The organism is Arthrobacter sp. NyZ413 (assembly GCF_049390645.1).
In the GTDB taxonomy this organism is placed as follows: Bacteria; Actinomycetota; Actinomycetes; order Actinomycetales; family Micrococcaceae; genus Arthrobacter.
In genome coordinates, this window is record NZ_CP155434.1 from 2630664 (window position 1) to 2688334 (window position 57671).

46 protein-coding genes and 1 tRNA gene (2 of these 47 cut by a window edge) are annotated in these 57671 nt (G+C 64.0%); 23 read left to right on the plus strand and 24 right to left on the minus strand.

All coding sequences use genetic code 11. The features are described from left to right. On the plus strand, positions 1-169 hold the final stretch of the coding sequence (locus tag ABCW42_RS12315) for a cation:dicarboxylate symporter family transporter (protein WP_423181524.1). Its footprint begins 1322 nt before the window's first position; 169 of the gene's 1491 nt are visible here — the last part of the coding sequence; its start codon lies beyond the left edge, outside the window; its stop codon occupies positions 167-169. A gap of 272 nt (positions 170-441) precedes the next feature. Continuing rightward, positions 442-1620, plus strand: coding sequence for a glycoside hydrolase family 26 protein (locus ABCW42_RS12320; RefSeq protein ID WP_423181525.1), 1179 nt, complete (start codon positions 442-444; stop codon positions 1618-1620). Between the two features lie 220 nt (positions 1621-1840). On the opposite strand, the gene ABCW42_RS12325 is transcribed toward ABCW42_RS12320, so the two are convergent. Further along, on the minus strand, positions 1841-2170 hold the full coding sequence (locus tag ABCW42_RS12325) for a VOC family protein (RefSeq protein ID WP_423181526.1): 330 nt from the start codon (positions 2168-2170) through the stop codon (positions 1841-1843). Positions 2171-2321: 151 nt separating this feature from the next. On the opposite strand from ABCW42_RS12325, the gene ABCW42_RS12330 reads away from it, so the two are divergent. Together ABCW42_RS12330 and opgC are read left to right on the plus strand one after the other, a co-directional pair. Further along, on the plus strand, positions 2322-2930 hold the full coding sequence (locus ABCW42_RS12330; RefSeq protein WP_423181527.1) for a GGDEF domain-containing protein: 609 nt from the start codon (positions 2322-2324) through the stop codon (positions 2928-2930). A gap of 56 nt (positions 2931-2986) precedes the next feature. Next, positions 2987-5515, plus strand: coding sequence for an OpgC domain-containing protein (gene opgC, locus ABCW42_RS12335; RefSeq protein ID WP_423181528.1), 2529 nt, complete (start codon positions 2987-2989; stop codon positions 5513-5515). 46 nt (positions 5516-5561) lie between these two features. Here the strand turns inward: opgC and ABCW42_RS12340 are convergent, their stop codons facing one another. Further along, positions 5562-6764: a PP2C family protein-serine/threonine phosphatase gene (locus ABCW42_RS12340; protein WP_423181529.1), complete on the minus strand. Its 1203-nt coding sequence runs from the start codon at positions 6762-6764 to the stop codon at positions 5562-5564. A gap of 175 nt (positions 6765-6939) precedes the next feature. Between ABCW42_RS12340 and ABCW42_RS12345 the strand changes: the two genes are divergently transcribed. Further along, on the plus strand, positions 6940-7563 hold the full coding sequence (locus ABCW42_RS12345; RefSeq protein ID WP_423181530.1) for a TasA family protein: 624 nt from the start codon (positions 6940-6942) through the stop codon (positions 7561-7563). A gap of 413 nt (positions 7564-7976) precedes the next feature. Further along, positions 7977-8414, plus strand: coding sequence for a hypothetical protein (locus ABCW42_RS12350; protein ID WP_423181531.1), 438 nt, complete (start codon positions 7977-7979; stop codon positions 8412-8414). A gap of 73 nt (positions 8415-8487) precedes the next feature. On the opposite strand, the gene nrdF is transcribed toward ABCW42_RS12350, so the two are convergent. From nrdF to nrdH, 4 genes are all read right to left on the minus strand, one after another. Further along, complete coding sequence (nrdF, locus tag ABCW42_RS12355; RefSeq protein WP_120521948.1) at positions 8488-9462, minus strand: class 1b ribonucleoside-diphosphate reductase subunit beta; 975 nt, start codon at positions 9460-9462, stop codon at positions 8488-8490. A gap of 121 nt (positions 9463-9583) precedes the next feature. Continuing rightward, positions 9584-11704 (minus strand): class 1b ribonucleoside-diphosphate reductase subunit alpha, encoded by a 2121-nt coding sequence (gene nrdE / locus ABCW42_RS12360; RefSeq protein ID WP_423184879.1) that lies wholly within the window; start codon positions 11702-11704, stop codon positions 9584-9586. A 38-nt stretch (positions 11705-11742) separates the two neighbouring features. After that, entirely contained in the window at positions 11743-12213 is a 471-nt protein-coding gene (gene nrdI / locus ABCW42_RS12365; protein ID WP_423181532.1) for a class Ib ribonucleoside-diphosphate reductase assembly flavoprotein NrdI, read from the minus strand. A 108-nt stretch (positions 12214-12321) separates the two neighbouring features. Further along, complete coding sequence (gene nrdH / locus ABCW42_RS12370) at positions 12322-12564, minus strand: glutaredoxin-like protein NrdH (protein ID WP_133203047.1); 243 nt, start codon at positions 12562-12564, stop codon at positions 12322-12324. Positions 12565-13087: 523 nt separating this feature from the next. Here nrdH and ABCW42_RS12375 point away from each other — a divergent pair. Both ABCW42_RS12375 and ABCW42_RS12380 read left to right on the plus strand, forming a co-directional pair. Next, positions 13088-14065, plus strand: a complete 978-nt coding sequence (locus tag ABCW42_RS12375) for a LysR family transcriptional regulator (protein WP_423181533.1) — start codon at positions 13088-13090, stop codon at positions 14063-14065. Positions 14066-14116: 51 nt separating this feature from the next. Next, entirely contained in the window at positions 14117-14623 is a 507-nt protein-coding gene (locus ABCW42_RS12380) for a DUF2004 domain-containing protein (RefSeq protein WP_423181534.1), read from the plus strand. Positions 14624-14710: 87 nt separating this feature from the next. Here the strand turns inward: ABCW42_RS12380 and metE are convergent, their stop codons facing one another. Both metE and ABCW42_RS12390 read right to left on the minus strand, forming a co-directional pair. Further along, entirely contained in the window at positions 14711-17050 is a 2340-nt protein-coding gene (gene metE / locus ABCW42_RS12385) for a 5-methyltetrahydropteroyltriglutamate--homocysteine S-methyltransferase (RefSeq protein WP_423181535.1), read from the minus strand. Between the two features lie 51 nt (positions 17051-17101). Further along, the gene (locus tag ABCW42_RS12390; RefSeq protein ID WP_423181536.1) at positions 17102-18070 is read right to left on the minus strand and encodes a methylenetetrahydrofolate reductase; all 969 of its coding nucleotides are present in this window, start codon (positions 18068-18070) and stop codon (positions 17102-17104) included. Positions 18071-18520: 450 nt separating this feature from the next. On the opposite strand from ABCW42_RS12390, the gene ABCW42_RS12395 reads away from it, so the two are divergent. Next, the gene (locus ABCW42_RS12395) at positions 18521-18724 is read left to right on the plus strand and encodes a hypothetical protein (protein WP_423181537.1); all 204 of its coding nucleotides are present in this window, start codon (positions 18521-18523) and stop codon (positions 18722-18724) included. 63 nt (positions 18725-18787) lie between these two features. Here ABCW42_RS12395 and ABCW42_RS12400 read toward each other — a convergent pair whose 3' ends face one another. The 4 genes from ABCW42_RS12400 to ABCW42_RS12415 form a co-directional block, all read right to left on the minus strand. Further along, complete coding sequence (locus tag ABCW42_RS12400) at positions 18788-19582, minus strand: carbohydrate ABC transporter permease (protein WP_423184880.1); 795 nt, start codon at positions 19580-19582, stop codon at positions 18788-18790. A 74-nt stretch (positions 19583-19656) separates the two neighbouring features. After that, positions 19657-20556 (minus strand): carbohydrate ABC transporter permease, encoded by a 900-nt coding sequence (locus tag ABCW42_RS12405; RefSeq protein WP_423181538.1) that lies wholly within the window; start codon positions 20554-20556, stop codon positions 19657-19659. Positions 20557-20559: 3 nt separating this feature from the next. Then, positions 20560-21915 carry an extracellular solute-binding protein gene (locus ABCW42_RS12410; protein WP_423181539.1) on the minus strand — a complete coding sequence of 452 codons (1356 nt, stop codon included), beginning with the start codon at positions 21913-21915 and terminating at the stop codon, positions 20560-20562. Positions 21916-22019: 104 nt separating this feature from the next. Continuing rightward, entirely contained in the window at positions 22020-23273 is a 1254-nt protein-coding gene (locus ABCW42_RS12415) for an ROK family protein (protein ID WP_423181540.1), read from the minus strand. A 127-nt stretch (positions 23274-23400) separates the two neighbouring features. Here ABCW42_RS12415 and ABCW42_RS12420 point away from each other — a divergent pair, with 127 nt between their 5' ends. Beyond that, positions 23401-24288, plus strand: coding sequence for an aminoglycoside phosphotransferase family protein (locus ABCW42_RS12420; RefSeq protein ID WP_423181541.1), 888 nt, complete (start codon positions 23401-23403; stop codon positions 24286-24288). Between the two features lie 3 nt (positions 24289-24291). On the opposite strand, the gene ABCW42_RS12425 is transcribed toward ABCW42_RS12420, so the two are convergent. Next, positions 24292-25440: a class I SAM-dependent methyltransferase gene (locus ABCW42_RS12425; protein WP_423181542.1), complete on the minus strand. Its 1149-nt coding sequence runs from the start codon at positions 25438-25440 to the stop codon at positions 24292-24294. Positions 25441-25641: 201 nt separating this feature from the next. On the opposite strand from ABCW42_RS12425, the gene ABCW42_RS12430 reads away from it, so the two are divergent. From ABCW42_RS12430 to ABCW42_RS12450, 5 genes are all read left to right on the plus strand, one after another. Then, positions 25642-26019 (plus strand): cupin domain-containing protein, encoded by a 378-nt coding sequence (locus ABCW42_RS12430; RefSeq protein ID WP_423181543.1) that lies wholly within the window; start codon positions 25642-25644, stop codon positions 26017-26019. A 151-nt stretch (positions 26020-26170) separates the two neighbouring features. Then, complete coding sequence (locus ABCW42_RS12435; protein WP_423181544.1) at positions 26171-26764, plus strand: DapH/DapD/GlmU-related protein; 594 nt, start codon at positions 26171-26173, stop codon at positions 26762-26764. After that, positions 26761-27969, plus strand: coding sequence for an L-2-hydroxyglutarate oxidase (gene lhgO, locus ABCW42_RS12440; protein ID WP_423181545.1), 1209 nt, complete (start codon positions 26761-26763; stop codon positions 27967-27969). The genes ABCW42_RS12435 and lhgO overlap by 4 nt, the downstream gene beginning before the upstream one ends. Positions 27970-28258: 289 nt before the next feature. Continuing rightward, the gene (locus ABCW42_RS12445; RefSeq protein ID WP_423181546.1) at positions 28259-33760 is read left to right on the plus strand and encodes a DUF4082 domain-containing protein; all 5502 of its coding nucleotides are present in this window, start codon (positions 28259-28261) and stop codon (positions 33758-33760) included. Positions 33761-33810: 50 nt separating this feature from the next. After that, positions 33811-36657 carry a WecB/TagA/CpsF family glycosyltransferase gene (locus ABCW42_RS12450; protein ID WP_423181547.1) on the plus strand — a complete coding sequence of 949 codons (2847 nt, stop codon included), beginning with the start codon at positions 33811-33813 and terminating at the stop codon, positions 36655-36657. A 67-nt stretch (positions 36658-36724) separates the two neighbouring features. On the opposite strand, the gene ABCW42_RS12455 is transcribed toward ABCW42_RS12450, so the two are convergent. Then, positions 36725-38062: a hypothetical protein gene (locus ABCW42_RS12455; protein ID WP_423181548.1), complete on the minus strand. Its 1338-nt coding sequence runs from the start codon at positions 38060-38062 to the stop codon at positions 36725-36727. 325 nt (positions 38063-38387) lie between these two features. On the opposite strand from ABCW42_RS12455, the gene ABCW42_RS12460 reads away from it, so the two are divergent. Genes ABCW42_RS12460 through ABCW42_RS12480 form a run of 5 tightly spaced genes read left to right on the plus strand, consistent with a single transcriptional unit; the run spans position 38388 to position 43402 of the window. After that, positions 38388-39455: a Gfo/Idh/MocA family protein gene (locus ABCW42_RS12460; RefSeq protein ID WP_423181549.1), complete on the plus strand. Its 1068-nt coding sequence runs from the start codon at positions 38388-38390 to the stop codon at positions 39453-39455. Next, entirely contained in the window at positions 39452-40450 is a 999-nt protein-coding gene (locus ABCW42_RS12465; protein ID WP_423181550.1) for an NAD-dependent epimerase/dehydratase family protein, read from the plus strand. Before ABCW42_RS12460 ends, ABCW42_RS12465 begins: the two co-directional genes overlap by 4 nt. Beyond that, positions 40447-41592: a DegT/DnrJ/EryC1/StrS family aminotransferase gene (locus tag ABCW42_RS12470; protein ID WP_423181551.1), complete on the plus strand. Its 1146-nt coding sequence runs from the start codon at positions 40447-40449 to the stop codon at positions 41590-41592. Before ABCW42_RS12465 ends, ABCW42_RS12470 begins: the two co-directional genes overlap by 4 nt. Positions 41593-41595: 3 nt before the next feature. Then, complete coding sequence (locus ABCW42_RS12475) at positions 41596-42246, plus strand: acetyltransferase (RefSeq protein WP_423181552.1); 651 nt, start codon at positions 41596-41598, stop codon at positions 42244-42246. 37 nt (positions 42247-42283) lie between these two features. Further along, positions 42284-43402, plus strand: a complete 1119-nt coding sequence (locus ABCW42_RS12480; RefSeq protein ID WP_423181553.1) for a DegT/DnrJ/EryC1/StrS family aminotransferase — start codon at positions 42284-42286, stop codon at positions 43400-43402. Positions 43403-43475: 73 nt separating this feature from the next. Here ABCW42_RS12480 and ABCW42_RS12485 read toward each other — a convergent pair whose 3' ends face one another. From ABCW42_RS12485 to ABCW42_RS12520, 8 genes are all read right to left on the minus strand, one after another. Then, positions 43476-44384, minus strand: a complete 909-nt coding sequence (locus ABCW42_RS12485) for a chain-length determining protein (protein ID WP_423181554.1) — start codon at positions 44382-44384, stop codon at positions 43476-43478. Further along, the gene (locus ABCW42_RS12490) at positions 44362-45900 is read right to left on the minus strand and encodes an O-antigen ligase family protein (protein ID WP_423181555.1); all 1539 of its coding nucleotides are present in this window, start codon (positions 45898-45900) and stop codon (positions 44362-44364) included. Before ABCW42_RS12490 ends, ABCW42_RS12485 begins: the two co-directional genes overlap by 23 nt. Then, positions 45897-47087, minus strand: a complete 1191-nt coding sequence (locus ABCW42_RS12495) for a glycosyltransferase family 1 protein (protein WP_423181556.1) — start codon at positions 47085-47087, stop codon at positions 45897-45899. Before ABCW42_RS12495 ends, ABCW42_RS12490 begins: the two co-directional genes overlap by 4 nt. 55 nt (positions 47088-47142) lie before the next feature. Beyond that, positions 47143-48681, minus strand: a complete 1539-nt coding sequence (locus ABCW42_RS12500) for a lipopolysaccharide biosynthesis protein (protein ID WP_423181557.1) — start codon at positions 48679-48681, stop codon at positions 47143-47145. Beyond that, positions 48678-49748, minus strand: a complete 1071-nt coding sequence (locus ABCW42_RS12505) for a glycosyltransferase family 2 protein (protein WP_423181558.1) — start codon at positions 49746-49748, stop codon at positions 48678-48680. The genes ABCW42_RS12500 and ABCW42_RS12505 overlap by 4 nt, the downstream gene beginning before the upstream one ends. Positions 49749-49956: 208 nt before the next feature. Then, positions 49957-51504 carry a sugar transferase gene (locus ABCW42_RS12510; RefSeq protein WP_423181559.1) on the minus strand — a complete coding sequence of 516 codons (1548 nt, stop codon included), beginning with the start codon at positions 51502-51504 and terminating at the stop codon, positions 49957-49959. A gap of 444 nt (positions 51505-51948) precedes the next feature. Then, positions 51949-52024: transfer RNA gene (locus ABCW42_RS12515), tRNA-Ala, on the minus strand. A gap of 233 nt (positions 52025-52257) precedes the next feature. Next, on the minus strand, positions 52258-53181 hold the full coding sequence (locus tag ABCW42_RS12520) for an NAD-dependent epimerase/dehydratase family protein (RefSeq protein ID WP_423181560.1): 924 nt from the start codon (positions 53179-53181) through the stop codon (positions 52258-52260). Positions 53182-53235: 54 nt separating this feature from the next. Here ABCW42_RS12520 and ABCW42_RS12525 point away from each other — a divergent pair, with 54 nt between their 5' ends. Continuing rightward, positions 53236-53943, plus strand: coding sequence for a ScbR family autoregulator-binding transcription factor (locus ABCW42_RS12525; protein ID WP_423181561.1), 708 nt, complete (start codon positions 53236-53238; stop codon positions 53941-53943). 7 nt (positions 53944-53950) lie between these two features. On the opposite strand, the gene ABCW42_RS12530 is transcribed toward ABCW42_RS12525, so the two are convergent. Both ABCW42_RS12530 and ABCW42_RS12535 read right to left on the minus strand, forming a co-directional pair. Next, entirely contained in the window at positions 53951-54760 is an 810-nt protein-coding gene (locus ABCW42_RS12530; protein WP_423181562.1) for a ScbA/BarX family gamma-butyrolactone biosynthesis protein, read from the minus strand. 380 nt (positions 54761-55140) lie between these two features. Next, the gene (locus ABCW42_RS12535) at positions 55141-55776 is read right to left on the minus strand and encodes a TetR/AcrR family transcriptional regulator (protein WP_423181563.1); all 636 of its coding nucleotides are present in this window, start codon (positions 55774-55776) and stop codon (positions 55141-55143) included. A gap of 100 nt (positions 55777-55876) precedes the next feature. Here ABCW42_RS12535 and ABCW42_RS12540 point away from each other — a divergent pair, with 100 nt between their 5' ends. Both ABCW42_RS12540 and ABCW42_RS12545 read left to right on the plus strand, forming a co-directional pair. After that, positions 55877-56920, plus strand: coding sequence for an agmatine deiminase family protein (locus tag ABCW42_RS12540; protein ID WP_423181564.1), 1044 nt, complete (start codon positions 55877-55879; stop codon positions 56918-56920). After that, a protein-coding gene (locus ABCW42_RS12545) for an amidase (protein WP_423184881.1) crosses the window boundary here: on the plus strand, positions 56920-57671 show its 5' end (the start). 970 nt of this gene lie beyond the right edge of the window; 752 of the gene's 1722 nt are visible here — the first part of the coding sequence; its start codon is at positions 56920-56922; its stop codon lies off the right edge, out of view. The genes ABCW42_RS12540 and ABCW42_RS12545 overlap by 1 nt, the downstream gene beginning before the upstream one ends.

Genomic DNA, 57671 nt, shown 5'->3' on the forward strand with positions numbered 1-57671 from the left:
CATCATGCTCGGAGCCGAAGCCGCTTTCGAGGAACAGGAAATCGCACGGATCAGCGAGGGCCAGGTACCCTCGCCGAAGTTCCGCGGCGGCCCGACTTCAGGCGACATCCCGCAGTTCGAGATGATGAAGCCAAGCCAACACCGGAGTCCATCCGTCAGCCCGGACTGACCCCCGCCCCGGATTGCCTGAACAGGTGGCGCCCCTTAAGAGATCTCTTGAGGGGCGCCACGGCGTTAAAGCGGCCCCTGACAAAGCGCGCCTCTGGCTTGCATCCCAGGGGGCGCCCTTACCGCACCGACGATGAACCTGCCGTCAGAGCAGTGACGGGACGGAGCAGCCGGGTGTGTTCCAGTCAACCTCGCCGAAGGTTTTATCCGGTTTATTGGCTAAAGACCGATAGTGGGCGAGAAAAGCGGGCCGTTCGCGGCTAGGTTGGGGGCATGGTCTCGCTTCGTCCCGCCCTCCTCGCTGCCGGCACGGCATTGTGCCTGGTCCTGACCGGGTGCACAGCATCGGGTTCAGCCCCGTTGCCCGCACCCTTGGCCACCACGGCGTGCACGGCTACCCCGTACGCTGCGCTTGTCCCCCAGGACGGCGCGCTTTTCGGCGTGAACCTGGACTGGGGCACGGAGCAGCTCGCGGACTACTCAGCGCGGCTTGGACGCCACCCAGCTGTTGCCGTCAACTTCACCGACATGCCCCTCACGGACGAAGGCATCAAGAACATCCACGGCGCCGCGGACCAGATCCGCTCCCAAGGCGGAATCATGCTCCTGACCCTTGAGCCGCGCTCCGGGCTGGCCGCCGTCACCCCGGACGCGATCGGCCGGCTCGTAGCAACGGTGAAGGAAACCAATGATTCCGGAGTGCCTGTAATCATCCGGTTCGCGCACGAAATGAACGGCAGCTGGTACGCATGGGGACAGCAGCCCCAAGCCTACGTCGCGACGTTCCGCGCTGTTGCAGGGGCCGTACACGCGGGCGCGCCAGGCACGGCCATGATGTGGGCGCCGAACTACGGCGGCGGGTACCCCTTCGCCGGAGGCCAGTACGAAGCCAAGCCAGGAACCCCGGCGCGGCAGGCGCTGGACACCAACCACGACGGAGTCATCGACGGCTCCGACGACCCGTACGCCCCCTACTATCCCGGCGATGACGCCGTCGACTGGGTCGGCATCTCGCTCTACCACTGGGGTAACACCTACCCCTGGGGCGCGAACGTGGTCCCCGAGCCTGGGAAGTTCGTCCAGCAACTCACTGGCGAATACAACGGCGCGGGCGGCAACGACCTCGCCGTGCCCAACTTCTACGCCATCTACGGCAACCAGCACGACAAACCCGTAGCCATCCCTGAAACGGCGGCCCTGTTCAACACTGCCGGCGACACGAGCGCAGAGCTGGCCATCAAACAGGCCTGGTGGCGCCAGGTATTCAGCCCCGACATCCCCAAGCTCTTCCCACGCTTGAAAATGATCAACTGGTTCGAATGGGACAAACAGGAAAGCGAGGTCGGGGCAAAGGTCGACTGGACCACTACCCGCACTTCAGCCATACGCGGCGCCTTCACCGCAGACCTGCCCGGCTGGCTGCACTACGGCACCGGCAAACCCCGCTGCTGACTTGACCTCACCGTCCTACCACCGGACGGGCACGGCCGGAACGGCACGCCAGCCACGCTGAACAACACCGGGACCCAAACCGGACTCCCGAGGGCGTGCAAGCGGACCCGCGTGAGAATGGACGCCGGCGTGCCAGCAGCGGCCCGGGTCCATAGTGAAAACAGGTAGAACGTCAGGGCGGTACCTGTGGCGAGCCCGCGAGGGCGCCGGACCCCGGGTCCTACCGGCCGCGCAGTCCGATCGGGTTGCCGTCAGCGTCGGCCAGCACGCATACCCGCATCCCGGGTGCTACCTGGCGCGGGGCGCTGCGTTCGCTCGCCCCGGCGGCAAGCAATGCAGCCCGGACCGCGTCCAGGTCCTCGACGTCGGCGTTCGCCACCGGGCCGTCGACCATGTCCCCCGGTGCCAGGGCAATCTCGAACCCGTCGACGTTGTACCCCACGTAGTACGGCTGATCGGTGTGCGGTGCGCCGAACAGGGCCGTGTAGATGACCTTAGCGGCCCCAAGATCCGACACAGGGATCACCAGGCTGCGGATCGCAGGACCCATGATTTTCTCCTCACAGCTATGGCGGCCGCGTCGGCGACCGCGCCTTTGTCCACGGTGAAGCGGCCACGCGCCTCCGACGCCGGCCCTCCCGGCGTCGGACCCGCGCCACGCAGGGCCAACATCCGAAAAACCACTGCCGCCCGAATTCTGAATGACCGACCCCGGCGCCGTGGCCGGTTACATCGCTTTGTCGGGATTCTCGGATAAATACCGTCGGTTGGCAAGAACTCCGGCAGTTCCGCCCATCCAAGGCCTCTTGCGCCCGCGGGGTCGGGCATCGCCGGGTTGCCGGTACGGCGGGGAAGAATTCATCATCCTTCTCCCCGGCGCTCATCAGGAAAGCGCCTGGATCATCGCCGAGACCATCAATAGGCACCTCGCAGCGGCGAAGCCCCCGCAGGGTGTCACCTTCCCGACCGTGAGCTACGGCATCGCCACCAGGTGCACCGTCTGCGGCGACCTCTCACCGATGGTGGTGGAGGCCGCGGACCGGGCGCTGTACGAGGCGAAAGGCCTTGGACGAAACCGCATCGACATCCACCCCGCGCCCCCGGACTCCCCGACAGGACCCCGACCTGTGTGTTTGATGGCCGGACCCCTGGCAGTGCCCGACGGCGTGAACCCGGCTGACGTCCCGCGCCCACCTTTTGCAGAACGTCAGTATCTGGATCGGTGCCGGAGCAGATGCGTTCGCGAGCTCAGTGTGGCGGATAGGGATGATGCGAAACTGGGTCCGCGGCGAGGCCGGAAAGTCCTCTAAGCTTCTTCACGGGGCTTGGCGAGGGCCATGGTCCGGCAGGTGGGGGGGAGGACCGCATGACCAGTTCCGGGGTGCCCGGGCGACGCCGCAAAAGGTCCGGCGTGCTGCTGCGGTTGGTGATCGGCCTTCTGCTGTGCGCCGGGTTCCTGGTCGCTGGCCCTTTGGCTCCTGCCACTTCCGCGGACGGCACAGCGTCCGGTATTGCGGACCCCGGACCCGGTCGGCCATACCTTGGCGCTGCACTGGAATGGAGCGAAGACGACGCCGCAGGCTTCGCGGACCGTTTGCAAGCCACGCCGGCGCTATTCGCACACGATGTATCCCTTCCGGTCACGGACGGCGAGAAGGCCTACATCCGGCAGTTCCTTTCCCAGAGTGCCCAGGCGGGCTCCTACGCGCTGCTGAACGTCCGGCCCACCGTGCCGCTTGGACAGGTGACGGCCGTCGCGGCGACGGACTTCGCGGCGCAGGTCAAGCAGTTGACGGACAAGTTCCCGGGTCGGGTCTTCATCGATTTCGCACCGGATATGAATACGGGCTGGGTAGATTGGGGACAGCAGCCGCACGCGTACGTTCAGGCTTTCCGATCGGTGGCGAACGCCTTCGCGGCGCAGTCCGGCAAAGACGCGACGCAATCCCGTCCCGTCATGGTGTGGCAGCCGTTCGCCGGTAAGGATTACCCGTTCACGAAGAACCGCAACGCACCGGCGCCAGGCAGTCCGGACTTCGGGGCACTGGATACAAACCATGACGGCGTCTGGGACTCCGGGGACAACCCCTATTCGCCGTTCTACCCCGGTGACGACGTGGTGGACTGGGTCGGTCTCTCGGCGTATCACGACGACACCGGTGGCGCCGCCGCCGTGAATTCCCTCCCGCGCAGCGACGAACTGGCAGGAATGCTGGACGGCGCGCCAAGCAGCGGCGGTTCGGGCACCGGGGCCTCACGCACCGATTTCTACTCCTCGTACGCATCCGGGCGGGGAAAACCGTTGCTCCTCCAGACGGCCGCGTACTACAGTCCCACGGCCGGCGGACCCTCGGAGAAGGACATCAAATCATCGTGGTGGAGCCAGATCCTCAGCACCGCCTCATCTGCGCGGTTCGGCAAGATCGGCGCCGTCGTTTGGGACGAAAGAACCGAAAGCCGGGGCGTGGGAAACGTCTCCATCGATTGGCGCATTGCCGGCAACCCGGCCATCGCGGGCGCCGCGGGCGCCGACGTCAGGAAGTCCACCACCTTCACCACGGCGCCGGTCACGAAAAAGGTCCAACAAAGCTCTCCGTCCGCTCCCAATACACTGAGCGGCCCGGCAGCCTGGTTGGCCATGCTCGCTGCGCTGGCTGCCGCCGTCGGGCTCTGGTTGCTGCCTCAGCGCGTCCGCGCCGTTCGGGGGTGGTCGTACGACGACGACTCCGCCCGGGACTCGCGGGTGGACCTTCTGCGTGGCGTGGCAATCGTGTTCGTCGTGGTGGACCATTTGGGCCTGAACTCGATATTCCAATTGTTCACCCAAGAAGCGATCGGGTTCGTCTCAGGCGCGGAGCTCTTCGTCCTGCTCTCCGGCCTCGTGCTGGGGATGGTCTACGGTCCGCGCGCTAAAGACCGTCTGGGCGAAGTTGTGGGCCGGACGTCCAGAAGGGCCGGGAAGCTGTACACGACGGCGTTGGTGGTGACGGCCGCGGTGTTCGTCATCAGCCTGGTGCCCCAGATCAACGCGGATACCCTCACGACTTTCACGGACCAAGGCACGGGAGCCGCCGGCCATGATGCCGCCGGCCGCACCTACGATCTCTACGCGGGCATGCGCGGACTGTTGCAATTCCCGGTGCCCCCGGCGGTCATTCCGTCGATCCTGCTCCTGCAGTTCGGTCCTTGGCAATTCAACGTGATGGGCCTCTATGTAGTGATGCTTCTGCTCAGTCCCTTGGTGTTGCTGGCGGTGGCACGCGGAAAGGCAGCGTGGGTCCTTCTGGCCACCTTTTCCCTGTACGTGGTGGGGTCGGTGTTCCGGTTCCGGATCCTGCCGTCCCAATTCGAGGACTCGTTTCCCTTGCTCGTATGGCAGGTCCTCTTCATTGTGGGCCTCGTCGCCGGGACCTACCGCCAGCGGATCGTGGCGTGGCTCACAACTCATCGGTGGGTGGTTGCCGTCTGCGCCGGGATTACGTTGGTGTTCGCCATCGCCTCGTGGGCCAATCCATACCTCTCCAACCAGCTCGACTATCGTCTGGCGCTCCTGCCGGACGCCACATACCGGGGCCTGTACGACCAATACTTCGACCGCACGTTCCTTGGCCCGGGCCGGCTTTTGAACGTCCTGACGTTGGTGGTGACGGTGTTCGCGCTGCTGACCGTTTACTGGAAGCCCGTGGAGCGAACCGTCGGCCGGCTTCTCGTCCCGTTGGGCCGGGCCACGCTGTATGTCTTCATCGTGCACGTGGCGTTGATCGCGGTAGTGGCCAACATTCCATGGCTGCAAAGCGGAAACCTGCTGGTGAACTCCCTGGCGTACGTGGTCATTCTGGCTCTGCTGTGGGTGATGGTCCGGAAGCGCTTCCTGTTCAACATCATTCCCACCTGACGCAGTAACCAACACCAGTGTCCGAGGGCACGGGCAAGCCCTGCTGCTAGTTACGCCGGAGCAGGACCGCCGTGATGTCGTCCAGGACAACTCCCTTTCCGCGCCGGTCGCACAGGTCTTTCACTGCGATGTCCGGGTCCTCGCCTTCCCGGCAGACGCCCAACGCTGCATGGAGTTGATCGAGGTCACCGCCATGCAAGTCCAGAAGACCGTCGGTGGGAACCAGGAGGGCATCCCCGCAAGCCAGCGTGAAATGATCCATGTCCCAGCTCTGGCCCGGCATCAAGCCCAGCGGCGGCCCGGTCGGGGCAAGGCGTTCGATTGTTCCGTCGGCACGCAGGATATGGCTCAGCCCCTGGCCGGCATCCGCGTAGCTGCCTGAACCGGTGACCGGGTCCAGCGTCGCATGGAACACCGTGGCATAGGATCCGGCCCGGACCAGCGTCCCGTCCAGATCGGCCGCCGCCTCCTCGAAAAGACGCGCAGGTTCGGCGACCCAGCCGGTGTGCGCCAAGGCGGAATGAACCGTGCCGGCCACCAGTCCGGCACCAACTCCCTTGCCCATCGCGTCACCGACCGTGACACGAAAGGCGCCTCCCGTCGTCGTACCGAGCTCGAAGAAATCCCCGCTGACGCCGGAAACGGGGTAATAGCATGTGCCTAGGGAATACCCCTCCGGCGCGGCCGGAACGGCAGGCAGCAGCGACCGCTGGACACGGGCCCCTGCCCCGATGTCCCAAGACAAGTTCATTTCCCGCTGGATGATGGCGGCCAGGTCCTCGAGGATTTTCCGTTGTTCGGCGCTGAAGGACCGCGGGACCTGGTCGATGACGCAAAACGTCCCGACGTGCGTGCCGCCGGGCCCGGTGAGCGGATGCCCGGCGTAGAACTTGATGTGCGGATCACCCGTCACGAGCGGACTCTGCCGGAATCGCTCATCGGCGAACGCGTCCTCCACCACCATCGTTTCGGCGGACTTGATCGCCTCGTTGCAGAACGTATCGCTCCGCCTCGACTCACGCGACAACGGACCAACAAAGGACTTCAGATACTGGCGGTCCTCAGTTATCAAGGAAATACTGGCCGCCGCGACGCCGAAAAGGCCTTGGGCAAGCCGCGTGATCCGGTCGAAACGCTCCTCCGACGGCGTGTCCAGGAGGCGGGTCATGGCCACGTCCTCGAGCCTTGCCCGTTCAGGGGCATTGGCGCCGTCAATCCGGGCGTGGGGTCGGTAGTCCGTACTCGTCATCGTTGCCTTAGCTGTGGTTTTGGTGGTGCTGAAGTTTCTTGAGGGGAAATTTACCCAATCTTGATCCAACCCTGACCGGATTCCCGCGCCGTCTTAAACCGAGTGTCTCACAGTGGAATCAACAGCAACACGGGTATCACAGCCACCAGGACAACACGGAAGCGGAGAACCGATCATGGGTCTGAACCTGAAAACCACCACCGGCAAGGTCATCGCCTCCCTAGCCCTGGTCGGCACGGCCGCCGGTGTGGCCGGGCTGGGAACCTACGGCGCCTTCACGTCCTCGACGTCGGCCAGCGCCGCCGTCGGATCCGGCACCGTCAACATCGCCTTAGGCACCACGGCCGCCACCAACCGGCTCAACGTCGCGGCCACCGGCATCGTCCCGGGTGACACCATCCAGCGCGCGGTGACCCTGAGCAACGCCGCAGGCAACCAGAACCTCTCCGCCGTCACCTTGACGAGCGCTGCGACCACGACCAGCACGAAGCTGGACTCCGATCCGACCAACGGGCTGCAGGTGGTCGTGGACAAGTGCTCCACGGGCTGGCTCGAGGCCGGCACGTCTCCCGCCTTTACTTACACCTGCGCGGGCACTGTTACTACCGTCCTTGCTTCGCACGCCGTTGTCGGCGCGAACATGGCACTGGCCAACCTGTCCTCCCTGACCGCGGGCAATACCGATAGCCTCCGCGTCACCATGACCCTGCCCACCACTGCGGACAACACCTTCCAGGGTCTGAGCAGCACGGTCGGGTTCACTTTCACCGGCACCCAGCGCACAGCCACCAACCAGTAACACCCCGCAAGCCAGCCCTACTCGCCCTCCGCCGTCGACGCCCCTCACGGCGGAGGGCGGCACCACCGCCGCCACCACAGTACGAGGACCGCAGCCATGACCGCACAGCGGTGACGACCAGCAGGCCGGGGACGCAGTGTTGAGCCTGAAAGTCAGCTCCGCCATGGTCGGGGCACTGCAGATGGAGGATCGGTGCGCCGGGCTCGAAGATGCCCTGACGCGGACCGACCATGCCGGGGCCGCAGCGGTCGGTAAAGACGTCAAACAGCACCAGTTAGAACTGGAGAAGGTCCCAGGCGGACCAGCCAGCTGCCTCCTTCCGATCCAAGCGCCCGGCGAAGGGAGCTGTTCCACCACCGACAAGCGGGGAACAATGGAACCGGATCACACTCACTGAACGAAAGCCTTTGACCGTGCCCCAACGACCACACACCACCCCCGCGGGCACGCCCGCAATCGGGCGTGCTGCGGCTGTGGTGGCGGCCGCCCTGATGCTGGTCAGCGCCCCGGGAATCGCGAGGGCCACGTTCACCGGCACGGACACGGGCTCCCTTACTGCGTCGACGATGAGCCTGCCCGCCCCGACCGGTCCGGTCATCGTGGCGTCCTGTCCGGCCGGGCGCATCCTCAGCATTACCGTCGCCGACCACGGAACCGTGCCCCGGGCAACCTCCTACGATTTCGTCCTGACCGACCCCACCGGCGCCAACGTCCCGACAACGGGCTGGACCTATACCGCGGCGCACCCCGCGCTCAAAGGCACCTGGACGTATCAGATCCACGGCCTATACCTAGCCGCGCCGGGGAACACCTGGACCGGCGCGCCCTACACGGGCACCGTCACCTGCTAGAACAGCTCAAAGCACTCCCACTCGCAAAGCTCGGCCTGAAGTACGCGTGCTTAGCAGGAATCTCACAAAAAAGCTAGAACTCCCAGTCCTCATCTTCCGTGTTGACTGCCTTGCCAATCACATACGAAGAACCGGACCCGCTGAAGAAGTCGTGGTTCTCGTCGGCGTTCGGGGACAGTGCCGAGAGGATCGCCGGGTTCACGTCCGTGACCGAGGCCGGGAACATCGCTTCGTAGCCGAGGTTCATGAGTGCCTTGTTGGCGTTGTAGTGCAGGAACTTCTTGACGTCCTCAGCCAGGCCAACCCCGTCGTAGAGGTCGTGGGTGTACTGGACCTCGTTTTCGTACAGCTCGAAGAGGAGCTCGAATGTGTAGTCCTTGATTTCCTGGCGCTTCTCCTCGGAAACCTTCTCGAGGCCCTTCTGGAACTTGTAGCCGATGTAGTATCCGTGCACGGCTTCGTCGCGGATGATCAGGCGGATGAGGTCTGCCGTGTTCGTGAGCTTCGCGCGGGAAGACCAGTACATGGGCAAGTAGAAGCCGGAGTAGAACAGGAACGATTCCAGCAGGGTGGACGCGACCTTGCGCTTCAGGGGATCGTCGCCTTGGTAGTAGTCCATGACGATCTGGGCCTTCTTCTGCAGGTTCTCGTTCTCGAGGGACCAGCGGAAGGCGTCGTCGATCTCCTTGGTGGAGCACAAGGTGGAGAAAATCGACGAGTACGACTTCGCGTGCACCGACTCCATGAACGCGATGTTCGTGTAGACAGCCTCTTCGTGCGGGGTCAGCGCATCCGGGATCAAGGAGACCGCGCCGACCGTGCCCTGGATCGTGTCGAGCAAGGTCAGGCCCGTGAAAACCCGCATGGTCAACTGCTGCTCTTGCGGCGTCAGCGTGTGCCAGGACTGGACGTCGTTGGAGAGCGGAACCTTCTCCGGCAGCCAGAAGTTGTTGACCAGCCGGTTCCAGACCTCCACGTCCTTATCGTCCTGGATGCGGTTCCAGTTGATCGCTTCGACGTGGCTGAGCAGCTTGACCTTCTCGGTCATTTCGTCCCCTTAAGGTGTGTGTTCTTTAAGGTAAGCGTACGACGCCGGGCGCTCACCCGGCGTCGTACGCTTCAGTTTTAGGGCGCGGCGGCTGCCGCAATTCATCAACCTAATCCGGTTGTCACAGCATGCAGCTGACGCAACCCTCAACCTCAGTCCCTTCCAGCGCGAGCTGGCGGAGACGGATGTAGTAGAGCGTCTTGATGCCCTTGCGCCAGGCGTAGATCTGGGCCTTGTTGATGTCGCGCGTAGTGGCGGTGTCCTTGAAGAACAGGGTCAGGGACAAGCCCTGGTCGACGTGCTGCGTGGCGGCAGCGTAGGTGTCGATGATCTTCTCGTAACCGATCTCGTACGCGTCCTGGTAGTACTCCAGGTTGTCGTTCGTGAGGTACGGCGCCGGGTAGTAGACGCGTCCGATTTTGCCTTCCTTGCGGATCTCGATCTTCGAGGCAACCGGGTGGATGGAGGAGGTCGAGTTGTTGATGTAGCTGATAGACCCGGTAGGCGGCACGGCCTGGAGATTCTGGTTGTAGATGCCGTGCTCCATGACGGAAGCCTTCAGCTCGCGCCAGTCATCCTGCGTAGGGATGTCGATCCCGGCGAAAAGCTCGCGCACACGCCCCGTTTCCGGAGCCCATTCCTGCTCCGTGTACTTGTCGAAGAACTCACCGCTTGCGTAGGCGGAGTTCTCGAAGCCGCCGAACGGCTGGCCTGTTTCGATGGCAAGCTTGTTCGAGGCACGCAGCGCGTGGAACAGCACGGTGTAGAAGTAGATGTTCGTGAAGTCCAGGCCCTCTTCGGAACCGTAGTGGACCCGCTCACGGGCAAGGTAGCCGTGCAGGTTCATCTGGCCAAGGCCGATCGCGTGGCTCTGGGCATTGCCCTGCGCGATGGACGGCACCGAGTTGATGTAGGACATGTCCGAAACCGCGCTCAGGGCCCGGATGGACGTCTCGATCGAAAGGCCGAAGTCCGGGGAATCCATGGTCTTGGCAATGTTCATCGAACCGAGGTTGCAGGAGATGTCCTTGCCCACGGTTTCGTAGGTCAGGTCCTCGTTGTAGATGGACGGCGTGGAGACCTGCAGGATTTCCGAGCACAGGTTGCTCATGGTGATCTTGCCGGCAACCGGGTTGGCGCGGTTCACGGTGTCCTCGAACATGATGTACGGGTAGCCGGACTCGAACTGGATCTCCGCGAGGGTCTGGAAGAATTCGCGGGCGTTGATCTTTGTCTTCTTGATCCGGGAGTCGTCCACCATCTCGTAGTACTTCTCGGTGACCGAAACATCCGAGAACGGCACGCCATAGACGCGTTCGACGTCGTACGGCGAGAAGAGGTACATGTCCTCGTTCTTCTTGGCCAGTTCGAAGGTGATGTCCGGAACCACAACGCCCAGGGACAGCGTCTTGATGCGGATCTTCTCGTCGGCGTTCTCGCGCTTCGTGTCCAGGAAGCGGTAGATGTCCGGGTGGTGAGCGTGCAGGTACACGGCACCCGCACCCTGGCGCGCGCCGAGCTGGTTTGCGTAGGAGAAGCTGTCTTCGAGGAGCTTCATGACGGGAATGACGCCGGAGGACTGGTTCTCGATCTGCTTGATCGGCGCGCCGTGCTCGCGGATGTTCGTCAGGGAAAGGGCAACACCGCCGCCCCGCTTGGAAAGCTGCAGCGCCGAGTTGATGCCGCGCGCGATCGACTCCATGTTGTCTTCGATGCGCAGCAGGAAGCAGGAGACCAGCTCGCCGCGCTGCGCCTTGCCCGCGTTGAGGAACGTGGGGGTCGCCGGCTGGAAGCGCCCTTCGATGATCTCATCCACCAGACGCGTGGCAAGCTCCTCGTTTCCACGACCCAGATGCAGGGCGACCATGCAGACACGGTCCTCATAGCGCTCCAGGAAACGCTTGCCGTCGAACGTCTTGAGCGTGTAGGAGGTGTAGAACTTGAAGGCGCCAAGGAAGGTCTCGAAACGGAACTTCTTCTTGTACGCTCGGTTGAACAGGTCACGGATGAAGTTCATCGTGTACTGGTCGAGGGTCTCGCGCTCGTAGTACTGGTTCTTGACCAGGTAGTCGAGCTTTTCTTCCAGGTCGTGGAAGAAGACCGTGTTGTTGTTGACGTGCTGCAGGAAGTACTGGTGCGCGGCCTCACGGTCGGCTTCGAACTGGATCTCTCCGTTGGCGCCGTAGAGGTTCAGCATTGCGTTGAGTTCATGGTAGCCAAGGCCCTTGTAGGCCTCCGGCAATGGCTTCTTGGCCTTAGTGGTGTCCACAGCGCCCTTCGTTACTTCTGTTTCTGCGACAGTCGTGTCCAAAACGTTTCCAATCCTTGATTGACCCGAACGACGTCTTCCGGCGTCCCCATGAGTTCAAACCTGTAAAGATGCGGCACCTTGCACTTGGCGGCGACGATGTCTCCCGCTGCGCAATAGTTGTCCGCGAAGTTGGTGTTTCCTGCTCCGATCACTCCGCGGATCAGTTCCCTGTTCCGCGGGTTGTTCAGAAACCTGATGACTTGCTTGGGCACCGACCCTTCACCATTGGTACCGCCATACGTAGGCAGGACCAGGACGAAAGGCTCGAGTGCGAGCAGCGGAGTGTCCTTGGCATGGAGCGGGATGCGTGCCGCGTCAATGCCAAGCTTCTCGACGAAGCGCTTGGTGTTCTCAGATGTGGAGGAAAAGTAGATGAGGTGACTCCTCGTGCTGACCGCTTCAGCGTGTCCTTGCGCAGATGCTGTTGCCAGCGCTGCCATGGGAGTCACCTCGACTACTACTTTGAAATACTAATCCGTGCGTTGCGTACCGCCGGCGCCCGGTCTTGAAACGATGCCTGGCTTGATGGATGCCCGGCTTGAAGGGAGCTAGGCCACGGACGCGGCAGCCTGAGCCAGTTCCTCGATCTTGTCCGGACGGAATCCTGACCAGTGGTCCTGCTCGGTCACCACGACGGGAGCCTGCATGTATCCAAGGGCCTTCAAGCGCTCAAGGGCCTCGGCATCCTGGGAGATGTCAACGCTCTGGTAGGCAATGCCCTTCTTATCAAGTGCACGGTAGGTTGCGTTGCACTGAACACAGGCCGGCTTCGTGTACACCGTTACAGTCATGGTCCCTGTCCCCTTAGTTGAAGTCTTAACTCTTCGTATTGGCAGGCCCCGACCGGAACTGTTCCGTCTCCGATACCGGCCCGCTGGCCGCCGAGGCAACCAAACGCTCTATTACGTCCTGCGCTGTTTCCGTCTAGCACTTCCAGCGCCTCGTGTCTTGCGCTGGTTTCCCGCTCAATCCGTAAGTCGATACTACATGTAGTGCAAGCGCCTCCGCGGACCCCCAAGATGATGTATTACAAGTATGTCATTTAACGCACCGGTAGTCCACAGGCCGAGGGGTCAAAAATGTCCGGAAATCCGCCAAATCCAGAGACGAAATCCACACCCTGTGGAGTACTTAGCCACATTTAATCGGCAGCGTGTCGCCCGGTTCCCGGCGTGTCGCGCCACATTTCAAGCAGGGCCCGGATGAGGGCTGCGGCACATTCGCGGGGATGGCAGGAACACCATCAGAGATGCAATTCACACCGCTATGCTGGCTTGGCACGGATTCGACCGGCAACGAGCCTAAGGAACACTGATGGTCAACCTCCTCCACCTGCGGACGCTGCTTGAGGTCACGCGCCTGGGTTCATTCGCGGCGGCCGCAACGCGCCTCGGCTATACCTCCTCAGCCGTCTCCCAACAGATGGCCGCGCTGGAACGCGATACCGGCGTCGAACTCTTCCACCGCTCCGCCCGCAGCGTGGTTCCCACCGAAGCCGCATTCACCATGGTGAGGCACGCAACCAAAGTGCTCACCGACGTCGAAACCCTGCTGGCCGCTGCCTCAAGGAGCACCGACTCCCCCGTTCAGGAACTGCGGGTGGGAATCTTCCCGAGCCTCGCCACGTATGTCCTGCCGGACATCCTCCGGAATCCGCGCTGGAAGAAGCTGGGAATTGAACTCCGCGTGTCCGTCGCGGAACCGGTCCAGACCATCCAGGGGCTGCGCACCGGCGGCGACCTCGACCTCGCGCTGGTTTACCAGGTGGGCCAATCCGGGCTCGCGTGGCCCCACACCCTCGAACGGCAATGGATCGGCGACGACGACTTCAAGGTTGTGCTCCCCGCATCCTGGGGAATCCGGGAAGACGCGGAAATGCAGGCATCCCAGTTGTCGGACATGCCCTGGATCATCCACCATCCGGGCACGAGCGATGCGGTGGTGATCGAGCGCCTTTTCGCGAGCTGCAACCTCCACCCCCACGTGGTGGCGTACAGCGACGACTTCCACGCGAGCCTCGAGATGGCCGCCGCCGGCCTCGGTGCCGCGCTGGTGCCCGAACTGGCACTGCGGAACCGGCCGCCCGGCGTCGTGCTCCTCGACGTTCCGGACATCCGGCTGGCCCGGAACGTGTTCGCTTTGCTCATCAACGAGAAGCGCACGGCGCATGTTCAGCTTTTCACGGAGCTGCTCGCCGACACGCTTCGTGGAAGCGCATCGGCCGCGCGGGCCGCAGTCGCGGCGACGACTCCCAAAACCCGCCAAAAGTCAACGGCGAAACCGCTCACCTGAAATCTTCCAGGAAGGTGGAACACGCCGCTTGTTTGGGATTATCTTGAAGACATGAGCAAGGTTGCGAGCAAACATTTTGGGGATATCGAGCTCAACCACGGGCGGGAGCACTGTTATGTGGCCTCACACGAGCTCGCAGGAAATCCCCTCGAACTGGACCTGAACGTCACAGCGCACGACCACTTTGACGAGAAGGCACTCCACAAAGTGGATTACCGCCTGGGCTACCTCCCCGAGCTGGTGGACCAAGTCCGGGACATGATCGCCGACGAGCTGGACCAGGACGGCACCAACTCCCAGCAGTTCCTCCATTTCCACTCCACGCAGCTCAAGGAAGAGCAATTGGAAGCGGTCTTCGGCGTGCGGGACAAAACGCAGCTGACCAACGAGGTCTTCCTCAAGGCCCTCAAACTCGGCCACGTGGCGATCTACCCGGGCCAGCCGGAACGCTATTTTGTCCTCGATTTCACGCTGGGTTCCAGATTCACCGACGAACTGCTGGTGGTTTCGGCCGACGAAGACGGCGTGGTGGACGACGAAATCGTCTGGGAGTCGTAGGCGGACCCCAACGGGACCGAAGAACAAAGAACGACGGCGGCCGGCCACCTTTTGGGGTGACCGGCCGCCGCGTGTACTACGGGATTGCTACTTGGCTGATTCCAGCAGGCTCGCGCGGACCGTCTTGGTGGCCTTGACGAGGTTGCGAAGGGACTCTTCAGTCTCGGCGTAGCCGCGGGTCTTCAAACCGCAGTCCGGGTTGACCCAGAGCTGGCGGGACGGGACGTGCTTGACGGCGGTTGCCAGGAGCTCGGTGACTTCGGCCTCGGCCGGGACGCGCGGCGAGTGGATGTCGTAGACGCCCGGACCAACGCCGCGGCCGAAGCCGTGGGACTCGAGGTCGTGGACAACCTCCATGCGGGAGCGGGCAGCTTCGATCGAAGTGACGTCGGCGTCGAGGCCGTCGATCGCGTCGATGATCACGCCGAACTCCGAGTAGCAGAGGTGGGTGTGGATCTGGGTGGAGTCCGCGGCACCGGCGGTGGCCAGGCGGAAGGAGTCCACGGACCACTTCAGGTAAGCCTCGTGGTCGGCCTTGCGCAGCGGGAGGAGTTCGCGCAGTGCGGGCTCGTCCACCTGGATGACCTTGATGCCGGCGGCTTCGAGGTCTGCGATCTCGTCCCGCAGAGCGAGGCCCACCTGGTTGGCGGTCTCGCCCAGCGGCTGGTCGTCACGGACGAAGGACCAGGCCAGGATGGTGACCGGACCGGTCAGCATGCCCTTCATCGGCTTGCTGGTCAGGGACTGCGCGTACTCTGCCCAGGCAACCGTGATGGGAGCCGAACGGGTGACGTCGCCCCACAGGATCGAAGGACGGGTGCAGCGGGAACCGTAAGACTGGACCCAGCCGTGGACCGTGACGTCGAAGCCTTCCAGGTTCTCCGCGAAGTACTGGACCATGTCGTTGCGCTCGGGCTCACCGTGCACCAGGACGTCGTAGCCGAGTTCTTCCTGCAAGTCGACGACGCGCTTGATCTCGTCCTTCATGAGCTGCTCGTACTGCTCATCGCTCAGCTCGCCCTTGTTGTTGCGGGCACGGGCCGAACGGATTTCGGAGGTCTGCGGGAAGGAGCCGATGGTGGTGGTGGGCAGTGGCGGCAGGTGCAGTGCTGCTTCCTGGGCGGCTTCACGGACCGAGTACTCGGAGCGGTTGAAGTCGGCTTCGGTGAGGGCAGCGGTGCGGGCACGGACGTCTGCACGCTGGACGCCTTCCGCGGTGGCGCGGGAAGCAATCACGGCGGACGCTTCGTCGATCGCAGCCTTGGCGGACGCGGGGTCGGCCAGGTAGTCAGCGAGGGTCTTGACTTCAACGGCCTTCTGGTCGGAGAACGCGAGCCAGCTGCGCAGCTGCTCGGAGAGCTGGGTCTCCTCGGCGGTGTCGTGCGGGACGTGCTGGGTGGACGTGGAGGTGCTGACGGCAAGCTTGCCGGCCGCGGCCTTCAGTTCGTCGAGCTTCGCGGCGGATGCTGCGAGGTCGTTGCGCCAGATGTTGTGGCCGTCCACGACGCCGGCAACCAAGGTCTTGTCGCCAAGGCCGGCAAGGGCTGCCGCGGACGGAACCGCACCCTTGAAGACGTCGATGTGGAGGGCGTCGATGTTGGTCGCTGCGAGGGCGCCGAGCTGGCCGTCGAGCGAACCGTACGGCGTGGAGACGAGGAGCTGAGGACGGGCAGCCGCACCGGAGAGGACCTCGTAGGCACGGGCGACGGCGGCCTGGATCTCCGCGGCCGGGGTGTCCTGGTCGACAACCAAGGCGGGCTCGTCGAGCTGGACCCAGCTGGCGCCCGCGGCAGCGAGCTTGCCGAGGAGTTCGACGTATACCGGGAGGATGTCCTCGAGGCGCGACAACGGAGCGAAACCGGCCGGGGCGTCGTCGGAAGCCTTGGAGAGCAGCAGGTAGGTTACCGGCCCCACGATGTACGGACGGGTTTCGATGCCGTTGGCCAGGGCGAACTCGAACTCTTCCACCTTGCGGGTGGACGCGAGGGTGAACTCGGTCTCCGGGCCGATTTCCGGCACGAGGTAGTGGTAGTTGGTGTCGAACCACTTGGTCATTTCGAGCGGCTGCTGTTCCTTGTTGCCGCGGGCCAGGGTGAAGTAGCCGTCGATGTCCAGCTGTCCCTCAGCGTTGAGCAGCTTGCCGAAACGGGCGGGAACCGCGCCGAGGTGCGCTGTGGTGTCCAAGACCTGGTCGTAGTAGGAGAAGGTGCCCGGCACGGCGGCGGCTTCGGTGAGGCCAAGCTCCTGCAGGCGCTTCGCGATCGTCAGCTGGATGTCCTTGGCGGCGGCGTCAAGGGCTGCAGCGTCGATCTTGCCGGCCCAGTAGGCTTCAACGGCCTTCTTGAGCTCGCGGCGGCGGCCGATGCGCGGGTAGCCGAGAAGCGAAGCCGACGGGAACGGAGTGGTGGGGGTGTTCTTTTCAGTCATGGGTGTTTCCTTGGGCAGTAGGTGCAAATCGTTGGACCGGAGACCGACTGTTCAGCTGACGAGTTCTTGGCGGCGGGCAATGGCGTGGAGGCGGCTCGCCGGGCGGGCGGGCCGGGGCAAGGCAAGCTTGTCCAACACGTCCAGGGCGCACGTGTGCTCGTTGAACGTGTAGAGGTGGATGCCGGGCGCACCGGCGTCCAAGGCGGCGTTGGCGAGGTCCACCGTGGCGCGCACCCCGATCCTGCAACGTTCGGCGTCGGTGTCCGCCGCCGCGAGCCGTTCGATGAGCTCCGGTGCCGGTTCGACGCCGGTCAGCTCGCCCAGCCGCTTGAGGCGGCGAAGGCTCGTGAGCGGCATGACGCCCGGGATGATCGGAATGGTGACACCGGCACGCCGGGCACGGGAGATCAGGTCCGTGTACTGCTCTGCGTGGAAAAAGACCTGCGTGATGGCGAAATCGGCGCCGGAACGCTGCTTCGCGAGCAGCACCTCGACGTCGTGCTCCATGCTCGGGGACTCCGGGTGGCGGGTGGGGTAAGCAGCCACTCCGACGGCGATCTTTCCCGCGCACAACAAAGCCGAACGCCGCTGTTCCACCCGGCGGATCAGCTCGATGAGGTCCTGGGCGTAGCGCAAGGAACCGGCTACGGGCTGGCCGCTCTCCTTGGGCAGGTCGCCGCGCAGGGCCAAGATGCCGCGCACGCCGTTATCCAGGAGCTCGCCAATGATTCCCGCCAGCTCTTCCGGCGTGTTTCCGACGCACGTCAAGTGGGCCAGCGGACGCAGGGTGGTTTCAAGCAGGAGCCGGTTGATGAGCTCGACGGCGGTATCCCGGTTGGAGCCGCTGGCACCGTAGGTGACCGAGACGTAGTCCGGATACGTGGCTTCAAGCTCGCCGATGGTGGTCCACAGCGATGCGGCGGCCGCGGGAGTGCGCGGCGGGAAGAGTTCGTACGACAGCGCGACAGGGGCGGCGCCGGTCAAATTTGGATGCGTGTCGATGAGGCTTGGTGGTGACATTTGCGTCCTTAGGCTGTGTGTCAGCGGGCCTGGGTTCATGGACTTGATAACCAAGGCCATGGACTGCAGAATCGGTGAATTGAGTTTGGGGATACACGCAACGAACTCCAGCAGGACGCAGCCGCGACTGTTACGCCTGGAATGAAGTTTGCCCGTGTGCAAATGTCAGGCCCACATGGGGGCACCCACACCCTCCTGCCTGCCCTCAAGGAGCAGATCCGGCGGAGGATCGCTGACACGTTACCGCGGTAACTTGTGTACGACTCTAGATCGGGGGCCGGGGCGCCACAATCGTCCGCCGAATTAAGACGCAGTTTTACGCTACGTTTCGGCTGATTTCTGAACATTCTTCGCCCCGGTATTCTCCGCGGGCCGTCCAATCCGAAACCCCACTGGACAAGCCCCTCCCGAAGCCTCCTCAGGACGCCTGCCCGGGACTATCCTTTTGCCATGATCCAGCTTCCAGACAGTTACCAGGAGTACCTCGACGGCAAGGATGAAAAGTTCGTACAGACCATCCGGCCCATTTTGATGCAATCCGCGGCTGACAAGCTCCACGGTGTCCGGGTGATCTATAACCCGGGTTCCACAGGCCACCAGGCCCACCTGGATGAAACACTCCCCTACGGCACCATCATGGAGGACATCGACTAGCCCTTGACCTTCCATCGGCTGCTGCGTAAGCGCCGTTTAGGGGCTGGAAAGTCAAAACGACACCTACGCAGCAATCGACGGGGAGAGCTCAAACTTTGAGCCCCGTGCCACCACGGTGTACAGGACGAGCACGGGAACCGAATACAGGATGGAAAACGCGGCGAGCTGCCCGTAGGCGATCGCGCCATGCTGGCCGAAGAAGCTGAAGACTGAAACGGAGGCCGGTTGCTTAGCCGTGGTCAGCAACAGGATGAACGGGACGAAGAAGTTCCCCCACGCCTGGATGAAGACGAAGACGAACACAACGCCCAAGCCTTGGCGCATGAGGGGCAGGACGATCTTCCGCAGCGTCGCCGGTCCTGAGGCGCCGTCCATCCAAGCGGCTTCTTCCAGTTCCAAGGGCACCGAGTCCATGAAGTTCTTGGTCATCCAAATGGCCATCGGCAGCGTGGTGGTCGCCATGAAGAAGATGGTGGCGGGCATCGAATCCAGCAACTGCAACTGTACGAACAGGCCATAGACCGGCACCATGATCGCGGTGACCGGGAGGGATGTGCCGATCAAGATCGAATACATAAAAGGCTTGTTGAACCGGGACCTGTAGCGGGACAGCGGATAGGCCGCCATGACGGCGGCCACCAGGTTCACGATCGCCGTGCCGGCCGACAACAGGAAACTGTTAACTAGTGGTTGGAGCAACAGCTCGGGCGTCAGGACAGCAGCGAAATTGGCGAACGACGGCGATGCGGGCCAACGCGTCTGGTAACCGGCGTGCGGGTCGACAGACGCGAGAAGAAGCCAGGCCAAGGGAAGCACGAAGCACAAGCCGATCACGCCCAAAGCCGAGTTGGCAGCCAGCCGCGCCCCGCGCGCACCGGCGCGTGCCGCCGTCGGGCGCTGTACGGTAAGCGCTCTGGCAGCCCGGAAGGATGTCACTGCTTGTCCCCGCGGAGCAACCTGACGTAGGCCGCCCCGAAAACCAGGCCGATCAGGATCAGTACTGAAGCGATCGCGGTGCCATAGCCGATATCGCCGAGCTTGAACGCTTCCTGGTAAGCGAGAACGGGCAAAGTGGTGCTCGCGTTGGAGGGGCCGCCGGCGGTCATGACCCAAATAAGCGTGAAGACCGCAAGCGTCTGCAAGGTGATCAGCATCAAGTTGGTGGCGATGCTGCCCCGGATGATCGGGAGCGTGATGTAGGCCAAACGCTGCCAGCCACGCGCACCGTCCATGAGCGCGGCTTCTGAAACGTCGCGGGGAACCTCCGAAAGCGCCGCCCGGTAGACGAGCATCGAGAACGCGGTGCCGCGCCAGATATTGGCGAGGATGATCGTGGCCATCGGGAGGGCATAGAGCCAGTTAGCGCCCCGCAAGCCGAACATCCCCAAGACCTGGTTGAGGGTGCCGTCCTGGCTGAAGTACGCGTACGCCGCGAAGGCAGCAACGATCTCAGGAAGGACCCACGCCGCAACCACCGCGGTGCCGACGAACGAACTCATGGCTCCCCCGGCCTTGCCCATGAGAACGGCGATGGCCAGTCCCAACAGGTTTTGCCCGAGGATCGCGGAAGCACCCACGAAAACCACCGTCAACCACGCCGCGAGCGGAAAGACCGCGTCGCCCAGCATCCTCGCGTAGTTGTCCACCCCGACCCATTGGGGATGGAGGGCGGCCTTTCCGGTCAGTGCGGCGTCAGTAAAGGACGCACCGAAGGACCACGCCACCGGAGCCAGGAAGAACAAGGCCAGGAGGAGGATGGACGGCACTACCGGGAGGAGCCGGATGATGCCGCGCTTTGTAGCCCGGCGTCGGGTTGAGTCAGGCACTGCCATTCGTCACTTTTGGATGACTTTGGCGTCGCCGACGAGTTTCCTGACCGATGCGTCGTAGTCGGCGGCGGCTTCCGCGGGACTCCGCTTGCCTGTGATGACGGCCTCGGTGGCTTCCTGGACCGCGAGCGAGATGCTCGGGTAGTCCGCTGTCGCCGGGCGGAAATGGGTCACGTCCACGAGGTTGGACACATCCTTCACGAACGGATTGGCGGCCTGGTATCCGGGATCGGAAGCTACGTCAGTGCGCACGGCGATCTGGGAATTGTTCACGTCGAAAGCCAGCGCATTCTTCTTGCTCATGGCGGTGGTAAGGAACTTGAAGGCCAGGTCCGCGTTCTTGGTCTTCGCCCCGACCGCCAGCGCCCATCCGCCGGACATGCTCACTCTCCCGGGATCCTGCCCGAACTGGGTGGGGAACATGGCCACGCCCATATCCTGCGCGTAGCCGGGCCATTCGTAGGATCCGCCCTTCTGCCAGAAAGACGGTGCGTAGGAACCTTCCACTGTGGCTCCCATCTTTCCTTGGGGAAGCCACTCTCCGAAGACCTTTTTCCACACGTTTGAGTCGAGGGCATCCGCCGGATCCACCGCGAGCTTCTCGTCGTACAGCGTCTTCAGGAACTGGAGCGAATCAGTGAATCCCTTGGAACCGAGCACCCATTTCTTGTCGCTCTCCGAATACAGCGGGCTTCCCGTGCCATAGAGCAGTTCGTAGAAACCCTGCATCACGGTCCCCTCGCCCGTCGCTTTGCCGGCGTACATGTTGAACGGCACCAGGCTCGGGTCGGCTGCCTTCAGCTTCCTCGCGGCGGACAGGATGTCATCCCAGGTCTTCGGTTGCCACGGGACGGGGATCCCCGCCTTCCGGAGGACGGTCTTGTTGTACCAGATGGCCCTCGTGTCGGTGCCGAGCGGAACAGCGTAGATGCCGCCGTCGTCACCGCGTCCCGCAGCTTTCGCGCCTTCGTTGAAGGTCGACCAGTCGCTCCACGTGGCGAGCTTCGAGTCGAGCTTGAGCAAGTACCCGGCGTCGACGTCGGAGCGGACCTTGAAGGTGTCCTCGTAGAAGACATCGGGCGCCGTGTCCGGAGACCGCTGGGCGAGTGCGAGTTTGGTGCCGTAATCGTCGTCGTTCGCCTGGATCGGTTGGAGATCCACGGTGACGCCGGCGTTCGCGGCTTCGAATTCTTGTTTGGCGTCCTTGAACACTTTGTCCAAAGCCGTGAACGAGTCCGTTTTCTGGTAGACGACCTTGATCGCCTGCTTCTCATTGGCTTGCGGTTGGCTGGAACACGCGGCAGAGGCCAGCAGGGCCAATACGCCGAACAATGCTGCCCCCATCCGGGCACGACGACGCATGATGCTCCGATCTTCAAGCGGCTGCAGCCCCCACACTTCAGCTGGCCCAGCCTGTTACCGATATTGATATTTGCGGCCCCGCAAGCGGGGCTTCGTGGGTTGGTTCACCCCTCCAACAAGAGCCGCTGGGCGCGCGGCGCAAGCGTATGTTCCAGGACGAGGCAGGCCGCGCCGATGGCGCCCACGTCTTCGCCCACTCCGGTCCCGACGACCTCTATCCCGTGGATGCTGTTTGCCGCACTGTTCGCGGCAAGCAAGGCCGGGATGCGTTCCAGGTAGCGTTCGGACATGCGGGCCCAGAAGGGCCCGCCGAAGACAACGCGTTCAACATCCAGCGTATTGGTGACGACGGCGACGGCCCGGGCCACGAGGACCGCAGACTTGTCGATGATCGCGATGGCCCGTTCGTCACCGGCATCAGCGGCATCGCACAGCCTGGCGAAACCTTCCTGCACCTCCGGGCCTTCCGTGCCCTTCCGCCCGCCGTCCAGGATCCCTTGTTCTTCGGCCTCGGCCACGAGGACCTGCGGGATGCACGATGACTTGACGCATCCCCGGAGGCCGCAGTCACAAGGGGGCCCGTCCGGGTCCACAATGATGTGCCCGATTTCACCGGCATTGCCGGACGTTCCACGGACCACTTCGTCGTTCAGGACAATTCCGCAACCGATGCCCGTACCCATGTACATGAAGACAAAGCTCCCCGCACCGCTGGGTCCGCCGGCCCAGGTCTCCGCGACCGCGGCGCTGGTAACGTCCTTGTCCACGAGGGTTTCGAGTCCCGTGGCCTCGGCCAGTGCGTCCCGAAGATACACCCGGTCCCAGCCGACCAGTAGCGGCGGATCCACCACGGTCCCTTCGTCAAGGTCGATGGGCCCGGGAGCTGCGACCCCCAGCCCGGCGATCTTCCCCGGATCGACGCCGGAGTCCTCAATCAACGACTTGATCTCGTCCGCGATGGCGGAGATGACCCGCTGCGGGTTGCTCCCGGCGGGGGTGGGAATGCGGGAATGCTTCACGACGTCACCCACCAGGTCCAGAACCACGGACGTGATGACCGCGGGATCCACATGGACGCCGAGCGCGTACATCCCGGCAGGGTTCAGGCGGAGGATGGTGCGGGGCTTGCCCGGGCCGCTGCCTTCCTTGCCGGCTTCGACAATGAGCCGTTGGTCCAGGAGGCGGCGCGAAATGTTCGAGATGGTTTGGGGTGAAAGACCCACGATCTGGGCAAGTTCCACCCGGCTCAGGCCGCCCGACGAACGCCTGATGGCGTCCAGGATGACGGTCAGATTGAAGTCCCCCATGCGTGGCAGATTGGTTCCGCGCCTCGGAGTGGGCTGGCGGATCTCAGTCACGTATTCCCCTAAAATCGCTGGAAGAATGCTATTGCATTTTGCATGGTACGGCACGTGTGCGCGTCCCGGTATGCCTACACGCTGGTCACCTGGAACGGACACCGGGAACACAGGCTGGAGGCATCACATGGCAGTGATGCCCCGCGCCGAAGTGCACATCACCGCGGCTCTCGTGAAAGAGCTGCTCAAGGAACAAGCGCCGGCGTTTTCCGATCTTCCCCTGACGTTGTTCGCCAACGGATGGGACAACGTCATCTACCGGCTTGGCAACGAAATGGCCGTGCGGTTGCCCAGGCGCGAGGCCGCGGCGCACTTGGTGCTCCACGAACAGCGGTACCTGCCTGGCTATGCCCTGCATTCGCCGGTTCCGGTTCCTGCCCCGATCCACAACGGACGCCCGAGCGGAAAATACCCTTGGCCGTGGAGCGTGGTCCCGTTGCTGGAAGGAATCCCCGCGACCCTCGTTCCGCACGCGGCCCGGAAAGCCGCCGCCGAAGACCTGGCCGCATTCCTTCTCGCCATCCACGTGCCCGCCCCGGCCGGAGCGCCCATCAACCCGGTCCGCGGAGTTCCGTTGGCGGCCCGGTCCAGCGTGGTCCAGGAACGGCTGGCCGATGCACGGCGCTATCCCGATGCCGGGCGATTGCGGGACATCTGGTTGCGCGCCTGCGCCGCGCCCGCATGGTCCGGGCCTCGGTTGTGGTTCCACGGGGACCTCCATCCGGCCAACGTGCTGCTGAAGCCTGCCGGCCACCTTGCCGCAGTCATCGACTTCGGGGACCTCGGTGCCGGGGACCCCGCCGTCGACCTCGCCGTCGCGTGGTTGATGTTCGACGACGGCGCGCGGCACCGCTTCGTCTCGGCGCTCGGTCCCGCCGTCGGTGCCGGCGACTGGGTCCGCGCGCGTGGCTGGGCGGTGGCCCTCGCGACGGCGATGGTCACATTCTCGGACGACAACCCCGGAATGGCCGGCGTCGGACGGTTTGCGGTGGCGCAATTGCTGGGTGGAGATTGAGGGTCAGTCCCGTTTAACGCTCCGCGTCACCGTGAACTTCGGGTTCCTGCCCACCTCGGTTGTCGGACCAATCAGGCGTTCCAGCGCGAGGCGATACTGCAGATGGCTGTTGTACACGGTCCACAATTCACCACCGGGGGCGAGGACCCGCGCAGCTGCCTCGAACATTTTCATCGCCGCCCCGGCGTGGACGCTGGCGCCGAGGTGGAACGGTGGATTCAGCAAGACAAGGTCCGCGCTTCCGGGTTCAAAGCCGGACATCGCGTCGTCCTGGACCACCGTGATCCGCTCACCGAGTCCGTTGGCTTCCGTCGTCGCCTTCGCGGACGCGACGGCAGCCGCCGATTGGTCGGTCGCCGTCACCCGGGCATTCGGCCGCGATTTCGCGTACATCGCGGCAAGGATCCCGGTACCGCAACCGAGATCGACGGCGTGGCGGGCATCGGGAATCTTGTCCATGAAACCGAGCAGGAAGCGGGTGCCGATGTCGAGCTTCGTCCCCGAGAAAACGGCTCCGTGCGCCCGGACAGTGATACCCAGTTCTTCGTTGTGGGTGCTGGCGGGGAAGGTCGGAGGCGTGGCCGGACGCCGGAGGCCGGTAGCGAGCAGGACGCGCGACTTGCGCTGGGCGAGTTGGGGCTGGACCGTTTCGAAGTTCCGTTCCAGGACAGTGTTCATGCCGAGGGACATGTGCTTGACCCGTCCGCCAGCGAGCAGGACCGCACCCGGGGCAGCAAAGCGGGCAACGGCGTCGGAAACCTCTTCCAGTTCGCCGAGCGATTTGGGCAGCTGCATGATCACCAGTTGGACGCCGTCGAGCAGCCCGGCCCCCAACTCCAGCTGGTCGAAACGGCCGGACAAGCCGGACGCCTCGGCGTTCCGCCGAAGAGCCAGGCGGCCCGTGTACAGGTCCTGCGCCACGCGGACGCGTTCGACGCCGAGAGCGGCGAGGGCGCCCAACGCCAAGGCCCCGTAACGGTCGCCGACCACCGCGAGCTGGAGCCTTGGATCCGCGATGAAGGGCGCTGCTGTTTCGAGGAGCAGCCGGTCGGTGGCATCGTAAGCCTGCAGGTTGTCGGCTTCGACGTCGGGGAACCGGCGCAGAGTTTCGAACAACGGCTGCAACGACGCTTCAAGATCGGGTGGAGTCACGCTGCACCAATCTATCCCCCGCTGGAACCCTCGACAACACGGGGGCGCCGGAGGATGGTAGAGATTGCAAGTAAACGACCGCCTGCCCGCTGCCGCGACACACCGTGAGTGCCCCCGGCGGTGGGCAGACACATGGGTCCGTTGCGCAGAGCCACGTTGCGGACCTGTCACATCAGGCTCCTGCACCCTTGTGAGAAGACCATGACTGTCAATGTCGTCACGCAGCTGGAAGTTAAGTCGCACAATTCTCCCGATGAGTCCCGCCGCCCGGACAAGACCGTGGTGGACGTCGTCACCGTGGGTGACTACACCATCGGACGTTTGACGTTCGAGCCCGGATGGAGCTGGGAAGGCTGCATCAAGCCCGTGGTCCAGACGGACTCCTGCCAGGCAAACCACGTAGGATTCTGCGTCGCCGGAACCCTTGAAGTCGAAACCACCGATGGCAAGAAGATCACCATTTCCCAAGGCGATTCGTACACCATTCCACCCGGCCACAATGCCTGGGTTGTTGGCGACGAGACCTTCACCTCCATCGAATTTGTCAGCGCGGCAGAGTTTGGAGTGAAGCCGGACTAGCGTTGCGGGTTTCGTCCACGATCTCCTGCTATCGGGCGCCAAACGTGTTTACAATCGTCGCAGGCCAGGGTTCGTCCGGCTTTTAATCCCGGGCGGACCGCGGCTGCGATTCATTGGACCCATTCAATCGCTCGATAGGGGACGTGCTTCCATGACTTCCGTTGAACCAAGTGCCGATGTCTCAGAGCGTGCCAGCATCGGTGCAGGCACAAGGATTTGGCACCTTGCCCACATCAGGGAAGATGCGAGCCTCGGCGAAAACTGCACCATCGGCCGGGGAGCCTACGTCGGGCCCGGAGTCCACATCGGATCCAATTGCAAACTTCAAAACTATTCCCTCGTCTATGAGCCCGCCCGGCTTGGCGAGGGAGTTTTCATTGGACCGGCTGCCGTCCTCACCAACGACACCTACCCCCGCGCCGTAAGCCCTGACGGCGTACTGAAGTCCGCCGACGACTGGACACCCGTCGGCGTGACGATCGAGGACGGGGCGGCCATCGGAGCGCGCGCCGTCTGCGTCGCGCCCATCACGATCGGGAAGTGGGCAACGGTGGCCGCGGGCGCCGTCGTCGTCAAGGACGTTCCGGCGTTCGCCCTGGTCGCCGGTGTCCCTGCCAGGCAAATCGGCTGGGTGGGAAAGTCGGGACACCGCCTGCACCCGGACGGCGACGAATTGGTCTGTCCCGAAACCGGAGAACGCTACATCAAAGACGGTGACACGCTCAAAGAAGCCCGCCAGGCATGAAAAGGGTCCGCGCGGCAGTCGTCGGTGGCGGCATCATCGGGGTCGCCGTCGCACGCCAGCTCACCCGGAGCCTGGGCAACGTGGACGTGACCGTGTTCGAGAAGGAAAGCGAACTGGCCGCACACCAGACGGGCCACAACAGCGGCGTAGTGCATGCAGGCCTGTATTACGAACCCGGGAGCCTCAAGGCCAGGCTGTGCCGCCGCGGAGTCGAACTACTCCAGGAATTCACGGCCGGGAAGGGCATGGACTACGAGGAATGCGGCAAAGTGGTGGTGGCCCACAACGCGAGCGAACTCGGGCGGCTCGAAGCCATCCATGGCCGGGCCATCGCCAACGGAGTGCCCGATGTCCGCATGATCAACGCAGACGAGCTTGCCGCCGTCGAGCCCCACGCGCGCGGGATGGCGGCCCTGCATTCGCCGCGGACCGCAATCGTCGACTACCGCGCGGTCACCAACGCGCTGGCCCAGGATGTCGCCGACGCCGGTGGCGCCGTGGCGCTCGGAGTGGCTGTGACGGGCATCGAGCAGCGCGGACCCGAAATCCGGGTGGCCTCCACACGCGGGACTGAAGCGTACGACCTCGTCATCGCGTGCGCGGGCCTGCAGTCCGATCGCCTGGCGCATGCTTCCGGAGACCCCGCCAATCCCAGGATCGTACCGTTCTTCGGCGACTACTACCTGCTCCGGCCGGAAAAACGCGGCTTGGTGAAGGGCCTCATCTATCCTGTCCCGGACCCGCGGTATCCCTTCCTTGGCGTCCACCTCACCAAACGCATCGACGGTGCCATCATGGTGGGTCCCAATGCGTTCCTGGCCGCAGGACGCGAAGCCTACCGGCGCGTGCAGGTGTCCCCCGGTGACCTGGGCGAGGTCCTGGGCTTTCCCGGATTCTGGCGGTTCGCCGCCGGCAACCTTCCCACCGCCGCACGGGAAGCGCGGCTCGTCGCTAGCAGCCGCGCCTTCGTCGAGGAAGCCCGGAAATACGTTCCGGAACTCCAAGCAGGCGACGTCACACGCGGACCCCGCGGGATCCGGGCCCAGGCCATGGCCCGGGACGGCAGCCTCGTGGATGACTTCGTGATCACCGGGACGAACCGGCTGGTCCACGTCCGGAATGCCCCGTCTCCTGGCGCGACGTCGTCGATGGCCATCGCGGAGCACATCGTCTCCGAAGCCATGGATCGGGCAAGCCTCTCGTAGACGAGGGCCCTGGTCTCTTCTGCACACGGCACCAGGCGCTGCTCGGCAAGGGCAACTGCCGCCCATGCACCAAGGCATCACCTTCACCTGGGCAACGCTTCCATCCTCCGGTTTCCGGCCCCTTGGACACTCGCATGCCCAACTCCGGAAAACAGGTAAAACCCGTCGCCGCCCCCGCGTGCGGAGGCTGAAAAGACGGGTACCGCTACTCGTGCCCCGTCCCCGCACCCATCCATATGCTTCCGTCATTGAGTGCCTGAACCAACTTTGGACAGAAGCGGGTCGTGACATGAGCTCCAACCGAACTTTCCCCCTGGCAGTGCGCCACTTGGTCCTCCCAACCGTCTTGGCACTGATCGGAGCGCTCCTGACGTTGCAGGTTCCGGCTGTCCCGGCCGTGGCCGCGACGAATCCGTGCACCGCGCCGATCACAAGTCCGGTGGCTTGCGAGAACACCCTTCCGGGGAACCCTGCCTCGGAATGGCAAGTGTCCGGAGCCGGCGACTCCACCATCCAGGGGTACGGGACGTCGATGAGCGTCAACATCGGCCAAACGATCTCGTTCAAGATCCTGACTCCGGCCTCGGCGTACCATATCGACATTTACCGGCTCGGGTATTACCAGGGGTCGGGTGCCCGCAAAGTCGCCGCCAACTTGCTTCCCTCCGCCGCGCTGCCGCAATCACAGCCGGCCTGCAGCACCTACTCCGACACCGGCCTCATCGATTGCGGGAACTGGGCGGTTTCGGCTTCCTGGGCGGTTCCGTCCACGGCGGTTTCCGGCGTCTATATCGCCCGGCTCGTCCGCAACGACACCAATGGGGCAAGCCTCATACCGTTCGTCGTCCGCAACGACGCGGCCCATTCGGACGTACTGATCTCCACCTCGGATGCGACGTGGGAGGCCTACAACACGTACGGCGGCAACAGCCTGTACACCTGCACCGTGGCCTGCCCGCCGGGAAACCCGCAAGCCTACAAAGGCGCCTTCAAAGTTTCCTACAACCGCCCGTTCCACACGGCCGAAGACGACCAGGGACGCAGCTGGCTGATGTACGCCGAGTACCCCATGATCCGGTTCATGGAGGCCAACGGCTATGACATCAGCTACACGAGCAGCAATGACGTAGCCACCAGCGGCTCCCTGCTCCTCAACCACAAGACCTTTATGTCCTCCGGCCACGACGAATATTGGTCCGCCGACCAACGCGCGAACGTCGAAGCCGCCCGGGATGCCGGAGTAAACCTCGCGTTCTTCAGCGGAAACGAGTCCTTCTGGCGTACCCGCTGGGAATCGAGCTACGCCGGAACCAGCACTCCCGGGCGGACCCTCGTGGCCTACAAGGACACCCACTTCAATGCACCGACGGATCCGGTCACCTGGACAGGCACGTACCGGGACCCACGATTCGGGACATCCACCGGGGGCGGAAACCCGGAGAATTCAATGACCGGTCAGTTCTTCCTGGTCAATTCAGGAACCACCGACATCACGGTTCCCTACCAGTACAGCAAGCTCCGGTTATGGCGTAACACATCGATTGCCACCATGGCGCCGGGAAGCACCGTGACCCTCGGGGCAGGGTTGGGAACGCTGGGCTATGAGTGGGATATCGACGCCGACAACGGGTTCCGGCCAGCCGGCCTCTTCGACATGTCCTCAACAACGAACACCTCGGCGGAAGTCTTCACCGACTATGGTTCACAGACCGCCACCGGGAAGACCGCCACCCATAACCTCACGATGTACGAGGCGCCAAGCGGCGCGCTCGTCTTCGGCGCCGGAACCGTCCAATGGGCGTGGGGACTTGACGGATTCACCACCGGCAAGGCGGTGGACAAGAACATGCAGCAGGCAACCGTCAACCTCTTCGCCGACATGGGCGTCCAGCCCACCACGCTCATCAGCGGGCTGGTGGCCGCCTCGAAGTCCACGGACACAACCGCACCGACGTCGACCATCATCTCGCCCGCTTTCGGTGCGAACATCGCCGACGGAACCATCGTCACAGTCAGCGGAACGGCGTCGGACACCGGCGGCGGAGTGGTCACCGGCGTCGAAGTTTCCACCGACAACGGCACCACCTGGCATCCGGCCACCGGCACGACGAATTGGACGTACACCTGGAACGCCCACGGCAACCCCACCTCGACCATTCGCTCACGGGCCGTTGATGACAGCGGCAATATCGAGTCGCCGTCGTCGGGAACTGTCACCAACATTGCCTGCCCGTGCAGCCTCTCCGGTGTCAACGTCACGCCCGCCGTCGCTGATGCCGGAGACCCGACCGCCATCGAGGTGGGGGCGAAGTTCTACTCCGAGGTGAACGGAACCATCACGGGCGTGCGCTTCTACAAAGCAGCCAAGAACACCGGAACGCACATCGGCAACATCTGGTCCGCCAGCGGGCAGCGACTCGCCACGGTGACCTTCACCGGCGAATCCGCCACAGGTTGGCAGACCGCGAACTTCTCACCGCCGCTTTCCGTGACAGCAAACACCATCTACACGGTCTCCTACTACGCTCCGGCCGGGCACTACACCGAAGACACGGCGTACTTCTACCTCCATCCGTCGCCGCCGCCCGCCGGAAACAGCCGGGTAGACAGCGCACCGTTGCACTACCCGCGGAGCGTGCCCGGCACCCCCAACGGCATGTACAACTACGGCCCGTCATCGGCGTTCCCCACGAACTCCTACGACGCCGAGTACTACTGGGTGGACGCGATCTTCGTTCCATCGAGCACGGCACCTGCCGTTTCCACGACGTCTCCGGCGAACAATGCGACCGGCGTTGCCACTAATACGGCCCTCACGGCGACGTTCAACCAGGCCGTGACCGGATCCTCGGTCACCTTCACCCTCAAGGACGCCACCAACACCGCGGTACCCGGAACCTCCAGCTACAACAGCGGAACCAACACCGCGACCTTTACCCCCACCGCGACCTTGGCCAACAGCGCCACCTACACAGCCACGATCAGCGGAGCCACCAACAGCGCCGGACAAGCCATGACGGCGCCTTATACATGGACATTCACGACTACCGCGCCTCCGCCACCGCCGGCCGTTTCTTCCAGCGCACCCGCGAACAATGCCACAGCCATTCCAACCAGCACGGCTCCTACGGCAACGTTCAACCAGGCCGTCATAGCTTCGTCGGTCACCTTCACCCTTAAGGACGCCAGCAACACAGCGGTACCCGGAACGTCCAGCTACACCGCCGGCACCAATACCGCCTCGTTCACGCCTACCTCGGCCTTGGCCTTCAGCACCAGCTACACCGCAACGGTGAGCGGCGCCACCAACAGCGCCGGCCAGACCATGACTTCGCCCTACTCCTGGACGTTCACCACCGCCGCTCCACCACCGCCGCCGACGGTTTCTTCGACAACACCTGCGAGCAGCGCCACCGCCGTGCCCGTCGGCACGGCACCCACGGCATCGTTCAGCCAGGCCGTGACCGCATCCTCGGTCACCTTCACCCTCAAGGACGCCAGCAACACCGCAGTCCCGGGAACCTCCAGCTACAACAGCGGAAACAACACCGCGACCTTCACCCCCACAGCGGCCCTGGCCTACAGCACCACCTACACGGCCACCATCAGCGGAGCCACCAACTCCACCGGCCAAACCATGACCGCCCCCTACACCTGGACCTTCACCACGGCGGCGCCGCCGGCTTGCCCGTGCACCGTGTTCAGCGCTACGTCGACCCCTTCGACAGTAAGCGTCAGTGACCCGAATGCGGTGGAACTCGGCATGAAGTTCCGCTCCGACGTCGCCGGCAACATCACCGGCGTCCGCTTCTACAAAGGCAGCCAAAACACCGGAACCCACACCGGCTACCTCTGGTCCGGCACCGGCTCCCTCCTGGCCTCCGTCACCTTCACCAACGAAACCGCCAGCGGCTGGCAACAAGCAACGTTCACCACCCCCGTCGCCATCACCGCCAACACCACCTACCTCGTCTCCTACTACGCCCCCAACGGCAACTACTCCGCCACCAGCGGATACTTCAGCAGCGCCGCCGACAACCCACCACTCCACGGCCTCGCCAGCGGAACCGACGGACCCAACGGCGTCTACAACTACGGCAACGCCGCCTTCCCCACCAACAGCTACAACAACACCAACTACTGGGTCGACGCCATCTTCAGCACCACCGGCCAACCCACCGCACCAACCGTGAGCTCCACAAACCCGGCCAGCAGCGCCACCGCCGTACCCGTCGGCACCGCGCCCACGGCAACGTTCAGCCAGGCCGTGACCGCATCCTCGGTCACCTTCACCCTCAAGGACGCCAGCAACACCGCAGTCCCGGGAACCTCCAGCTACAACAGCGGAAACAACACCGCGACCTTCACCCCCACAGCGGCCCTGGCCTACAGCACCACCTACACGGCCACCATCAGCGGAGCCACCAACTCCACCGGCCAAACCATGACCGCCCCCTACACCTGGACCTTCACCACCGCAGCCGCACCATCCTCCTGCCCGTGCACGGTCTTCAGCGCCACCTCCACACCAGCCACCATCAACGTCAACGACACCAGCGCCGTCGAACTGGGCATGAAGTTCCGCTCCGACGTCGCCGGCAACATCACCGGCGTCCGCTTCTACAAAGGCAGCCAAAACACCGGAACCCACACCGGCTACCTCTGGTCCGGCACCGGCTCCCTCCTGGCCTCCGTCACCTTCACCAACGAAACCGCCAGCGGCTGGCAACAAGCAACGTTCACCACCCCCGTCGCCATCACCGCCAACACCACCTACCTCGTCTCCTACTACGCCCCCAACGGCAACTACTCCGCCACCAGCGGATACTTCAGCAGCGCCGCCGACAACCCACCACTCCACGGCCTCGCCAGCGGAACCGACGGACCCAACGGCGTCTACAACTACGGCAACGCCGCCTTCCCCACCAACAGCTACAACAACACCAACTACTGGGTCGACGCCATCTTCAGCACCACCGGCCAACCCACCGCACCAACCGTGAGCTCCACAAACCCGGCCAGCAGCGCCACCGCCGTACCCGTCGGCACCGCGCCCACGGCAACGTTCAGCCAGGCCGTGACCGCATCCTCGGTCACCTTCACCCTCAAGGACGCCAGCAACACCGCAGTCCCGGGAACCTCCAGCTACAACAGCGGAAACAACACCGCGACCTTCACCCCCACAGCGGCCCTGGCCTACAGCACCACCTACACGGCCACCATCAGCGGAGCCACCAACTCCACCGGCCAAACCATGACCGCCCCCTACACCTGGACCTTCACCACCGCAGCCGCACCATCCTCCTGCCCGTGCACGGTCTTCAGCGCCACCTCCACACCAGCCACCATCAACGTCAACGACACCAGCGCCGTCGAACTGGGCATGAAGTTCCGCTCCGACGTCGCCGGCAACATCACCGGCGTCCGCTTCTACAAAGGCAGCCAAAACACCGGAACCCACACCGGCTACCTCTGGTCCGGCACCGGCTCCCTCCTGGCCTCCGTCACCTTCACCAACGAAACCGCCAGCGGCTGGCAACAAGCAACGTTCACCACCCCCGTCGCCATCACCGCCAACACCACCTACCTCGTCTCCTACTACGCCCCCAACGGCAACTACTCCGCCACCAGCGGATACTTCAGCAGCGCCGCCGACAACCCACCACTCCACGGCCTCGCCAGCGGAACCGACGGACCCAACGGCGTCTACAACTACGGCAACGCCGCCTTCCCCACCAACAGCTACAACAACACCAACTACTGGGTCGACGCCATCTTCAGCACCCAGTAGCACCAAATAGCAGCAAGCAGCCAGGACCCGCCCCGAAGGGATGACTCAGCGTGAAAACCGTTCAAGGCCTCAGGACGATGGTTTCCAAACTCTTGATCCTGCCAACCACCGGGACACGGACCATGGCGGAAGCCGTGCCGGCGTTCTACGGCTTCGCCGGACCCGGCACTCCGGAACCCGGCGTTCCGGAGTCCAGCATTCCGGAACCCGGCGAGCGCCGAACCTTCGAGGCCGGTTCGGCGGACACTGCCCCTTCACGGGTTGTCCTGGGCGGAGCGGAGGTGGATCTCTTCGCGCTTCAGGCGGCGATCGATTTCATCGCGGCGCGGGCCCTGCGAAAGGACGAGGCTCCGTTGGCGGTTGCTTCCGCGAACCTGGACCATATCAACCACTTCGGCGCAGGCAGCAGGTGGGCTTCGGTGTTGGGTGGCGATTCCGGTGTTCCGGAGGGGGCGTGTTCGCTCGAGTGGCTTACCCTCTTGGATGGTGCCCCGCTCGTGTCCCAGGCCCAGCGGCTGACCGGGCGGCAATGGCCGCGGCTCGCCGGTAGCGACCTTATTGGACCGTTGCTGGATGTCGCCACGTCCCTCAACCTCAGCGTCGGCTTCTTAGGTGGTGCCCGTGCAGCCCAGGAGTCCTTGAAGGAAAGGTTGGCGCGCGAACGGCCCGGGCTCCTCCTTGCCGGTTTCTGGTCGCCGAGCAGGGATGACCTTACCGACGCGGAGGTTTCAACCGGGATAGCGGCGGAGATCGCCGCCGCGGGGGTGGACATTCTCGTGGTGGGTTTGGGGAAGCCCCGGCAAGAACTTTGGATCGCTGAATACGGATCCCTCACGGGCGCTTCAGTGCTGCTGGCTTTCGGCGCCGTGGTCGACTTCCTGGCGGGCCGGGTAAAGCGCGCCCCGGAATGGGTGAGCTCGAAGGGCCTGGAATGGGCGTGGCGCCTCGCCCTGGAGCCGCGTCGGCTGGCTCGCCGCTACCTGCTGGACGGTCCCCCGGCTTACGCTTCGCTGCGCATCAACAGTTCTGTCGTGCGGGAGCAGGCCGAGGAACAACGCGAACAATTTGTCGCGTCCGCAGGTGTCGGCTGCGCGCCGCCCCCGGCGGGCAACCGGGCCTTCGCCTCCGCGGGGCAACCAGCCGACGTCGCTGTCCTTGTGGTCACCTATAACAACGCGCAGGACGTCGACCTCCTGATCGAAAGCCTTCGGGCCGAGGCTGCGGACCAATGGCTCCGTGTCATCGTGGCGGACAACGGTTCCTCGGACGGGACCTTGGAGGCCCTCGCACGCCACGGGGACGTGATTTCGTTCGACACCGGCGGCAACCTCGGCTACTCGGGTGGAATCAACGCGGCCCAACAACACTGTGGCGACGTCAAGTACCTGTTGGTTGCCAATCCTGACCTTGTGATCGAACGCGGCTCAGTCGCCGCCCTCATCCGTCGGCAGCGCTACTCCAAGGCAGGCATCGTAGTGCCCGCCCTGCTGGACGAAGACGGTTCAATCTACCCGTCCTTGCGCCGGGAGCCGAGCCTTACCCGTGCCTGGGCCGATGCGGTCCTCGGCAGCCACCTTCCGGGACGTCCGGCCTGGCTTTCCGAGATCGACTACGACCGGGAAAGCTACCAGCACGCGCATCCCGTGGAATGGGCCACGGGTGCCGCGATGCTCATCGAGGCGCACCTGGCCGAAGAGATCGGGCCGTGGGACGAACGCTTCTTCCTCTACTCCGAGGAAACAGACCTCTTCCGCCGGGCGCGGGAAGCCGGCGCACGGGACTGGTTCGAACCCGCCGCGAGGATGCGCCACCGCCGGGGCGGCTCCGGATCCTCGTCCGCCCTCACGGCGTTGATGGCGGTCAACCGTGTCCGGTATGCGGAAAAACACCACGGGCCCGCTTCCGCTGCGGGTTTCCGTGGCGCCGCCGTGCTCTCGGAGGCCCTGCGCTCGTACCAGCACGATCACCGGCCTGCCCTCCGCGCGTTGCTCAATAAGGGCAGCTGGGAAGGCTTGCCGCACGCTGTGCCGGCGCCCGGGCAGAACGACGACGGCGGGCCGGCCAGTGCTTTTCCCGCCGGTTCGATCATCATTCCGGCCCATAACGAACACGCTGTGATTGCCCGTTCGCTTCGGGGCCTGGAACCTGTGGCGGCCGCGGGAACCGTGGAAATCTTCGTGGTCTGCAATGGCTGCACTGACGATACCGCCGAGATTGCGCGCAGCTTCCCGGGGATCCGGGTAGTCGAGATCGAGCAGCCGTCAAAGACGATCGCCATGGATACCGGCGACTCCTTGGCGACCGCATGGCCCCGGCTCTACCTCGACGCAGATGTCGAGGTGGAGCCGGCAGCGATTGAGCAGCTTTTCCGTCGGCTCGGCCAAGGGGATGTCCTGGCAGCCCGTCCGGATTCCCGCTATGACACCGACGGCGCAACCGCCCTCGTCCGGGCGTTCTACCGCGCGCGTGGCCGCATGGCTTCCACGAAGAGCGGACTCTGGGGCGCGGGCGCTTTCGCCCTCACCCGCGAGGGCCGCTCGCGCTTCGGCGCTTTCCCGCCGGCACAGGCCGACGATGTCTTCGTTGACCGACACTTCTCCGACGCCGAAAAGGAGATCGTCGCCTGCCCGCCTATCAAGGTCCACGTTCCAAGTAACGCCCGTACCCTCGTCACAGTGCTGGGCCGGACCTACCGGAGCAACGTGCAGCTGCTTGATTACCAGGCGAACGACGGCGGGAGTTCCGGCCAAAGCCTCCGCGAGCTTCTTTCTTCCATCCGGGGCCCGCGGACGGGCGTCGACGCCGCGGTCTACGTCGGTTTCGCGGTAGTTGCCCGGCTCCGCAAACGGCCCACGAAGGCCACCACGTGGGAGCGGGACGAAAGCAGCCGGGGCTAGGTACCGGCCGGTAAACGTGCTGGACCCGGCAGGGATTTGATCCCCGCCGGGTCTGTTTTTACGGCCGCTAAATGCCGCAGCCGTTACCGCCTTCTACCTTGTAGATGTGTACCGCGTTGCTGTCGGCGAAGCCATCGGTGAAGGATCCGTTGGTCATCGATACTGAGCGATTCTCACCCAGGACGCTTGCACTGCTCCCGCCGCCGCACTTGAGGCTTACCGTGACGGACTGTGAGGCTGCCTGAGTGGAGTTGGCAATGATGTAGAGGCTCTTGTTGTAGGCCTTGACGGCGACGTCGACGCTTCCGCTCGTGGTTGCCACGCCATCGACGAAGGGCGAATTGAGCACTGGAGCCAGCTCGGCGATCTGTTGATTGACGGCAGTCACGGTGGGGCGGATCGCCGCGCCGCAAGCGTCCCGCAGAACATGTTGCGAGAGGCAGTCCCCGCCAAAACTGTGGTTGAAGTACGTGATTCCCCGGGCGCCGTGGATGATGCTGCTCCAGACCGCGGCCCTGATCTCCGGACCCGTGATGGTGGGAGCGCTTGCTTCAGTGAAGGGATGCCCGAGTTCGACGAAGGCCCACACGGGGATGTTTCCCTTGGGACTGACGAAGGAGCGCACACGATCCACTGTCCACCCGTAATTCGAGGCTTTCCGGCATTCGGCGTCGGTTAGCGCCCGGGGTGTCGGCAGCATCTGGCCGCCTTCGGTCGGAGCGCAAATGCTCGGATCGGTGAACCAGTAATTGTCTGCGGAAACCACCTGCTGGTAGCTGTTGACGAATTGCCCGGCCTCGGCGCTCGACTCCCAAAAAGTCACGCCCTTGCCGTAATTCGAGTACACCATCATGCCGGCGAGGGCATGGGGTACCAGGGTCTGCTGGACCGTGTATCCGCATTTGCTGTCCGCGGGAGAACAAACCGTCCCGGCGCCCGGGTAGTTTCCGGTCCAGGTGGTCGAACCAGGTCCGGCCCACATATCCGCTTCGTCGGACAGCATAAAACCTGACGCAAGTGGCGAGGTCCAGGACGGAATCGCGTACAGCCCTCCGTCCTTGATGAACTGGACGTTGGATCCGGCGGTCAGCTCGACGTACGTATTAATTCCGGCAGCTTTGTCCAAGGGAACATCCGTGGAATTGAGGACGCTTTCGAACCAAATTCCTAACGGAAAGTAGTTTGCCGAACTTGGCAGGCCATTGGGGAATTTTCCATAGTATTCCGCGCCGCCGTCGACGTCCCGGACTGTCACGCCGGCGGGTAAGGGGATGGCTGTCGGTGCCGCCGCGCTCGGCGCTACCGCATATGGTGCCAGCAGGCTGGCAACGGAAACCGATATTGCCAATAAAGCGGCCAGCACGATGCTCGCCCGGACGGTCAGCGAAAAAGTGAATTTCGTCATTGCCATTGGCTCCCGTTTAGTCATGGGGAAATACCCGGGCCACTTGTCAAAGAACCCGAAACGAGACCGTCAGCGCAAGAGTTCGTCCACAAGATACCACCACAACGGGAGCGGAAAACACCCCCTGATGCTAAGTAGGGTGATGTTTTGGTGAAGTCGAGTGCCACGGGTTCGATTCACGAAATTACGCGTCCACCCCGAGTAGCCCGCAGCGAGAATGCGGGTATCTGTTACTCGCGTGGCGCTTGGCGTTCCACAAATAGGCTGAAGCGAGCATTCATGCAATTGACCGGTCCCTGTTCTCACCATGGAGGGAGCTTTCACCATGATCAGCGAAAAGCTGCGCGTCGGGCTGATCGGCGCAGGATACTGGGGGCCGAATTTGGCCCGGAATTTCAGGACGAGTCCGGATTGGGACCTTGCCGCTATTTGCGACCTCGATCTCGGCCGGGCCACGAAGGTCTCGGAGCAAGTCGGCGGCGTGCCGGTCCTGACCGACTTGGACGAGTTGTTGTCCTGGTCCGGCCTCGATGCCGTAGCCATCGCGACCCCGGCCCGGACGCACCACAGAATCGCCTCGGCAGCCCTGTTGGCCGGAAAGCACGTACTGGTCGAGAAACCGCTGGCTGACAGCAGCGAAAAGGGCGAGGAAATGGTGGAACTCGCCCGGCTCAAGGGCCTCGTGCTGATGGCCGACCATACCTACTGCTACACCCCCGCCGTGCTCAAAATCCGGGAACTGATCGGCAACGGCTCACTCGGCGAGATCCACTTCATCGATTCCGTCCGGATCAACCTTGGCCTGGTCCAACCGGACGTCGACGTCTTCTGGGACCTGGCCCCCCACGATCTGTCCATCATCGATTTCATCCTCCCCGACGGCCTTCAGCCCTCCCATGTGTCGGCCCAAGGCGCGGATCCCCTCGGCGCAGGCCGGGCCTGCGTAGGTCACTTGAGCTTCCCCCTGGCCGCCGGCGGCTTGGCGCACGTCCACGTCAACTGGCTCAGCCCGACAAAGATCCGGCAAATGGTCATCGGCGGTTCCAAGCGGACGTTGGTGTGGGACGACCTGAATCCGCAGCAGCGGCTCAGCCTCTACGATCGGGGCGTCAACCTGGAGCGCCAATCCGCGGACGGAGCGAATCGGACAGCTTCAACCATCTCGTATCGCCTGGGCGACACCTGGTCCCCTGCCCTGTCCGAGCACGAGCCGTTGGCCCAAATGGTCAGCGAGTACGCAAGCAGCATCCGGGAGGGCAGGCCGTCGCGGACCGACGGTTCGGCGGGCTTACGCGTCCTGTCGGTCCTGGAGGCCGCATCCCGCAGCCTCAGCGAAGACGGTCGGACCAGCCTGGTTGACCGTGCCGAACTACAACTTGAGGAGACAGCGTGAGCACCTTGGAGGGGGCCCGGATCCTTGTCACCGGCGGCGCCGGCACCATCGGATCAACCATTGTGGACCAACTGCTCGACGCCGGCGCGGCCCACGTCGACGTGCTGGACAACCTCGTCCGGGGGCGCAAGGACAACTTGGGCGGCGCCTTGGACAGCGGCCTCGTCACCCTGGTGGAGGGCGACCTGCGGGACCGTGACCTTGTGCACGATGTCACCAGGGGCAAGGACATCGTCTTCCACCAGGCCGCCATCAGGATCACGCAGTGTGCCGAGGAGCCGCGGCTCGCCCTCGAAGTCCTCGTCGACGGGACGTTCACCGTCCTTGAAGCCGCGGTTGCGCAGAAGGTCGGGAAGGTGGTGGCTGCCTCGAGTGCCTCCGTCTACGGCCTCGCGGAGAGCTTTCCCACCGATGAGCGGCACCACCACCACAACAACGACACCTTCTACGGTGCCGCCAAATCTTTCAACGAAGGCATGTTGAGGAGCTTCCGGGCCATGTACGGCCTGGACTATGTGCTGTTGCGCTACTTCAACGTCTACGGCCCGCGAATGGACGTTCACGGCCTCTATACCGAGGTCCTGGTGCGCTGGATGGAGAGGATCGCCGACGGAAAGCCACCGCTGATTTTCGGCGACGGACGCCAGACCATGGACTTCGTTTTCACGGCCGATATCGCCCGGGCAAACGTGCTTGCGGCGAGCAGCCACCTCAGTGAAGGCGTCTATAACATCGCAAGCGGGACCGAGACTAGCCTCCTCCAATTGGCCGAGGCCCTGCTGCGCGTCATGGGGTCCGACCTTGCGGTGGAACACGGACCGGAACGTGAAGTCAACGGGGTCAGCCGCCGCCTCGCGGACATTTCGGCCGCCCAGGCCGATCTCGGATTCACGGCCCGGGTACCGCTCGAGGACGGCCTTCGGGAGCTCGTGCAGTGGTGGCACCCGCTCCGCGAGGAAATCGGCGCCGGGCGCACAGCCGGGGTGCGATCATGACACGCATCAACGTCATGCAGCCGTGGTTCGGCGCCGAAGAAGTCGCCGCCGTCAGCGCCGCGATCGAATCGGGATGGGTGGCACAAGGCCCCCGCGTCGCCGATTTCGAAACCGCCTTCGCGGCCAGCCAGGACATCCCTTTCGCGGTCGCGACCTCGAATTGCACGACGGCGCTCCACCTGTCACTGGTGGTGGCCGCCATCGGTGAGGGAGACGACGTCGTGGTTCCGTCGTTCTCTTTCATCGCCACCGCCAACGCGGCCACGTACGTCGGCGCCCGGCCGGTGTTTGCCGACGTCGACCCCGTCACCGGAAACCTGACGGCCGCAACCGTCGAGGCCGCACTGACGGAGCGCACCAAGGCGGTCATCGCAGTGGACCAAGGCGGTATTCCGGTGGACTTGGATTCCATCCGCGAGCTTTGCGATCCCCGTGGCATCGTGGTCATCGAGGACGCGGCATGCGGCGCCGGGTCAACGTACAAGGGCCGTCCCGTGGGCGCTGCGGCGGACGCCTCGGCGTGGTCCTTCCACCCCCGCAAGATCCTCACCACAGGCGAAGGCGGGATGCTGACAACGCATATAAGCGATTGGGCCGAACGTGCCCGCCGCCTCAGGGAGCACGCCATGAGCGTCTCGGCGAACGCACGCCACGCGTCCGTCCTTGCGCCCGCCGAAGAGTACGTGGAAGTTGGCTTCAACTATCGGATGACCGACCTGCAGGCCGCCCTTGGCCTCGTCCAACTGGGCCGGCTGCCTGAAGTCGTTCGGCGCCGCCGGGACCTCGCCGCGGAGTACGGCAAGCAATTCGCGGACCTCGAGACCGTCCGTGTAGCGCAGGACCCGCCGTGGGGCACCAGCAACTTCCAGTCCTTCTGGATCGAGATCCTGCCCGGCTCGGCCGCCGACCGCGACGGCGTACTCGCCCGGCTGGCCGCCGATGAAATCTCGGCACGCCGGGGAATCATGGCCGCACATCGCCAACCCGCCTATCGGGGCAAGGACACCGGAACCGTTCCCCTTCCCGCGACCGAACGGCTCACGGACAACACGCTCATCCTCCCTGTTTTCCACCAAATGACCGAGTCCGAACAAGCCAGGGTCATCCACTCGGTACGGGCCGCGGTCACCGGGGGCCGATAAGCCGTGCGGGACCTGATGCTGCTTGCCGCGAGCGGATTGGCCAGGGAAGTCCTTGCCACGGTCCGCGTCTCCGGACAGTTCCGGGTCACCGGCTTCCTCGACGACGCGCCCGACCTCCAAGGCACGCTCGTTGACGGAGTGCCCGTGGCAGGCGGCATCGAGGATGCCGCGTTTTTCCACGATGCCGATTTCCTGGTCTGCGTCGGGTCAGGAACCGGTCGCCGGCAGATCGTGCGGCGACTAGCTGGCCTGGGTATCACAGACGACCGCTTCGGAACCGTCTTGGAGCAAGGCGTACGGGTGCCTCCCGGATGCATGGTTGGTCACGGCAGCATCCTCTTGGCCAATGTCGTACTGACCGCCGGGGTCACGGTGGGAGCGCACGTTGTCGCCATGCCGCAAGTCACCATGACCCATGACAACGTCGTGGAGGACTACGCCACCCTTGCCGCCGGCGTGACCCTGGGAGGCAACGTGCACATTGGTTCCGCCGCGTACCTGGGCATGAACTCGAGCGTCCGCCAAGGCCTCCGGATCGGCCGGCAATCAACCTTGGGAATGGGCGCTGTCCTCCTGGAAGACCTTCCGTCCCATGAAACCTGGGCAGGCGTACCCGCCAAGCCCATCCGGCAACATGCAGCACATATCCAATAAGAGCCCACGTAATCCCCTCCGGACAAAGGTAGAGCTGATGGACGCATCCTCGACGAAGAACATTCCCCTGGTTGACCTCGCATCCCAGCATGCCGAAGTGGAAAGCGACGTCCTACGCGGTTTGGAAGACGTTTTCGCCACGACGGCATTCATTGGAGGCACCGCCGTCGGGCAATTCGAAGAAGCTTACGCCGAATGGCTGGGCGTGGCCCACTGCGTGGGCGTCGCCAACGGCACGGAAGCCCTGGAACTCGCGCTGCGCGCAACGGGCGTGGACGCCGGATTCGAAGTGATCCTTCCGGTCAATACCTTCATCGCCACCGCGGAAGCCGTGGTGCGGATCGGCGCCGTTCCGGTATTCGTCGACGTCGATCCGGCGCACCTCCTGATCGACCCCGCCAAGGTCGCCGAAGCGGTGACCGACCATACCCGCGCGATCGTCCCTGTACACCTTTTCGGCCAGGCCGCGCCTGTCGAACAACTGCAAGACATAGCGGCGTCGTGTGGGGCGGCCATCATCGAAGACGCCGCACAGGCACAGGGGGCGACCCGGAACGGCCGGCCGGCCGGAGGACTCGGGGCCGTGGCGGGAACAAGCTTCTACCCTGGCAAGAACCTCGGGGCGGCAGGCGACGCCGGCGCCGTCACCACCAACGATCCCGAAATAGCCAAGCGCGTAAGGCTGCTCGGGGCGCACGGGAGCGCGACGAAGTACGTGCACGATGTGCTCGGCTTCAATTCGCGCCTGGACACGATCCAGGCGGTGGTCCTCAACGCCAAGCTTCGGCGGCTATCTGCGTGGAACGGCTTGCGGCAGGAGGCAGCTGCCCGGTACGCGGAGATGCTCGACGATGTCCCGGGCATCTCCGCGCCGACGAGCGCCGAAGGCAACGAAGACGTCTGGCACTTGTATGTCATCCGGACCGCAGCCCGGGACCGGGTCCTGGCTGGCCTGTCCGAGGCCGGAATCGGTGCCGGAATCCATTACCCGACGCCGCTGCACTTGACCGGCGCGTTCGCCCACCTCGGCCTTGCCAAGGGGGCCTTCCCCGTGGCGGAACGCGCCGCCTGGGAAATCCTGTCCCTGCCCTTGTACCCGCACATCACCATCGCCCAGCAGAAGTTCGTCGTCGAGACCCTTCGGGCACTCGTGTAGCAGAGCGAAAGAAGGGGCTGTCCGGATGCTCACCGGACAGCCCCTTCTTTCGGGCGGAATTGCGGTCAGTCCGTCACCGCGACGGTTCCACTTCCCGCACTTCTTCGTGGGCCTCCGCCTCCCGACTGCGCGAATCCTGACTGCGCGAATCCTGGCGGCGTGAATCCCGACGGCGGCCGGTGCCCGCCGTGAGGGCGTCCAGGTCCGGGTCCAACCACGGGTCGACGTCGGGCACGGGCGCTTGCGGCGATGTCTCCCCGGCGGCGGGAGCGGCTATTGCCGGCTTGCCATCCTGTGAACCCGTTGCGGCAGCATCCGCATTCCTCGCGGCTTCTGCACGCCGCTGCCGCGCCTTGGCCCGGCCGCGCGCTATGGAAACTGCACCGAACATCAAGACCAGGCCACCCACCAGGACGCCGATCAGGGAACGCAGCCGGCTGGAGAATTGCTCAGTGGCTTTGTCCGGCGTCGCGACCACCAAGGACGTGAAAAGGTAGGCGTCGTCTGCTCCGTCGATTTTTTGGATGGAGCTGAGGTCTTCCGTGAGCAATTCGCCCAGGCGCTTCGTGGTGGCAATGGATTGGGCCGGTGTTGAAGCGTCACCAGTGATATCAACAAGGAACGAATTCTGCCCGCCGATCGCGCCCCGGACAACGTCATATTGTTTGCTGAGTCCCTTGGATGCCAAGTCGTCAGCCGTCGAAGTGTCCTTAAGCCGGGTAATCAGCACCTGCACCACAAGGGTTGGATCCGATGCCCGCAAATAGGGATTGCTGGAATTCAGTTTCTTGAGCGCCGGATTCGCGATCTTGTCCGCATCGGTAGGAATGCTCGGGTTGATGACGGCATAGGTCATGGTCGATTCGTACGAACGCGGAGCAAATTGGAAAACGTATACCGCCGCGATGAGGGTAACGAAAACGACGGGCAAGGCAGCGAATTTATGGTGCCAGATTGTCTTAAGTACTGCTAAGGGATCCATCGTCTTCCTTTCGAGTGAGAAATGTCCGGGCTGTCTTGTTCCGGACGGGCGGCCCTTTTGATTCGACTGGTTCACCTGATTCGACTGGTTTGCCGTGCCCGGTCAACTCGATTTCGCGTTTCACCATGATCCACACTGCCCCGGAGAGCCCGATGTACAGCGGATAAATCAACGCGAAGGACGGAAATGACAAAGAATCGAACGTCATGGAGCACGCAGCGCCCACGATGCCTCCGGCCGCCAACGCTCCGGCAAGGCACTTGAGGGCCTCGGACCGCGCGGCGCGGGCAGCAACCACTGTCATGAGCCCGGGCACGATGAAATAGGTGCAAATGGCAACAAGGCCCACCAGGCCCATGCTGACCGCGGAATTCAAATACTGGTTATCGAGGATATGCAGCGCATTATCAGGAATGTAGTTGCCCGGCCCCAGCCCCAACAGCGGATGGTCACTCACGATCGCCTCAACGCGTGGATAATTGTTCGTCCGGGTGGAAATCGACGGGTCGCTGTCCGCCGTCGTGAACGTCCCCACGAGCGTGGCGACGAGGCCCGGCACTGCCAGGAAAAGCCCGACGACGGCGACCGGCACCGTCACGAACGCCCAAAGCCGGGCCACGCGCGGCAGGAACGGAATGAACACCACCATCCCGACGAGCAATCCCATGATGCCCGCCCGTGAGACCGTCGCCGCGATCGCGAACACCAGCAGGCCTGTCCCGGTCCAATGCAGCCATTTCCGTCCCGAGCGGTCATAGATGCCGCGCCAGATCGAGAGCGGAAGCAGCATCGCGCTCACCACCGCCAGCTCGATGGAATGGAAGGTGCTGCCGGCAACGCGCACAAGCGTTCCACGTACTTGGAACGTCGTCCCCGCTCCGTTCGTGGTGAACCCGGGCATAGCCACTTGGAACCAATCCATCGGATTGATGTGGAAAATGAACTGGATCAACGCGACCACCGAGCAAAAGAGCGCTCCCGCCAGCACCGCGCGGACCAATTGCAGGACGTCGCCCTGGGTCCGGACGACTTCCGCACTGACAAGGATGATGGCGGTGCTCGCGACTATCAGCAACACCCAGCGATCGCCTGCCGCCCGACCTTCGACCGTGCTGCCCCCGGTCAAACCCAGGTAAAGGGCGACGTAGGAAGCGCAGGTCGCCAGCCACAGCATCGCCACGCCGATGCGGCCCGGGTGGCGGGGACTGAAAGGATCATGCAGGCCGAAGAGGGCCGAACTGAACCACATGGCGAAAAGCAGCAAGGCGAGCAGCATTGGCATCGTCCCCGCTGCTCCCACCGGCGCCAGGACCATGCTGGACGGAAAGAAGAGGATGCTGAAGGCGACCACCCGGAGCATGAGCGGCACACGGCCGGGCCGGCTGGTTTCCGGGTCGAAGTCACGCAAAGTGGCGTCCGGCGGCCGAGGCGTTACCAGAAGGCCGCGCGCCAGCCACCTACGCCGGTTTGGCCGCCGTATCTTCGGGCTGTTCCGTACGGTGGTCGTGGCAGTCACGGGGCACGACTCCCCACCACGGGCGCAGCGCAGGCAGACTCGATAGTCGAAACGACCTGCTTCTTGGTCACTTCCCAATCGAGGTGCTCACTTGCGGCTACGCGCGCAGCCCTCGCGTCGACGTCGGGCGCTTCCACCGCGGCCGCGAGCGCATCCGCGATGCACCACGGCGTGGGAAGGGCCCACACGGCATCGTCGGCGGACAGGACAGCCCTGGAATACGCCGATTCGTTGAGCACCGGAATGTTGCCTGCGCACATGAGTTCTTCGGGAACCAGCGAGATGTTGGTGAAGGAGATGGCAAGGCCGGCGATCGTGCGGTTGTAGAGTTCGTTGAGTTGCCGGGGCGACAGGTTACCGTGGTCGGTGACAGGGATTGACCAGCCGGAGACGTGGTCGCCGTAGACGTGGATCTCCTGTTCCGGGTGGGTTTGGTGGAACTTTTCGAGCGCCAGTTTCGCCAGGAGGTAGCCCCGGCGGTCAACGCTCTTCTTCGCGTAGAACACCACGCCGCTCCGCGTAACGTTCCCGAGTCCGGGAAGAATGCGATAGACATCGGTGTCGACGCCGAACGGGACAATCGCTTCCGGTGGCCTTCCGACTTCGGATTCCATGACCCCGGCGATCATGTTCCCGAGGGCGATGTTGGTGAAGCCAAAGCGGTAGGTGTCCTCGGCCAGGGCGTATAGGGTCCCGCGGGGGTAGAAGAACGGTTCGTAATCCTGGATGAAGTAGAAACGGTGGGCCGCGGGATGTGCCCGGGCGGCAACGACGTGTGCGGTGGCCCATGAGCTAGCTACGACGGCGTCAACGTCGTCCATGCCTTCGGTGGCGCTGCGGACGTCTGCGCGCAGGCCGGGCCAGTGGCGTCGGATCACTTCCTCGTGCCGGGCCACATCGTCCGCGTACCGGTCGTAGAGGAACAAGGTACAGCGGTGTCCTTGTTCTTCGAGGCCCTGCACCATCCGGAAGAGCGTGGTGTGTCCGCCTGATCCGGCGCCGGGAGGCATGCATACCCAGCCGATGCGCAGGCGGTCGGCCTGGTTTGTGCGCGGGGCGACCGGTGCCAGGGCGCTGGAGTCCATGATGTCCTCTTCGCGCAAGGGGAAGTCGAACTCGGACCATGCGAGCCGCTCGCCCAGTGCTTCGAAGAGGCGCCGGCTGCCGCGCCTAGCGATTGTTGCCACACCTTCGGTCCTAAGGTGCGAGATCAACTGGCTTGCGCTCATTCCAGAGCCCATGTCACTTCCTTTCTCCAAAGAGGTCTGCGGCAGGGAGGACCTCGGCAGTGGGGTCCGCGGCCGCCATGGCCGGGTCCAGCGGCGCTACGTCGGCCGGGGAGGTCTGCCGGAGGCCGCCGAGCAAGGTCCGCACTTGCCGGTAGGTGCACGCGGCATAGACGGCCATGCCGGCCACCGCGCCCGCGGCGACTGCGAAGACAGCGACGGAAATCCAACTTGCAACGAGCCACGCCGCGAAGCCGCACGCGACAGCCGCGGCTGCGGCAGGCAACGCCGTCCGCACGAGGGACAGGACCCGTGCCCCGGTGGATTTCGCGACAAGCGCGAGGTACACGGGGATGACCACGAACCAGGTAACGACAACATGGGCCATGCCTGCACCGGCAATACCCCCGAGCCGAACGCCGAAGAACATGGCGGGAGCCAAGGCGAGCAACCAGGCCACCTGGACCCAGAACAGTCCGACGGTCTTCCCGGCGCCTACGCAGAGATCCGCGAAGACTTCGGAGAGGATCCGGGCGGCCCCGAACAAGCCCAGGCTGACCATTGCCGCCGCGGCCGCGCTCCACCGTTCGCCGTAGAAGGCGACGATGAGCGGCAGGGCGAGCGCGGTCAGAAGTGCGGAGACGGGAAAGCCGACGTAGGCAATCCCGGCAGTCACTTTCACGGCGGCTTCGCGCAGGTTTCCGGAGGCGTTCAGCCTGCCGAAGGTGGGAACGGCGACGGTCCTGATAATGGCCGTAATGATGTTGCTGGGGGTGCTGGCCAGGTTGAAGGCCAACAGGTACAAACCGAGTTGCACAGGTCCCAAGGCCGGGCCGATGACCATGTAGTCGAGGTTCAGGGTGACAAAGACCACGAGGTTGGCCATGGCAAGCGGGAGGCCGAGGCGCAGGATCTCCTTGGCTTCCGCCCGGTTGAATCCTGGCTTGTACCGTTTGGGGCTGATGATCCAGTAGCCGATGGTCGCCGTCAGTTGCCCGCCGACCCGTGACAGTGCCAGTGCCATGGCGCCCCAGCCCCATAGGGCCATGGGAACAACCAAGGCCAGTGCAACCAGGGCGTTCAGTACGTCGACGAGTATTCTGCGCTTCTGCAGGAAGTCACGCCAGATCAGGGCGGTGGGCACCGACGTCAGCCCCGAAAGCAGGACGGTCAGCGCCATGACCTGGATCACGGGCGTCGCGCCGGGATCTCCCAAGGCTGCGGCGAGGAGCGGGGCAAGGATGATCACGAGTGCCGTCAGGAGGCCGCTCGTCAGCAGGGAAGTGGTGAAGACAGTGGGGGCTATCTCGTCCGGATCGCGGTCGCCGCGGCCCAAGGAGGCTGTGGCTCCGAGTTCGGCGATGTTCACAGCTATGGTCTGGACAACCAAGGCCACCGCGAGGGCCCCGAAGTGCTCGGGTGCGACCAAGCGGGCGAGCACCAACGTAGTGACGAACTGGAGGAGGCGGGACAGCCCGATGTTGACCGCGCCCCACAGGGTGCCTCGCCGTAAACGCGAAGCGAGCGTCCCGGTCCGCGGCTCGGCCAGGCTCACGAAATCCCCACCATCCGCCAGGCGCGCCAGCGCACCCTGTCCAGTTGGGTCCGGCCTGCCTCTGCCGCCCGTTGCCACACCATCGGCGCCTTGCCGCCGTCGGCCCGTGCCAGCCGCCAGCCCACTCCCTGCATACGACGCCGGCCCTGGCGTCCCGGCGTTGACCGGGAGGCGAAGTCCCGCAGTGCCGCCGCGTCCGCCGTCGGACCGCCCGAATCGAGGGTGCGTGCCGCAAGGATGAGGGCCTCGCGGCCCACTGCCTGTTGCGCCCGCTCGAAAAGGCGATTACCCCGGGGCAGGCCCCGCAATACCTCGGGCGACCGCAGGACGCGGAAGGCTTCGAGACGGTGGCCCAGGTCGACCATCATCGTGGCGAACGTCGTCAGGTGCATGTTGCTGCCATGGACGCGGTAGTAAGCCTGCACCGGGCCGTTGATCCGGCCAACGTCCCAATGCGCGGCAGTGCGGAGCCAGTATTCCAGGTCTCCTGAGTGCGGCAACAACGGGTTGTAGGACCCTATTTGCCGCATGACCTCGGTGCGCATGACCACTTCCGGGGACAAGATGAAACACCGGCCCCGCCGGCAAGCCCAGCCGATCCATTCATGACCCGGCCAGACCGTCCACGAGTGCCGCATCCGGCCGGTGGTCCCTGGCAGCTGGGTCTCGTCGGAAAATTCCAGGGGCCGCCCGTAGACCATTCCTACCCGCGGGTTGGCGGTCATCAGGGCAGTGGCACGGGACAGGGCGCCCGGGGCGAGCAGGTCGTCAGCAGAAAGGAGCGCCACGAATTCGGTGGATACCCTCGACAGCCCGTCGTTGTACGTGGCGATATGGCCCATGTTCCGTTCGTGGACCACCACGGAGATCCGCGGCTCCCCGCTGGCCAGTTTCCGTGCCGTTTCGGCCGAGTCGTCGCTGGAGGCGTCATCGACGATGATCACCCGCGCGTCGACGCCGGTTTGGCCCAGGACTGAATCGACGACGGCGGGAAGGTACCTTGCGTAGTTGTAGCACGGTATGACAACGGTCACCTGCGGCGTGGTCCGGGGCGCGCGCGGCCTCATGATTTTCATGATTTCCCCGCGTCCACGTATTTCATCGTTAGAGCGTCCCCTCCAGTAGAGACCCCAGACTGGCAGCCGTATCGAACAGTGGTTTCAGCCTATGGACCGACCAGCCCGGGCAGCGCGAGTGCCTGTCACTTGAATTGCGATTCGCCGCTACTCGTTCAGGCGGGTAAGACCACTGACTCCCGCCTGCCGGCTCATACAGCTAGTACGCGCCGACGGGCCGGATCATCGCCCTGGCCGTCCGCCAGAGGATGATGATGTCCCCCACGATCGACCAGTTCTCCACGTAGTAAAGGTCAAGCCGGACACTGTCCTGCCAATTGAGCTCCGAGCGGCCGTTGATCTGCCACATCCCGGTCAGCCCGGGCTTGATGTAGAGACGGCGGTGGACGTGGCTCTCGTAGCCGTCCACCTCGCGTTGCAACGGAGGACGGGGACCAACAAGGCTCATATTCCCCAGCAGCACATTCCAAAACTGCGGGAATTCATCCAATGAATAGCGCCTCATCCATTCACCGACACGCGTGACGCGCGGATCCTTTTGCATCTTGAACAACAGCCCGGCGCCCTCGTTTTGGTCGAGAAGCCCGGCCAATGCGTCTTCGGCGTTCTCCACCATCGAACGGAATTTGTACATTGTGAAAGTCCGTCCCCGCCGCCCGATGCGTTCCTGCTTGAAGATCACCGGCCCTGGGCTATCCCGCCGGATCAACACCGCGAGGACCACGAAAACGGGGGCAAGGACAATCAATGCCGCAGCGGAAAGGATGATATCGAGGAGCCGTTTCAACACGTGCTTTCCACCTGCATAATGCGGAAGTTCAACGTGCATCAGCGGGAGCCCCTCCACGGGACGCGAATGAATTCTGGGACCGGCGACATTTGTCAGGCCCGTGGTCAGGATCAACTGGGTTGAACTTTCTTCCAATTGCCAGCCAAGCTCCTGGATATAGGCGCCGCCGCCTTCGACCGGTCCGGCGATGATCACGGCGTCGGCTTCCGTGGCCGCAACGGCTCCAACAACGGAATAGGGGTCGCCCACAACCGGAATCGGTCGGCCGTTGACAAAGAGGCCGGCCGGGTCCTGATGCCGTGCCAAAACAACACCGACCACCTCGTAGGCAGGCCCGGATTTCTTCTCAATTTGGTTGATGACGTATTTCACGTCCTCGGCCGCACCCAGGACAACCACCTTGGAGAGGTAGTGGCCGTGCGCGCGCTGGCTGCTCAACCAGCGCCGCAATGCCCAACGGGACGTCATCAGGCCAAGGCATCCCAGGGGAAATACCAGGGCGACATAGCCGCGCGCAAGATCCACTTCGAAGACCACGCACGCGAGGTTGAGGAGGCCTACGAGGATAATCGTCGCACTGAAGACCCTCTTGTATTCGTCGGGCCCGATGCCCACCACCTGTTTGTCCCGGCTCCGGTAAATGGTTAACGCGCCCATCCAGGCGAACACGATGATGAGCGAAACCGTGAAATAGTCCAGGTGATAACCCTCGACAACAACGAAGGAATTATTAGTTCCAAAGCGGGCAAACTGGGCGATACCGGCAACGGAACAAATGACTGCGGCGTCGACGATCCATAAAAGCCTCGAGTACCGGCGCGCCCAGAACACCCCTGACACGGGCGACGCATAGCGTTTCCCGCTACGTTGTGATGTACCGAACAAGGGATCGTCAACAAGGGACCGGCCCAGTCCGAAACCGAGGTCTTCAGCGGCGGCTTCTTCCGCCGGGCTCACTGCTGCACCTCCGCCGCCTGGAAAGCTCTCCCCCTGAACGAAGAGGCTATTGTCCTTTTACCGTCCGGCGCCGAAGGGCGCCGGAAAACTAAGCAAAACATGGGGCAGGCCACATCGACACCCGCTTCTTCTTCTACAGATTCTTTGCCTGACGGACTCAACCTCGGATACTGCCGGCCACCCGAAGGAATTTCAGGCTAAGGAATAACGGATCGCTCCACACGAGTATCGTCCACTTATCATTCCCAAACGGACACACTTACAGCGATCGTCGCCGTACCTGTCCGACACTCGAGTAGTTGTACGCAGGACGAGGCATCGCACGTTATTAAGTGGCGGCGGAATAAACAAAGAAGCCACCCGACAGGGTGGCTTCTTTACAATTAAGGATAGTTAACGCCGCACTCAAAGGCGAACATTTTCACCATTCGATTGCTTCCGAAATGGTGGAGCTGAGGGGACTCGAACCCCTGACCCCCTGCATGCCATGCAGGTGCGCTACCAGCTGCGCCACAGCCCCAATACTTTGCCTGGCCGGAACTTCCATCCCGCCGGAGCAACTCGTCAATACTAAACCACAACGGTGTGAGATACGAAATCGAGCTTCCGGCCGGAAACAGATGAGGTGCGGTCGATTACTCGGCCGCACCTCCCCCCATTCCTGTTGCTCAACTAGCTGCCGCACAAAAGACAACGAGCCATTGCCCAAAAGTGTAGAGTCTGACGTGAAATTAAACAAACCGTTCAACCGGTTTATGGCCTGCCGAGGCTTCGGGAGACTGAATATGACGCTGACAGAAGCGCCTCTTGGTAGGCCTCGGGCAGGCAGCCCGCGACCTTCCAGAGACGTTCCGAGGAGTACCAATGATCCGTCGTCACCAGGTTGACCTGATGGCTGCTGAACCCAGCGCCACGCAAAGCCGCCAAGGCCATGCTGTCATCGCCGAGAAACCGGAGGCTTTCGACGCCGAAGGCTTGCGCGACTGCGCGCACCAACGATCCCACGGTGACGGGTTCCGGATATGCGGCATGGAACGCTTGTCCTGCGTGGCGCGGCGCCAGGGCCAGTCCGGCAACCAGCTTTCCGAGCGCCTCCACTCCAATGAGCGAGAGCAGCGCCGAACCGTCGCCGGGCCATCCACCGGCAACCTTCATGATCTTGACCAGGCCCGGGACGAACCAGCGATCGCCCGCCCCGAGCACGAGGTTGGGACGAACCACCTCCCCGCCATAGGCCAGGACAGCCTGCTCGGCGGCCGCGCGACTGGTACTCGCGTTCGACTCAGGGTGGTAGCCGGCGTCGGCCTCGGCCAGGCCGCGGTGGGGACCGGATCCGTACACGCTGCAGGTGCTGACGTAGATCACCCGCTGAACACCGGCTTCCCGGCATTGTTCAATGACGTTGCGGGTACCCGCCTCGTTGACCTCGCGTGCAATGTCCGGATCGGAGCCCACATATGATGCAGCGTGCACCACGGTACTGGCTCCGGCCAGGACCGGGGCAAGGCTTCCACGGACGGAAATGTCGGCGGCCGCAATGGTAGCGTTGTGGTTTCGTAGCCCGCTGTCCGGTTTTCGGGAGACCGCCACAACGTGCGCCTTCCCGGATGCGGCAAGCGACGCTGCGACCCGACTTCCGATGAAACCGGACGAACCAAGGACCAGGATTCGGGGCACGTGGTCGACTAAAGTTGGCAAACGTCCCACCAATCCACAGTTTCGTTCGGAATCATGTACAAAAGTATCGCGGACGCAGAAACCGGAGAGGTCTCCAGGCTGATCATGCAACAACGTGCCAAAGCCACCCGAACAGCGGTGATTGAGGGAGCGGCGTCGATCTTCGAAGAGGTCGGCTACGGAAACGCGAGCCTCAGCGACGTCACCGAACGTGCCTCGGTCACCAAGGGCGCGCTCTATTTCCACTTCAAGTCGAAGGAAGACCTGGCCCTCGCGGTCATCGCCGAGCAACACAACATCGTGCGGGTCGCTGGAGAGCAGATCGCGGCCGCCGGACTGCCGGCGCTTGAAACCATGATGCGCATGTGCCGGACCTTCGGGCAGCAGCTGCTCGACGAGCCGATCGTCCGGGCAGGCATCCGGCTCACTTTTGAAGCCTCGGCTTTCAACGGCGACGTCAAAGGTCCCTACCACGACTGGGTGACCACCATGGAGGTGCTGACCCGCCAGGCCCAGGCGGAAGGCGACGTACGTCCCGACGTCGATGCCGCCGACTTTGCCCGGTACCTGGTGGCGTCGTTCACCGGAGTGCAAATGGTGTCCAACGTCCTGACCGAACGGCGCGATGTCCTCAAGCGCATCGACGACATGTGGCGGTTCATGATGCCGGCACTCTCCCCTGTAACAGAAAGCACCGAACCGAATAGCCCGGCAATGGAGACCACAAAGTCCCTTCCAGAGCCGCCGGAAGAGACCCACTGAACCGGGGTTACTTGGGGACTGCCAGCAAGGACATCATGGCTTCGCCACGGTGCAGCATGGTGACCGTCATCGCTTCTTGGACGCAGCGCCGGCCGGCCGCGGCCGGAGTAACCGCCACATCGATCGGATAGCTGAATTCGACGAGCTTCACGAACTCCGCCTCGAAGCTGGCAAAATCGGCGTCCGGCCGTGAAGAAGCGACCCTGAGGGCCTGGCGGGCCGCCTCCACCAGGAGCATCCCCGGGACATGGTCGAGGGGATGGTCGAAGAAGATCGGGTGGGTCGGGTCGACCCTCAGCGGCCACACGGACGGACGCACGCTCGTTCCCAACATGACGTTGCGCTGGGCGGCGTGCCCGACGTCGTCGCAAGCCAGCAAATCGGCGTCGACGACGGCAGGGACCGCAGGGGCGACCCCGCGAAACCGCTCATAGGTTGCCGGGTTCACGATGCGTGCCCCGGCGGTCCCCTCGCCAATGGTTTTGCCCCCGATGCTGAACTTCGCAAAGACAGTAAGGTTGGAGAGCTCTCCGCCCCGGAACTTCTTGTCCCTGACCTCCAACTCAAGGTCCACCTGCGTCGGAACAAGCGGGTCCAGGGCGGCCGTGCGGACCGAGACGCCCATGTGCGGCATGAGGAACTTGTACGTGAGGGGCACTCCGCACTGGTGGGAGAGGAAGATGACTGCTTGCCTCAAGGTCTCCGCCATCAAGGCCGAATCCGCGGACGCGTCCTGCACACCGTAGAAAACATGCCAGCGCGGCCACTGGGCTCCCGCGATGAACCGATCCGGACCTGACTGGACAAAGTCGGTCAAGAGGACTTCCGAAACGGACCTTTTGTGAACGAACTCCCGATTCACGGAAGACTCAAAGAGCGCTTGTTCGCGCATCGGGACCCCCCATTCCCACCCGGCACCTACCGGACCAACCATCATCACTGTCGCTTGGCCCACGATTGAATGCCCACATCTTATCCAAACGGCCATCGGCGAAGCTGGGAACAGGCTGGAAGGGGAACGGCGAGATTGGTGCAGGCGCAACCTCATTGAACCCCTCGTCCACGAGGTGGACTCGAACGCGACGCCACGCGGCCTTGTTGCCGCCATTTCCGCCACAGGAAGCTCCCGTGCACCGCTCGTTCGAAGGCACGACGGTGAATTTAGCGAATGGGGTGCATTTAGCGGATTAGTGGGCCCTACCGCTCCGAGGGAGGCAGCAGCGCACCGCGCTGAGCGCCCACCATGCCTTCCACCGCGCGCGCCAAGTGCGTCCCGCGATCACTGACGCCAGCCCAACGAACGAGCGCCTGGGCGTTCAGCCCGTCAATCATCCCCAGGATCTGCCAGGCTACGGAAGGCGCCTCGGCAGTTTCGAACTCTCCGGCCGCCACGCCTTCTTCGACGACCCTCTGCACCACGGCCTGCCAGGCATCCATTTGCTCGCGGACGGCGGCTGCGAGCACTTCGTTCCTTCGCCCAAGGGTCCATGCCTCCACCCAGACCGCCGTGACGTCGAGGCGGCTGCCGTCCATGAGGGTCTCCAGGAGCAATGCGAGACGCCCGGCCGCGCCAGGCAAGCGGTCAAGAAGCACCGAAACTTCCTCGGTCTCGGCGGCCACGATCGTCGTGAACACCCCCGCCACGAGGGCGTCGGCGCTCGGCTGGTAGTGCGCGATAAGGCCGGAAGCCACTCCAACGCGCGACGCGACGTTCCGCAAAGTGATTGCGGAGAGACCTTGGTCGAGCGCTATTTCCTTGGCTGCTTCGAGGATTTCGGCAGCGCGTTCGGCGGGCGATTTCCGCGCGCCCCTCTTCTGAATGGTGCTTGACATCACACAACAGTCTAAAGTAGCTTTCTTCTTATTGATCACACGATCAATAAGTTTGCAACACCTCCCCTCAACACGTCCCCTCAACACGCAGGAGTCTTCCATGGCCTGGAGAATGCCAGCCGAAACCGCACCCCATGAGCGCACCTGGATGGCGTTCCCCCGCACCGGCCTGACGCTCGGCGATGACGCCGCATCGGCCGACGAAGCGTACGCCGCCTGGACCGCCGTCGCGCACGCGGTTGCCGATTTCGAACCCGTCACCATGGTTCTCGATCCCAGCGAACGGGACCGGGCCCGCCGGATGCTCGGATCGGAAATCGAACAGCTCGAAACGCCGCTCGACGAATTCTGGATGCGCGACGTCGGACCCACCTTCGTGGTGGACGACGACCGTCCCGGAGTGCTCGGCGCAGTGGACTGGATTTTCAACGGCTGGGGTGCCCCGGCCTGGTCCGAGTGGGAAAAGAGCGCCGGGATGGCCCGTTTCGTCGCCGGGCAGTCGGGCGCGGAGCTCATCAGTTCACTGCTCGTCAACGAAGGCGGCGCCATCCACGTCGATGGCGAAGGCACGGTGCTCGTCACCGAAACGGTCCAGCTGGATCCGCATCGCAACCCCTCCGCGGACAAAGCCCGCGTCGAGGCCGAACTGGCCCGCACGCTCGGAACAACCCACACCATTTGGGTACCGCGGGGACTCACCCGCGATTACGAAGACCTCGGCACCCGCGGACACATCGACATGGTGGCCACGCTGCCCTCCCCCGGCCGGGTCCTGCTGCATTCGCAAACCAATCCCGCGCACCCGGACTTCGAGGTCAGCAACACCTTGCACCGCTTCTTCGAAACCCAGGAGGACGCCGCAGGCAAGCCGTTCGACATCGTGTCCCTGCCCGCGCCGGAGACCCTGCGCGACGAGGAAGGCTTCGTCGACTGGAGCTACGTCAACCATCTGGTGGTCAACGGCGGCGTGATCGCTTGCGGCTATGGCGAAGAGCGGGCGGACGCCCTCGCCGCGGAGATCCTCGCCGAGGCCTACCCCGGCCGGCGCGTCGTCACGGTCGACGCCCGCCCGATCCTGGCGCGCGGCGGAGGCATCCACTGCATCACGCAGCAGCAGCCCAAGCTCAACGGGCCGGTGGCGTGATGGCCCGTTTCGACGTCGTCGAGGCCTCCATCGCCCAACTGCGCGAAGCCCTCGAAACCGGCCGCGCAACCAGCGAGGAACTCACCCAGGCGTACCTGGACAGGATCGAAGCCTACGACCGCAAGGGAATCTCGCTCAACGCGATGGTCGTAATGAACCCCGAGGCACTCGCGGATGCCCGGGCCTCCGACGACCGCCGCTCGCGCGGCGCGGTCCTCGGCCCCCTCGACGGTATCCCGTACACGGCCAAGGACAGCTACCTTGCGAAGGGACTGACGGCCGCCGCCGGGTCTCCGGCGTTCGAGCACCTCGTGGCCCAACGCGACGCCTTCACCATCGAACGGCTCCGCGCCGCCGGCGCCGTTCTCCTCGGCTTGACCAACATGCCCCCCATGGCAAACGGCGGAATGCAGCGCGGCGTGTACGGTCGCGCCGAAAGCCCCTACAACGGCGACTTCCTCACCGCGGCTTTCGGCTCCGGTTCCTCGAACGGTTCCGGAACCGCGACGGCAGCCAGCTTCGGTGCGTTCGGCCTGGGCGAGGAGACGTGGTCAAGCGGGCGCGCACCGGCGTCGAACAATGCTTTGTGCGCCTACACGCCGTCCCGCGGCGTCATTTCGGTCCGCGGCAATTGGCCGCTGGTTCCCACCATGGACGTCGTGGTGCCGCACACGCGGTCCATGGCCGACCTCCTGGAATTGCTGGACGTCATTGTCGCCGACGACGCCGAGGCCCGCGGCGACTTCTGGCG

What these genes read in the sequence shown, in the direction of transcription:
- ABCW42_RS12320 (WP_423181525.1), top strand. Translation starts at nt 442, where the DNA reads ATGGTCTCGCTTCGTCCCGCCCTCCTCGCTGCCGGCACGGCATTGTGC.
- ABCW42_RS12325 (WP_423181526.1), bottom strand. Translation starts at nt 2,170, where the DNA reads ATGGGTCCTGCGATCCGCAGCCTGGTGATCCCTGTGTCGGATCTTGGG.
- ABCW42_RS12330 (WP_423181527.1), top strand. Translation starts at nt 2,322, where the DNA reads ATGACCGACCCCGGCGCCGTGGCCGGTTACATCGCTTTGTCGGGATTC.
- opgC (WP_423181528.1), top strand. Translation starts at nt 2,987, where the DNA reads ATGACCAGTTCCGGGGTGCCCGGGCGACGCCGCAAAAGGTCCGGCGTG.
- ABCW42_RS12340 (WP_423181529.1), bottom strand. Translation starts at nt 6,764, where the DNA reads ATGACGAGTACGGACTACCGACCCCACGCCCGGATTGACGGCGCCAAT.
- ABCW42_RS12345 (WP_423181530.1), top strand. Translation starts at nt 6,940, where the DNA reads ATGGGTCTGAACCTGAAAACCACCACCGGCAAGGTCATCGCCTCCCTA.
- nrdF (WP_120521948.1), bottom strand. Translation starts at nt 9,462, where the DNA reads ATGACCGAGAAGGTCAAGCTGCTCAGCCACGTCGAAGCGATCAACTGG.
- nrdI (WP_423181532.1), bottom strand. Translation starts at nt 12,213, where the DNA reads ATGGCAGCGCTGGCAACAGCATCTGCGCAAGGACACGCTGAAGCGGTC.
- nrdH (WP_133203047.1), bottom strand. Translation starts at nt 12,564, where the DNA reads ATGACTGTAACGGTGTACACGAAGCCGGCCTGTGTTCAGTGCAACGCA.
- ABCW42_RS12375 (WP_423181533.1), top strand. Translation starts at nt 13,088, where the DNA reads ATGGTCAACCTCCTCCACCTGCGGACGCTGCTTGAGGTCACGCGCCTG.
- ABCW42_RS12380 (WP_423181534.1), top strand. Translation starts at nt 14,117, where the DNA reads ATGAGCAAGGTTGCGAGCAAACATTTTGGGGATATCGAGCTCAACCAC.
- metE (WP_423181535.1), bottom strand. Translation starts at nt 17,050, where the DNA reads ATGACTGAAAAGAACACCCCCACCACTCCGTTCCCGTCGGCTTCGCTT.
- ABCW42_RS12390 (WP_423181536.1), bottom strand. Translation starts at nt 18,070, where the DNA reads ATGTCACCACCAAGCCTCATCGACACGCATCCAAATTTGACCGGCGCC.
- ABCW42_RS12395 (WP_423181537.1), top strand. Translation starts at nt 18,521, where the DNA reads ATGATCCAGCTTCCAGACAGTTACCAGGAGTACCTCGACGGCAAGGAT.
- ABCW42_RS12405 (WP_423181538.1), bottom strand. Translation starts at nt 20,556, where the DNA reads ATGGCAGTGCCTGACTCAACCCGACGCCGGGCTACAAAGCGCGGCATC.
- ABCW42_RS12410 (WP_423181539.1), bottom strand. Translation starts at nt 21,915, where the DNA reads ATGCGTCGTCGTGCCCGGATGGGGGCAGCATTGTTCGGCGTATTGGCC.
- ABCW42_RS12420 (WP_423181541.1), top strand. Translation starts at nt 23,401, where the DNA reads ATGGCAGTGATGCCCCGCGCCGAAGTGCACATCACCGCGGCTCTCGTG.
- ABCW42_RS12430 (WP_423181543.1), top strand. Translation starts at nt 25,642, where the DNA reads ATGACTGTCAATGTCGTCACGCAGCTGGAAGTTAAGTCGCACAATTCT.
- ABCW42_RS12435 (WP_423181544.1), top strand. Translation starts at nt 26,171, where the DNA reads ATGACTTCCGTTGAACCAAGTGCCGATGTCTCAGAGCGTGCCAGCATC.
- lhgO (WP_423181545.1), top strand. Translation starts at nt 26,761, where the DNA reads ATGAAAAGGGTCCGCGCGGCAGTCGTCGGTGGCGGCATCATCGGGGTC.
- ABCW42_RS12445 (WP_423181546.1), top strand. Translation starts at nt 28,259, where the DNA reads ATGAGCTCCAACCGAACTTTCCCCCTGGCAGTGCGCCACTTGGTCCTC.
- ABCW42_RS12455 (WP_423181548.1), bottom strand. Translation starts at nt 38,062, where the DNA reads ATGACGAAATTCACTTTTTCGCTGACCGTCCGGGCGAGCATCGTGCTG.
- ABCW42_RS12460 (WP_423181549.1), top strand. Translation starts at nt 38,388, where the DNA reads ATGATCAGCGAAAAGCTGCGCGTCGGGCTGATCGGCGCAGGATACTGG.
- ABCW42_RS12470 (WP_423181551.1), top strand. Translation starts at nt 40,447, where the DNA reads ATGACACGCATCAACGTCATGCAGCCGTGGTTCGGCGCCGAAGAAGTC.
- ABCW42_RS12480 (WP_423181553.1), top strand. Translation starts at nt 42,284, where the DNA reads ATGGACGCATCCTCGACGAAGAACATTCCCCTGGTTGACCTCGCATCC.
- ABCW42_RS12485 (WP_423181554.1), bottom strand. Translation starts at nt 44,384, where the DNA reads ATGGATCCCTTAGCAGTACTTAAGACAATCTGGCACCATAAATTCGCT.
- ABCW42_RS12505 (WP_423181558.1), bottom strand. Translation starts at nt 49,748, where the DNA reads ATGAGGCCGCGCGCGCCCCGGACCACGCCGCAGGTGACCGTTGTCATA.
- ABCW42_RS12525 (WP_423181561.1), top strand. Translation starts at nt 53,236, where the DNA reads ATGTACAAAAGTATCGCGGACGCAGAAACCGGAGAGGTCTCCAGGCTG.
- ABCW42_RS12535 (WP_423181563.1), bottom strand. Translation starts at nt 55,776, where the DNA reads ATGTCAAGCACCATTCAGAAGAGGGGCGCGCGGAAATCGCCCGCCGAA.
- ABCW42_RS12540 (WP_423181564.1), top strand. Translation starts at nt 55,877, where the DNA reads ATGGCCTGGAGAATGCCAGCCGAAACCGCACCCCATGAGCGCACCTGG.